57 protein-coding genes and 1 pseudogene (1 of these 58 running past the window's edge) are annotated in these 55,182 nt (G+C 48.9%); 22 read left to right on the forward strand and 36 right to left on the reverse strand.

Annotated elements, in window-relative coordinates; translation table 11 throughout:
- The 7 genes from clpS to OSH01_RS06210 all read left to right on the forward strand — a co-directional run.
- Positions 1-147 carry the 3' end of an ATP-dependent Clp protease adapter ClpS gene (clpS, locus tag OSH01_RS06180; RefSeq protein WP_266123200.1) on the forward strand. 177 nt of this gene lie to the left of the window's left edge, so the window shows 147 of its 324 coding nt (coding positions 178-324); the start codon falls outside the window, past its left edge; it ends in the stop codon at positions 145-147.
- Positions 148-258: 111 nt separating this feature from the next.
- Positions 259-2,553: an ATP-dependent Clp protease ATP-binding subunit ClpA gene (clpA, locus tag OSH01_RS06185; RefSeq protein ID WP_376918132.1), complete on the forward strand. Its 2,295-nt coding sequence runs from the start codon at positions 259-261 to the stop codon at positions 2,551-2,553.
- Between the two features lie 2 nt (positions 2,554-2,555).
- On the forward strand, positions 2,556-3,809 hold the full coding sequence (locus OSH01_RS06190; protein ID WP_266123202.1) for a paraquat-inducible protein A: 1,254 nt from the start codon (positions 2,556-2,558) through the stop codon (positions 3,807-3,809).
- A 12-nt stretch (positions 3,810-3,821) separates the two neighbouring features.
- A complete protein-coding gene (locus OSH01_RS06195; RefSeq protein WP_266123203.1) occupies positions 3,822-5,465 on the forward strand; it encodes a PqiB family protein in 1,644 nt (547 codons plus the stop codon).
- Complete coding sequence (locus OSH01_RS06200) at positions 5,466-6,092, forward strand: PqiC family protein (protein WP_266123204.1); 627 nt, start codon at positions 5,466-5,468, stop codon at positions 6,090-6,092.
- Between the two features lie 99 nt (positions 6,093-6,191).
- On the forward strand, positions 6,192-9,977 hold the full coding sequence (gene putA / locus OSH01_RS06205; RefSeq protein ID WP_266123205.1) for a trifunctional transcriptional regulator/proline dehydrogenase/L-glutamate gamma-semialdehyde dehydrogenase: 3,786 nt from the start codon (positions 6,192-6,194) through the stop codon (positions 9,975-9,977).
- Between the two features lie 82 nt (positions 9,978-10,059).
- Positions 10,060-11,262 (forward strand): branched-chain amino acid ABC transporter substrate-binding protein, encoded by a 1,203-nt coding sequence (locus tag OSH01_RS06210; protein WP_266123206.1) that lies wholly within the window; start codon positions 10,060-10,062, stop codon positions 11,260-11,262.
- Here the strand turns inward: OSH01_RS06210 and dut are convergent.
- The 5 genes from dut to OSH01_RS06235 are packed head-to-tail and all read right to left on the reverse strand — an operon-like array spanning position 11,259 to position 17,260.
- Positions 11,259-11,708, reverse strand: coding sequence for a dUTP diphosphatase (gene dut / locus OSH01_RS06215; RefSeq protein ID WP_266123207.1), 450 nt, complete (start codon positions 11,706-11,708; stop codon positions 11,259-11,261). The genes OSH01_RS06210 and dut overlap by 4 nt on opposite strands.
- Before the next feature lie 19 nt (positions 11,709-11,727).
- Positions 11,728-12,918, reverse strand: coding sequence for a bifunctional phosphopantothenoylcysteine decarboxylase/phosphopantothenate--cysteine ligase CoaBC (gene coaBC, locus OSH01_RS06220; protein WP_266123208.1), 1,191 nt, complete (start codon positions 12,916-12,918; stop codon positions 11,728-11,730).
- 2 nt (positions 12,919-12,920) lie between these two features.
- Positions 12,921-13,472, reverse strand: a complete 552-nt coding sequence (lspA, locus tag OSH01_RS06225; RefSeq protein WP_266123209.1) for a signal peptidase II — start codon at positions 13,470-13,472, stop codon at positions 12,921-12,923.
- Positions 13,465-16,305: an isoleucine--tRNA ligase gene (gene ileS, locus OSH01_RS06230; protein ID WP_266123210.1), complete on the reverse strand. Its 2,841-nt coding sequence runs from the start codon at positions 16,303-16,305 to the stop codon at positions 13,465-13,467. The genes lspA and ileS overlap by 8 nt, the downstream gene beginning before the upstream one ends.
- Positions 16,295-17,260: a bifunctional riboflavin kinase/FAD synthetase gene (locus OSH01_RS06235; protein WP_266123211.1), complete on the reverse strand. Its 966-nt coding sequence runs from the start codon at positions 17,258-17,260 to the stop codon at positions 16,295-16,297. Before OSH01_RS06235 ends, ileS begins: the two co-directional genes overlap by 11 nt.
- A 49-nt stretch (positions 17,261-17,309) precedes the next feature.
- Here OSH01_RS06235 and purN point away from each other — a divergent pair, with 49 nt between their 5' ends.
- From purN to OSH01_RS06255, 4 genes are all read left to right on the forward strand, one after another.
- Positions 17,310-17,966 (forward strand): phosphoribosylglycinamide formyltransferase, encoded by a 657-nt coding sequence (purN, locus tag OSH01_RS06240; RefSeq protein WP_266123212.1) that lies wholly within the window; start codon positions 17,310-17,312, stop codon positions 17,964-17,966.
- Positions 17,967-17,994: 28 nt separating this feature from the next.
- Positions 17,995-19,362 carry an RsmB/NOP family class I SAM-dependent RNA methyltransferase gene (locus tag OSH01_RS06245; protein WP_266123213.1) on the forward strand — a complete coding sequence of 456 codons (1,368 nt, stop codon included), beginning with the start codon at positions 17,995-17,997 and terminating at the stop codon, positions 19,360-19,362.
- A 117-nt stretch (positions 19,363-19,479) separates the two neighbouring features.
- Entirely contained in the window at positions 19,480-20,703 is a 1,224-nt protein-coding gene (locus tag OSH01_RS06250; protein WP_266123214.1) for a DesA family fatty acid desaturase, read from the forward strand.
- Positions 20,700-22,994, forward strand: coding sequence for a UvrD-helicase domain-containing protein (locus OSH01_RS06255; RefSeq protein WP_266123215.1), 2,295 nt, complete (start codon positions 20,700-20,702; stop codon positions 22,992-22,994). Before OSH01_RS06250 ends, OSH01_RS06255 begins: the two co-directional genes overlap by 4 nt.
- 31 nt (positions 22,995-23,025) lie before the next feature.
- Here the strand turns inward: OSH01_RS06255 and OSH01_RS06260 are convergent, their stop codons facing one another.
- The 8 genes from OSH01_RS06260 to OSH01_RS06295 form a co-directional block, all read right to left on the reverse strand.
- Positions 23,026-24,954 (reverse strand): ATP-binding cassette domain-containing protein, encoded by a 1,929-nt coding sequence (locus OSH01_RS06260; protein ID WP_266123216.1) that lies wholly within the window; start codon positions 24,952-24,954, stop codon positions 23,026-23,028.
- A complete protein-coding gene (gene prmB / locus OSH01_RS06265; protein WP_266123217.1) occupies positions 24,951-25,874 on the reverse strand; it encodes a 50S ribosomal protein L3 N(5)-glutamine methyltransferase in 924 nt (307 codons plus the stop codon). Before prmB ends, OSH01_RS06260 begins: the two co-directional genes overlap by 4 nt.
- Complete coding sequence (dapE, locus tag OSH01_RS06270; protein ID WP_266123218.1) at positions 25,868-27,004, reverse strand: succinyl-diaminopimelate desuccinylase; 1,137 nt, start codon at positions 27,002-27,004, stop codon at positions 25,868-25,870. The genes prmB and dapE overlap by 7 nt, the downstream gene beginning before the upstream one ends.
- A gap of 1 nt (position 27,005) precedes the next feature.
- Complete coding sequence (gene dapD / locus OSH01_RS06275; RefSeq protein ID WP_266123219.1) at positions 27,006-27,824, reverse strand: 2,3,4,5-tetrahydropyridine-2,6-dicarboxylate N-succinyltransferase; 819 nt, start codon at positions 27,822-27,824, stop codon at positions 27,006-27,008.
- A gap of 130 nt (positions 27,825-27,954) precedes the next feature.
- Positions 27,955-28,332: a hypothetical protein gene (locus tag OSH01_RS06280; protein ID WP_266123220.1), complete on the reverse strand. Its 378-nt coding sequence runs from the start codon at positions 28,330-28,332 to the stop codon at positions 27,955-27,957.
- A gap of 290 nt (positions 28,333-28,622) precedes the next feature.
- Positions 28,623-28,916, reverse strand: a complete 294-nt coding sequence (locus tag OSH01_RS06285) for a hypothetical protein (RefSeq protein WP_266123221.1) — start codon at positions 28,914-28,916, stop codon at positions 28,623-28,625.
- Between the two features lie 369 nt (positions 28,917-29,285).
- A complete protein-coding gene (locus tag OSH01_RS06290; RefSeq protein ID WP_266123222.1) occupies positions 29,286-29,930 on the reverse strand; it encodes a transposase in 645 nt (214 codons plus the stop codon).
- A 476-nt stretch (positions 29,931-30,406) separates the two neighbouring features.
- Positions 30,407-30,862, reverse strand: a complete 456-nt coding sequence (locus OSH01_RS06295; RefSeq protein WP_266123223.1) for a hypothetical protein — start codon at positions 30,860-30,862, stop codon at positions 30,407-30,409.
- 204 nt (positions 30,863-31,066) lie between these two features.
- Here OSH01_RS06295 and OSH01_RS06300 point away from each other — a divergent pair, with 204 nt between their 5' ends.
- Genes OSH01_RS06300 through OSH01_RS06310 form a run of 3 tightly spaced genes read left to right on the forward strand, consistent with a single transcriptional unit; the run spans position 31,067 to position 32,613 of the window.
- Positions 31,067-31,552, forward strand: a complete 486-nt coding sequence (locus OSH01_RS06300; protein WP_266123224.1) for a prepilin-type N-terminal cleavage/methylation domain-containing protein — start codon at positions 31,067-31,069, stop codon at positions 31,550-31,552.
- Positions 31,553-31,951, forward strand: coding sequence for a type II secretion system minor pseudopilin GspI (gene gspI, locus OSH01_RS06305; RefSeq protein WP_266123225.1), 399 nt, complete (start codon positions 31,553-31,555; stop codon positions 31,949-31,951).
- A gap of 8 nt (positions 31,952-31,959) precedes the next feature.
- Complete coding sequence (locus OSH01_RS06310) at positions 31,960-32,613, forward strand: prepilin-type N-terminal cleavage/methylation domain-containing protein (protein WP_266123226.1); 654 nt, start codon at positions 31,960-31,962, stop codon at positions 32,611-32,613.
- Positions 32,614-32,693: 80 nt separating this feature from the next.
- On the opposite strand, the gene OSH01_RS06315 is transcribed toward OSH01_RS06310, so the two are convergent.
- From OSH01_RS06315 to OSH01_RS06335, 5 genes are all read right to left on the reverse strand, one after another.
- Positions 32,694-32,942 (reverse strand): hypothetical protein, encoded by a 249-nt coding sequence (locus OSH01_RS06315; protein WP_266123227.1) that lies wholly within the window; start codon positions 32,940-32,942, stop codon positions 32,694-32,696.
- A gap of 56 nt (positions 32,943-32,998) precedes the next feature.
- Positions 32,999-33,424 carry an Ivy family c-type lysozyme inhibitor gene (locus OSH01_RS06320; protein ID WP_266123228.1) on the reverse strand — a complete coding sequence of 142 codons (426 nt, stop codon included), beginning with the start codon at positions 33,422-33,424 and terminating at the stop codon, positions 32,999-33,001.
- A 174-nt stretch (positions 33,425-33,598) separates the two neighbouring features.
- Entirely contained in the window at positions 33,599-35,284 is a 1,686-nt protein-coding gene (locus tag OSH01_RS06325) for an ABC transporter permease (protein WP_266123229.1), read from the reverse strand.
- A gap of 12 nt (positions 35,285-35,296) precedes the next feature.
- On the reverse strand, positions 35,297-36,382 hold the full coding sequence (locus tag OSH01_RS06330; RefSeq protein WP_266123230.1) for an ABC transporter ATP-binding protein: 1,086 nt from the start codon (positions 36,380-36,382) through the stop codon (positions 35,297-35,299).
- 80 nt (positions 36,383-36,462) lie between these two features.
- Positions 36,463-37,497: an ABC transporter substrate-binding protein gene (locus OSH01_RS06335; protein ID WP_266123231.1), complete on the reverse strand. Its 1,035-nt coding sequence runs from the start codon at positions 37,495-37,497 to the stop codon at positions 36,463-36,465.
- A 230-nt stretch (positions 37,498-37,727) separates the two neighbouring features.
- On the opposite strand from OSH01_RS06335, the gene OSH01_RS06340 reads away from it, so the two are divergent.
- From OSH01_RS06340 to OSH01_RS06355, 4 genes are all read left to right on the forward strand, one after another.
- Positions 37,728-37,967 (forward strand): hypothetical protein, encoded by a 240-nt coding sequence (locus OSH01_RS06340; protein WP_266123232.1) that lies wholly within the window; start codon positions 37,728-37,730, stop codon positions 37,965-37,967.
- A gap of 306 nt (positions 37,968-38,273) precedes the next feature.
- A complete protein-coding gene (locus OSH01_RS06345) occupies positions 38,274-39,524 on the forward strand; it encodes a pyridoxal phosphate-dependent aminotransferase (RefSeq protein WP_266123233.1) in 1,251 nt (416 codons plus the stop codon).
- Positions 39,525-39,659: 135 nt separating this feature from the next.
- Entirely contained in the window at positions 39,660-39,926 is a 267-nt protein-coding gene (locus tag OSH01_RS06350; RefSeq protein WP_266123234.1) for a hypothetical protein, read from the forward strand.
- Positions 39,923-40,801 (forward strand): hypothetical protein, encoded by an 879-nt coding sequence (locus OSH01_RS06355; RefSeq protein ID WP_266123235.1) that lies wholly within the window; start codon positions 39,923-39,925, stop codon positions 40,799-40,801. The genes OSH01_RS06350 and OSH01_RS06355 overlap by 4 nt, the downstream gene beginning before the upstream one ends.
- Before the next feature lie 60 nt (positions 40,802-40,861).
- On the opposite strand, the gene OSH01_RS06360 is transcribed toward OSH01_RS06355, so the two are convergent.
- The 8 genes from OSH01_RS06360 to OSH01_RS06395 form a co-directional block, all read right to left on the reverse strand.
- Positions 40,862-41,116, reverse strand: coding sequence for a helix-turn-helix transcriptional regulator (locus tag OSH01_RS06360; protein WP_266123236.1), 255 nt, complete (start codon positions 41,114-41,116; stop codon positions 40,862-40,864).
- A 75-nt stretch (positions 41,117-41,191) separates the two neighbouring features.
- Entirely contained in the window at positions 41,192-41,407 is a 216-nt protein-coding gene (locus OSH01_RS06365; protein ID WP_266123237.1) for a hypothetical protein, read from the reverse strand.
- Positions 41,398-42,393: a hypothetical protein gene (locus tag OSH01_RS06370; RefSeq protein ID WP_266123238.1), complete on the reverse strand. Its 996-nt coding sequence runs from the start codon at positions 42,391-42,393 to the stop codon at positions 41,398-41,400. The genes OSH01_RS06365 and OSH01_RS06370 overlap by 10 nt, the downstream gene beginning before the upstream one ends.
- Positions 42,394-42,574: 181 nt before the next feature.
- Positions 42,575-42,787, reverse strand: a complete 213-nt coding sequence (locus OSH01_RS06375) for a hypothetical protein (RefSeq protein ID WP_266123239.1) — start codon at positions 42,785-42,787, stop codon at positions 42,575-42,577.
- A gap of 43 nt (positions 42,788-42,830) precedes the next feature.
- Entirely contained in the window at positions 42,831-43,220 is a 390-nt protein-coding gene (locus tag OSH01_RS06380) for a hypothetical protein (RefSeq protein ID WP_266123240.1), read from the reverse strand.
- A 134-nt stretch (positions 43,221-43,354) separates the two neighbouring features.
- A complete protein-coding gene (locus OSH01_RS06385; protein ID WP_266123241.1) occupies positions 43,355-43,636 on the reverse strand; it encodes a hypothetical protein in 282 nt (93 codons plus the stop codon).
- A 63-nt stretch (positions 43,637-43,699) separates the two neighbouring features.
- Positions 43,700-44,491, reverse strand: coding sequence for a DUF2303 family protein (locus OSH01_RS06390; protein ID WP_266123242.1), 792 nt, complete (start codon positions 44,489-44,491; stop codon positions 43,700-43,702).
- A gap of 5 nt (positions 44,492-44,496) precedes the next feature.
- Positions 44,497-44,832, reverse strand: a complete 336-nt coding sequence (locus tag OSH01_RS06395; protein WP_266123243.1) for a hypothetical protein — start codon at positions 44,830-44,832, stop codon at positions 44,497-44,499.
- Between the two features lie 68 nt (positions 44,833-44,900).
- On the opposite strand from OSH01_RS06395, the gene OSH01_RS06400 reads away from it, so the two are divergent.
- The gene (locus OSH01_RS06400; protein ID WP_266123244.1) at positions 44,901-45,617 is read left to right on the forward strand and encodes a hypothetical protein; all 717 of its coding nucleotides are present in this window, start codon (positions 44,901-44,903) and stop codon (positions 45,615-45,617) included.
- A 10-nt stretch (positions 45,618-45,627) separates the two neighbouring features.
- On the opposite strand, the pseudogene ssb reads toward OSH01_RS06400, so the two are convergent.
- Positions 45,628-45,978 (reverse strand): annotated as a pseudogene (gene ssb / locus OSH01_RS06405) (single-stranded DNA-binding protein); the annotation flags it as partial.
- Positions 45,979-45,980: 2 nt separating this feature from the next.
- Positions 45,981-46,208: a hypothetical protein gene (locus OSH01_RS06410; protein WP_266123245.1), complete on the reverse strand. Its 228-nt coding sequence runs from the start codon at positions 46,206-46,208 to the stop codon at positions 45,981-45,983.
- A 192-nt stretch (positions 46,209-46,400) separates the two neighbouring features.
- Between OSH01_RS06410 and OSH01_RS06415 the strand changes: the two genes are divergently transcribed.
- Positions 46,401-47,240, forward strand: coding sequence for a hypothetical protein (locus tag OSH01_RS06415; protein WP_266123246.1), 840 nt, complete (start codon positions 46,401-46,403; stop codon positions 47,238-47,240).
- Positions 47,237-47,674: a hypothetical protein gene (locus OSH01_RS06420; RefSeq protein ID WP_266123247.1), complete on the forward strand. Its 438-nt coding sequence runs from the start codon at positions 47,237-47,239 to the stop codon at positions 47,672-47,674. Before OSH01_RS06415 ends, OSH01_RS06420 begins: the two co-directional genes overlap by 4 nt.
- 123 nt (positions 47,675-47,797) lie before the next feature.
- Here OSH01_RS06420 and OSH01_RS06425 read toward each other — a convergent pair whose 3' ends face one another.
- From OSH01_RS06425 to OSH01_RS06450, 6 genes are all read right to left on the reverse strand, one after another.
- A complete protein-coding gene (locus OSH01_RS06425; protein ID WP_266123248.1) occupies positions 47,798-48,499 on the reverse strand; it encodes a hypothetical protein in 702 nt (233 codons plus the stop codon).
- Positions 48,500-49,406: 907 nt separating this feature from the next.
- Positions 49,407-50,315, reverse strand: a complete 909-nt coding sequence (locus tag OSH01_RS06430) for a hypothetical protein (RefSeq protein ID WP_266123249.1) — start codon at positions 50,313-50,315, stop codon at positions 49,407-49,409.
- Between the two features lies 1 nt (position 50,316).
- On the reverse strand, positions 50,317-51,348 hold the full coding sequence (locus OSH01_RS06435) for a hypothetical protein (protein WP_266123250.1): 1,032 nt from the start codon (positions 51,346-51,348) through the stop codon (positions 50,317-50,319).
- A 610-nt stretch (positions 51,349-51,958) separates the two neighbouring features.
- Positions 51,959-52,669: a hypothetical protein gene (locus OSH01_RS06440; RefSeq protein WP_266123251.1), complete on the reverse strand. Its 711-nt coding sequence runs from the start codon at positions 52,667-52,669 to the stop codon at positions 51,959-51,961.
- 2 nt (positions 52,670-52,671) lie between these two features.
- Positions 52,672-52,950 carry a hypothetical protein gene (locus tag OSH01_RS06445; RefSeq protein WP_266123252.1) on the reverse strand — a complete coding sequence of 93 codons (279 nt, stop codon included), beginning with the start codon at positions 52,948-52,950 and terminating at the stop codon, positions 52,672-52,674.
- A 75-nt stretch (positions 52,951-53,025) separates the two neighbouring features.
- Positions 53,026-53,769, reverse strand: coding sequence for a S24 family peptidase (locus OSH01_RS06450; protein WP_266123253.1), 744 nt, complete (start codon positions 53,767-53,769; stop codon positions 53,026-53,028).
- An 85-nt stretch (positions 53,770-53,854) separates the two neighbouring features.
- Between OSH01_RS06450 and OSH01_RS06455 the strand changes: the two genes are divergently transcribed.
- Positions 53,855-54,166 (forward strand): hypothetical protein, encoded by a 312-nt coding sequence (locus tag OSH01_RS06455; protein ID WP_266123254.1) that lies wholly within the window; start codon positions 53,855-53,857, stop codon positions 54,164-54,166.
- A gap of 3 nt (positions 54,167-54,169) precedes the next feature.
- Here OSH01_RS06455 and OSH01_RS06460 read toward each other — a convergent pair whose 3' ends face one another.
- Together OSH01_RS06460 and OSH01_RS06465 are read right to left on the reverse strand one after the other, a co-directional pair.
- Positions 54,170-54,688, reverse strand: a complete 519-nt coding sequence (locus OSH01_RS06460; RefSeq protein WP_266123255.1) for a hypothetical protein — start codon at positions 54,686-54,688, stop codon at positions 54,170-54,172.
- A gap of 69 nt (positions 54,689-54,757) precedes the next feature.
- Positions 54,758-54,961 (reverse strand): hypothetical protein, encoded by a 204-nt coding sequence (locus OSH01_RS06465; protein WP_266123256.1) that lies wholly within the window; start codon positions 54,959-54,961, stop codon positions 54,758-54,760.
- Positions 54,962-55,182: the final 221 nt, after the last annotated feature.

Below are 55,182 nucleotides of genomic sequence, written 5' to 3' on the forward strand. Positions count from 1 at the left end.
ATGCTTAAGGTGCATTATGAAGGTAGCGCGGTATGTGGTATTTATACCCGTGACATTGCTGCTAGCAAGGTGGAAATAGTGCGTCAATTGGCGTTGGCGCATCAGCACCCATTGCAATGTGTGATGGAGCCGACCCCTACCGAGTAGGGCCAATTGCTCCTATCATTTGGTTTAGTCATAGAATAGAATTAACTGTAGTTTTACCCTTGCCGTGTAGGAGGAAGCGTGATCTCCGAAGAACTTGAAGTCAGTCTACATATGGCCTTTGTCGAGGCTAGAGCCGCGCGCCATGAATTCATCACGGTAGAGCATCTACTGCTGTCGTTGTTGGATAATGCTTCTGCTCTAGAGGTGTTAAAAGCTTGTGCGGCAGATATCGATGTTTTGCGTCAGAATCTGCGTAAGTTTGTTAGTGACAATACTCCCACCTTCCCAGGTGAGGGGGAAGTCGATACGCAGCCCACTCTGGGTTTTCAGCGTGTCATTCAGCGTGCCATCATGCACGTGTCGTCAACCGGAACTGGCAAGAATGTAGTGGCGGGTGCGAATGTGTTGGTGGCGATGTATGGGGAAAAAGACTCCCATGCGGTTTACTATCTGCAACAGCAGGGTGTAACCCGCTTAGACGTGGTTAACTATTTATCCCACGGTATTAGTAAAAACGCGCCTGAAGCCGCGCCCACCGATACTCCTAAAGCATCCGCCTCGCCTACGGGTGCTGCCGAGGCTGATACGCGTAGTGAGCAACAAAAGTCGCCGTTAGATCTGTATGCGGCTGATCTCAATCACGAGGCGCAGCTAGGGCGTATTGATCCGCTTATTGGGCGGGACCACGAAGTCGAGCGAGTCATTCAGGTTTTGTGCCGTCGCCGGAAAAACAATCCATTGCTGGTGGGTGAAGCGGGTGTAGGTAAAACGGCCATTGCTGAAGGTTTGGCTTTGCGCATCCAGCAAGGGCTAGTACCCGATATTTTGAGTGAAGCACGTGTTTATGCCCTTGATATGGGGGCGCTGTTAGCTGGTACCAAGTACCGGGGGGATTTTGAGCAACGTCTAAAAGCGGTGCTCAAACAGTTAAAAGAGACCCCCCATGCGGTACTGTTTATCGATGAAATTCATACCCTGATTGGCGCGGGTTCGGCCTCAGGAGGTACGTTAGATGCGTCGAATCTGCTCAAGCCAGCATTGTCTTCCGGGCAGTTAAAGTGTCTCGGTGCAACGACTTATAGCGAATACCGAGGTATCTTTGAGAAAGATCACGCGCTATCACGTCGTTTCCAAAAAATTGATGTGCCCGAGCCCACTGTGGGGCAAACCATACAAATTTTGCGTGGTTTAAAAACGCATTTCGAAGAGCATCATGGGGTGCGTTATTCCTCGGCCGCACTGACAGAGGCAGCGGAGCTATCAGCGCGCTATATCAATGATCGCTTTTTACCCGATAAAGCCATTGATGTCATTGACGAGGCAGGGGCAGCCCAGCGTTTGCTGCCGCGTTCGCGGCAGAAAAAAACGATAGGCAAGGCGGAAATTCAAGCTACTGTGTCCCGCATTGCGCGTATTCCGCCTCAATCGGTGTCGAGTGACGACAGAAATAAGCTCGCTACGCTAGGGCGTGATCTGAAAGCACTGGTGTTTGGGCAGGACGCAGCGATTGATGCCTTGACGGCAGCCATTAAGATGGCGCGTTCCGGGTTGGGGTTACCGAATAAACCTATAGGCTCGTTCTTGTTCTCGGGCCCTACAGGGGTGGGTAAGACCGAGGTGGCGCGTCAATTGGCCTTTACCATGGGAATTGAGCTCCTGCGCTTTGATATGTCCGAGTATATGGAGCGTCATACTGTGTCGCGCTTAATTGGTGCGCCTCCCGGGTATGTGGGCTTTGATCAAGGTGGTTTGCTAACCGAAGCGGTGACCAAGCAGCCACATTGTGTACTGTTGCTCGATGAGATCGAAAAGGCTCATCCGGATGTCTATAATATCTTGCTGCAAGTTATGGACAATGGGACACTGACCGATAATAACGGGCGTAAAACGGATTTCCGTAACGTCATTATTATAATGACAACGAATGCGGGCGCCGAAACGCTTAGCCGCAATAGCATTGGCTTTGCGCAAAGCAATAAAGCCGGTGAAGAAATGCAAGACATCAAGCGCCATTTTTCGCCAGAGTTCCGTAATCGTTTAGACGCCATTATTGGATTTAAGCCTTTAACTCGCGATATTATTTTGCAGGTGGTCGATAAATTCTTGATGCAGCTAGAGAATCAGCTGCATGAGAAACGGGTAGAGATTAACTTCTCTGAGGCCTTACGTAATTATTTAGCGCAGCAAGGGTTCGATCCTGCAATGGGCGCCAGACCTATGCACAGGCTAATTCAAGATACGATTCGTCGTGCTTTGGCAGATGAGTTGTTGTTTGGTCGTCTGGTTGATGGGGGTGCGGTTGATGTCACGCTGGATGCCGACGATAAGGTGATATTGGTGTTTCCAGGCGATGGGTCCGAGCAATCGCAATCGACTAGTAAACCCGAGCCGGAACTTGTCGATTAAACATGTCGACGACGCAGACGCCACTGATCGCCTGTACGCATTGTGACACTGTGCACCGGCGTGTGGCTATGCAAGAGGCTGCTCAGGCGCGCTGTGTCCGTTGTGAAACTGTCCTGTACCGAGGCAGCCGGTGGCAGGTGGGGCACTGGCAAGCGGTAGTCTTGGCAGTGCTTATCTTGTTTTTAATCGCAAACGGCTTTCCCATTGTGTCCTTGAGCCTGGCAGGGCAAACGGTACAGCCTACCTTTCCCGATGCTTTACTGCTTATCTGGCAGCAAGGGTATTGGGAGCTGTCTGTCTTGGCGGGTTTGGTGGGCTTTTGGCTCCCCTTGTTTCAACTTTTATTTCAGCTTTGGGCGTTACGTTGCATTGCGGCAAGGCGTAGGCCCAACGACTTCGCCTTGGGTTTGCGAGTCTTACGACATTTACAACACTGGTCTATGACCAGTGTCTTGTTTTTGGGCATAGTGGTTGCGATTGTTAAGTTTTCCGGTTTTGGTGATTTGCACCTTAAAGTCGGTATCTATGCTTTTTTATTGCTTTGCTTTTTACTCACCGCCTTAAGCCGGATTGATCACATGCGCTTGTGGTTATGGGCCGAAGATGCTGGCATGGTCATGACTACACCCACCCTCCAGTCCAATCAAGAGCATTGTGCTTGTGAAAGCTGCGGCTTGGTGCAAGCACTGGGGCCATCACACTGTTTGCGCTGTCATGCCACGTTACATAAGCGCCGCCCTAACGCACGGGCGCGTAGTTTGGCCTTTTTGGCAACCGCGATTGTGTTGTATATTCCGGCCAACGTATTACCCATGATGGAGTTGCGCAGTTTGGTGATGGCAGGTGAGCACACCATTATTGGCGGGGTTATACAGCTGTGGGAACTAGGCTCATGGGATTTGGCATTGATTGTATTTGTGGCCAGTGTGGTGGTTCCCATCACTAAAATATTGGCATTGAGCGTACTTAATTTACAATCTCGCTGGCGGGGCGATCGCATACAACAGCAGCGTAATCGTTTGTACGACATGGTTGAGCTGATTGGCCAGTGGTCCATGCTGGACGTGTTTGTAGTGGTGTTAATGGCTGCGTTAGCGAATTTCCCAGGGGTATCGCAGATTATTCCGGGCCCTGCAGCAATTAGCTTTGGCTTGGTGGTTGTGCTGACGATGTTGGCCGCGGAAAGCTACGATCCTCGTAGTGCTTGGGATCAATCCAAGCGCGGTCAGGTAACTGTTTCTACTGTGTCATTGTAGGTTAATAAATATATGAGCCAGCCGTCTCCTTCTTTGCCTGGGGCTACCGAGGCTGTCGAGCCCACCTTGGTCTCGCCTAAACGCAGTGGCTTTTCTTGGATCTGGCTCTTGCCGATTGTGGCTGCTATTGTGGGTGCCTCGTTGGTACTACGAAATTGGATGCTGACGGGACCTAATATCGAAATTTATTTCGATTCTGCGGAAAGCCTGGTCGTAGGACAAACCAAGTTGCGTTACCGCGATGTGGAAGTAGGGCACATTTCGTCTATTTCGGTGGCACCGGATCGCAAAGGGGTAGTGGTTAAGGCGCGCCTAGAACTAGAGGGGGCCGACTATATTACCCAAGAGCAAGCGCGCTTTTGGGTGGTAAGGCCGCGTTTGGGGCTAAGTGGGGTGTCTGGGCTTGGTACCTTGTTGTCCGGCGCCTATATTGCTGTGGATGCTCCGCAAACGGTTAGCAAAGCTGACAAAGTATATGAGTTCCATGGTCTTGAATCGCCGCCGGAGATCATTAGTGGCCGCCCGGGTTCGCGTTATGTGCTGACCACCCCAAGTTTAGGCTCTTTAGATAGGGGGTCACCCGTTTATTATCAGGGCATACAGGTTGGACAAGTGATTGGTTATGAATTTAATCCCGAAGGCGAGGGTGTGCATGTGCAGGTGTTTGTGGATGCACCTTATGATCAGTATATTACTGATAGTACGCGCTTTTGGAATGTTAGCGGCGTGAATATGTCGGTTGATGCGGGTGGCTTTACGGTACGTACGCATTCCTTGGTGGCCGCCTTAGCGGGTGGAGTGGCCTTTGAGCGGTCCACCATGGGAGCGAATCACCCTGTGCCGCCTAATACGTACTTTGAGCTATTCAGAAGTCAGACTGAGGCCTTGGCTGAGCCTGATGGTGTAGCAGTTCCTTTGCAGTTTCATTTTTATCAGTCCACCCGTGGTTTGCAAGCGGGTGCAGCGGTTGAGTTTCGTGGTCTTGAGTTGGGTAATGTTACCGATGTGCAGCTTGAGTATGATAGTGATAAGCAAAGTTTCTATGCCTTAGTGAAAGCGCGTATTTATCCTCAGCGGCTAGGTAGCGTGTATAACCATGTCGCCCTGGCAGCGCGTAAAGGTGATGATCCCTTGGCCTCTTTAATAGCACCAATGGTCAAGCATGGTTTGCGGGCGCAAATGCGGCCGGCTAATTTATTAACAGGTAAACAATATGTGGCCTTGGAGTTCTTCCCCAAGGCGCCTGAGTTTGCCTTTAATGAGCGTATGGTGCCTTTGTTGGTGCCTACCATTGCGGGTGACTTTGATCGCTTGCAAGAGCAAGTGAGCAATATCGTTAATAAAGTGTCTGCCATACCCTTTCCTGAGATTGGGGCACAGCTAGAGCAGATGTTGAAGCAGATGAACCTAGTCGTGCGTAAGCTCGATCAGGCAAGTGTGCCGCAATTGAATCAAACCCTACTGTCCGTGCAAAAGGCAGTGGATCAAGTGGCCAGCTTATTGGCGTCGGACTCCAGCCTCAACTCCAACCTAGAGCAAAATATGCGCGAATTAAATCGAGCTATGCGGTCTATGCGAGATTTGGCCGATAGCTTACAAGCGCAGCCTTCTAGCCTATTGCGTGGCCGTAAGGCGGATGTTTTACTGGAGCCCTAAATGAGAACCACTCTTTTATCCCGCTGGTCGGCGCTTGCTCTGCTGTTGTTATGTACGGCATGTGCGACCACCAGCCCGCAATACTACACCCTTAAAACACCGCTTTCTTTGCAGCCTGCGGCATCAAGCAAAGAGCCTGCCTACCAAGGTTTTGTGATCAAGCAAGTGGATATTCCTTTGCAGTTAGATAGGCGTCAGATCGTATTGAGCCGAGACGGGGGCGCGCAGGTGCAGTTGCTCAATGACTTTCAATGGGTGTCTCCCTTGGGGGACGAGTTGCAATTGGCGTTGCAGTCGGGCTTGCAAGCGCGTTTAGCCAAGCCTGAGTTGGCGACAGTGCTAGCCGGGGATAAATATTGGTTGTTAAGTGTTGCGGTGTCGGGCTTTGACTCTGTGTTAGGACGGCATGTGGCGCAAGAATTTAGTTGGAATTTGCAAGCGCGTGGCTTTCAAGCCCCCACGTATCAATGTCGTCTTTTGCAGCAAGCTCAGACCTCTGCGGACCTAGAGGCCTTGGTGTTAGCGCATCAGCAGTTATTGGGCAACATGATGGACATTTTAACGGCCCAGATGAACAGCCAGTCCTATGCAGGGGCTGATGGTGTTCTACTAAGTTGCGCGGGTTAACCCCTAGTTAACCTTTTCTTGTTTTGCGGTTAACTGCTTGCTATGATCAATTTATTATTAAATTGATCATAGACGCACGACCTTATTCATGGGGGACGCATGGCAAGTAGCATCACATTGGGTATTAAGGTGGATCTCGCTTTTCGAGATCGCTTACGAGGCACGGCAGAGCGGTTGGGCTGCACACCGCATTGGCTCCACAAACAAGCGTTATTGGCTTATCTGGACGCGATTGAGCGAGGTCATGTACCGAGTGAGTTGATGCATTTGCAGGATGCTGAGGCCGTTGCCGAGGGTGCTGCTGATGACGAAGGGCTATTGCCATTTCATGCGTTCGCCCAAGATATTCAACCTCAGTCTGTGTTGCGTTCTGCTATTACCGCGGCATATCGGCGTCCCGAAGTAGAGTGTTTGCCGTTTTTGTTGCAGCAAGCACAACCAGCCCAGTCTGCTAAGGCCCAAGAGCTAGCCGAAAAACTGGTACTGGGCTTGCGTAACCGTCGTGGTGGTGGCGGGGTTGAGAGTCTAATCCAAGAATTCTCGTTGTCCAGCCAAGAAGGCGTGGCCCTGATGTGTCTGGCCGAGGCTTTATTGCGTATCCCCGATCGCCCAACGCGCGACGCCTTAATTCGCGATAAGGTGTCCCATGGTGATTGGCGTGCGCATGTCGGCGAATCCACCTCCCTGTTTGTTAACGCAGCCAGTTGGGGCTTGATGTTGACCGGTAAGTTGGTGAGCTCCAATAGCGAAAAATCCTTGTCGTCCGCATTGACCCGCTTGATTAGTAAAGGGGGAGAGCCATTGATTCGGCGTGGCGTCGATACCGCTATGCGTTTGATGGGTGAGCAATTTGTGACGGGCGAAACAATTTCCTCGGCCTTGTCCAATAGCCGAAAAATGGAAGAAAAAGGCTTTCGCTACTCTTACGATATGCTGGGCGAAGCGGCCACCACTTCGGCAGATGCGCAGCGTTACTACCAAGCCTATGAGCAGGCGGTGCATGCCATAGGTAAAGCCAGTCAGGGCAAGGGTATTTATGAAGGCGGTGGTATTTCCATTAAACTTTCAGCCTTACACCCCCGTTATAGCCGTGCTCAACGTGATCGCGTCATGGACGAGCTGTATCCTCGTTTACTTAGCTTGTGTGTGCTGGCGCGTCGTTATGATATTGGTCTGAATATTGATGCTGAAGAGGCTGATAGGCTAGAGCTTTCGCTAGACTTATTAGAACGCCTGTGTTTTGAGCCAGATCTAGCGGCATGGAACGGTATAGGGTTTGTGGTTCAGGCCTATCAGAAACGTGCGCCCTATGTGATTGATTATCTAATTGATTTAGCTAAGCGTAGTTCGCATAGGTTGATGATACGTTTGGTAAAAGGAGCTTACTGGGATAGCGAAATTAAGCGTGCGCAGTTAGACGGCCTAGAGGATTACCCCGTCTATACCCGCAAGGTGCATACCGATGTAGCTTATCTGGCTTGTGCCCGCAAAATGCTTCAGGCGCCTGAAGCGTTGTTTCCGCAGTTCGCCACGCATAATGCACAAACACTGTCCGCTATTTATTACATGGCAGGGCAAAATTATTACCCAGGGCAGTATGAGTTTCAGTGTTTACATGGCATGGGCGAACCCCTTTATGAGCAGGTGGTCGGGCCCCTCAAAGAGGGTAAATTGAATCGTCCGTGCCGTATCTACGCACCTGTCGGGCCGCATGAGACCTTGTTAGCATACTTAGTGCGTCGTTTATTGGAAAACGGTGCTAATACTTCTTTTGTCAATCAGATCGGTGATAAAAGTATTCCAGTGGAAAGCCTGATTCGGGATCCCATCAGTCAAGCGCTGCAAATTCAGCCTGTGGGTAAACCGCATGACAAAATACCTTTGCCACGTCAGTTGTATTGGGAGGCTGAAGAGCGTTTAAATTCTGCTGGGTTGGATTTAAGTAACGAACATCGCTTAGGTTCTTTAGCTGCGGCGTTGTTACACGGGTGCCGACAGCCAGTAAGAGCTTTGCCGTTGTTGGGGCAAGATAGCCCTGAGTGGGACCAGCAACGCGCGCAGACAGTGCTTAACCCAGCCAATCACCAAGATGTGGTGGGGCATGTCATGACCGCCAGCGCACTTGATATAGAGCACGCTCTGAGCGCGGCACGTCACTACGCACCCATCTGGGAGTCCACGCCCGTCCATGAACGTGCAGATAGCTTATTGCGTGCCGCTCAAATGCTAGAAGATCGCATGCAAGAGCTCATGGGGGTGTTGGTTCGCGAAGCGGGGAAATCCTATGCAAATGCGATTGCTGAGGTGCGTGAGGCAGTAGACTTTTTGCGCTATTACGCGACCCAAGTGCGTCGTGATTTACAAGATGTGCAAGCGCGTCCGTTAGGGTGCGTCGTGTGTATTAGTCCATGGAATTTCCCCTTGGCCATTTTCTTGGGGCAAATTAGTGCGGCCTTGGCGGCGGGTAACGTGGTGCTGGCTAAACCGGCTGAGCAAACACCATTGATCGCCAGTTTAGCGGTTGGGATATTGCATCAAGCGGGAATCCCAGCGGGGGCCTTGCAGTTATTGCCAGGCGATGGCGTGCAGGTAGGGGCGCCCTTGGTGAGCCATGCACTGGTTAACGGTGTCATGTTTACAGGGTCTACCGAGGTCGCCCGTTTAATCGCTCAGCAACTGTCGCAACGCTTAAATCCTAATGGTGAGGTGGTCCCCTTAGTAGCGGAGACAGGGGGCCTGAATGCGATGGTGGTCGATTCATCTGCTCTGGCTGAGCAGGTAGTGGTGGATGTGCTGAACTCTGCTTTTGACTCGGCAGGGCAGCGTTGTTCAGCTTTGCGCTTATTATGTTTGCAAGCTGATTGCGCGGATCGCGTTTTAGATATGCTTAAAGGTGCCATGCACGAGCTACGTGTCGGTCGTCCCGACATGTTAACGACTGATGTGGGGCCGGTGATTGACGCCGAGGCGAAACGGGGCATACTAGAACATATCGTCAGCATGAAAGCGGCGGGGCATACCGTCGAGCAAGTGGCTATGCCCGCTTTGTCCGGCACCTTTGTAGCGCCTACATTGATAGAGATTAGTCGTATCGACGAGCTAGAACGCGAGGTCTTTGGGCCTGTCTTGCATGTGATTCGCTATGAGCGTAAAGATCAGGATTTACTGATCGAGCGTATTAATGAGCGTGGCTATGGCTTAACGTTTGGCGTACATACTCGTATTGACGAGACCATTGATAGATTGACGCAAAAAATACGGGCCGGGAATGTATACGTGAATCGTAATATTGTTGGCGCTGTGGTGGGTGTACAGCCCTTTGGGGGTGAAGGCTTGTCAGGCACAGGGCCCAAGGCAGGGGGGCCCTTATATGTGCGTCGTTTATTAACTGATGTGCCGAAAATCAGTTTGGCGCCGTATAGGCAACAAGCCTGTGCATTACCCGGTCCCACGGGCGAAAGTAACCGTTATCAGTTGCATCCGCGTGGTACGGTACTTTGTATACCCGCCACTGAACTAGGCTTGCAACAGCAGCTAGAAACTGTAGCTGATAGCGGCAATCAAGCACTGGTATACGTGCGCGATGCACAATCAGCTTACGCGCGCTTAGCACAAGAACAAGGTTTATCCATGGTGTCACTAGAGGCTGAGCTCGATAGTTTCAATTACGAGGCGGTGTTGTTCGAAGGAGATAGTGATGAGCTACTTGTTTGGAACCAGCGTTTAGCTCAAAGCACTGGGCCTATTATCGGACTACAAGGCTTAAGTAGCGCCAGTTTACAAGCCGGCGCTTATTATCAAGCCGAGCGCCTGGTACGCGAAGTCTCAACGAGTGTAAATACCGCTGCGGTAGGGGGTAATGCTAGTTTGATGATGATAGGCTAAAGCTATTTGTTATAGTGTATTGTTATGAGGCCCGCTTCGGTGGGCCTATTGCATGAGCAACTATTAACAGAGAGCTGAAAGCATGTCTTTACGTTTGGGTATGAGCTTGATTGCCTTGAGTGTCAGCGCTATGGTGCAGGCGCAGCCCGAAGCTGAAACGCTATTGGTTAAAATAGGTTTTGCGGCGCCCTTAAGTGGTCTGCAAGCCCATTACGGCGTTGATATGCAACACGGCGTGCAACTGGCCCTAGAGCAATTGAACTCCTCACCCATACAGCTAGGCGGTAAAACCGTTCAATTTGAACTATTTGCACGGGATGACCAGGCTCAACCAGACAAAGCCATTGTTGTGGCGAAAGAGTTGATTCAAGCAGATCTCAGCGGCGTATTGGCGCATTTCAATTCGGGTACAAGCATTGCCGCAGCTTCCATTTATCACGCAGCAGGTTTGCCTCAAATGGCGATGGCTAGTGCGGTAGCTTATACCGAGCAGGGTTACGATACGGCTTTTCGCATGATGGGTAATGATGCACAGCAAGGAACCGCATTGGCGCAGTTTATGGTCAAAGACCTAGGCGCCACTAAAGTGGCGGTTTTGCACGACAACAGTTTGTATGGCGAAGGCCTGAGCGCGCAGGTAGTGAAGGCGGTAGAGCAAGCAGATGCCCGGATTGTGCTGGCTGAATCGTTAGACGAAGAAGTCAAGACCTGGGATGACTTATACGAACGCTTGGTGCAATCAGCGGCCGATGCCGTCTTCTTTGCAGGTACAGACCGGCAAGGCGCCGCCATAAAACGTTTTTTTCACGGCAAGCAGAGTAAGTGGAGCTTTGTGACGGGTGATATGGGGCGTACCCGGCTTTTTATTGAGCAAGCCCAAGAGGCTGCTGAAGGCACTTATGCTTCTTTGTCGGGTGTGCCCTTAGAGGGTGTTGCTGCTGGCCGCCGTTTTCTGCAAGAGTATGAGCAGCGGTTCAACGGCAGTTCTTTGGGGTATGCGGCGTATGCTTACGACGGTATGTGGAATATGGTAACCGCGATGCAACTGGCTGATAGTAGCGACCCATTGGTATATTTGCCGCATTTAGCATCCTTAAAGCGTAGCGGAGTAACCAGCCAAAATATCTCCTACGACCGCCATGGGAACCTACGCCAAAGCCCCTTTACGGTTTATCAAGTACGTAAAGGCGAGTGGCGTACCGCGAAAATTTTGCTCAGCCAGACGCGTGATCCTAAGCCTGAGCCCAAACCTGAGCCCAAACCTGAGCCCAAGCTTGAAAATTAAGCTTTTCCTGTGCTACCAAAACCACCGGTGCCACGCTCAGTGGCATCGAAGTCGTCTACGACGTTAAAGCCTACTTGAACAATAGGCACAATGATCATTTGCGCAATGCGTTCTAGGGGCTCGATGCTAAAGGCCGTATTGCCTCGGTTCCATACCGAAACCATCAGCGGACCTTGGTAGTCTGAGTCAATAAGGCCCACTAAGTTACCTAGTACGATGCCATGCTTATGACCTAAACCCGAGCGTGGCAAGATCATGGCTGCATAGCCGGGGTTGTCCAAGTGCATGGCTAAACCCGTTGGTATGAGTTCAGTTTGGCCGGGCTGTAAAACCAAGGTGTCGTTTAAACAAGCACGAAGGTCCAAGCCAGCAGAACCAGGGGTGGAATAGGCGGGTAATAGCTCGCGTATTCTGGCATCCAAAATCTTTATATTGACGTTATTCATGTGTACAGCGAATAAAAAATTAGGTGTAAAGACGGCTAGCAATAGCCTTGATAAGTTGACTAGCCGCTTGCGTTTTGCTTTGAGCAGGCCACTGCTCGTGGCCCTCATCGTCGAATAGTACGAGCGCGGTATCGTCGGCATTCATGGCGTGCTGTGCCAAATTGCCAAATAGCAAAGGCACCTTTTTGCGCAGCCGTTTAGCTTGGGCATGCTCAACCAGTTGATCGGTTTCGGCCGCGAACCCTACACAGTAGGGCCCGTTCGGTAGGGCCGCGACCTCGGCTAAGATATCGGGATTGAGGGCAAACTCAAGTGCTGGCGCAGCTCCATCGGCCTGCTTCTTGAGCTTTTGGGTGCTGGCATTGCTGACATACCAATCTGCTACTGCTGCCACACTAATGAAAATATCGTTGTCGCTGGCAGCCTGCATAACAGCCTGATGCATTTGCCTTGCGCTTTCTACCGAGGTGCGTGTTACCCCGTAGGGCGCGGGCAGGGCGGTAGGCCCAGAGATCAGATGCACGCGGGCGCCTGCTTGCTGCGCCGCAAGAGCAATAGCGTAGCCCATTTTTCCTGAGGAGCGATTGGTAATGACACGTATCGGGTCTATGGGCTCTGAGGTAGGCCCTGCTGTCATTAAGACGCGTTTACCAGCCAGTAGCTTGGGCTGAAAAAATGCAATCAACTCGGCCAAGAGTTCATGTGGCTCTAGCATGCGGCCATCGCCAGTTTCACCGCAGGCTTGATCACCTGCCCCTGGGCCTAAAATGAATATACCATCGTCGCGTAACTGCTGAATATTGCGCTGACAGGCTGGGTTTAGCCACATTTCCCGATTCATGGCGGGGGCGATCAGCAAGGGGCAGTCGCCTTTGGCAATGCATAGTGTGCTCAGTAAATCGTCAGCTCGGCCTTGGGCCAGCTTAGCAATAAAGTCGGTGCTAGCGGGGGCGATAAGAATGGCGTCTGCGTCGCGACTAAGCTGTATATGGGCCATGTTATTGGGAACGCGAGGATCCCAAAGGTCAGTATATACAGGGCGGCCTGATAGAGCTTGAAAAGTAACCGGAGTAATAAAGCGGCAGGCAGCCTCTGTCATGGCGACATCTATACGTGCACCTTGCTCAAGGGTGCGACGTACTAACTCAGCTGTTTTATAAGCAGCGATGCCCCCAGTTATACCGAAAACCAAGCGCTTATTGGCAAGCATGTTTACTCCTTAGGCTCGTGCTTTTTTTTACGTAGACGCAGGAATTCATCTAACACCATTAAAATGGCGCCACAAGTAATGCAGATGTCGGCGACATTAAAAGCGGGAAAATAAGAGTTATTCCAGTAAAAAAGTAAGAAATCTATGACGTGCCCATGTTGAAAACGATCCAGAACATTGCCTATGGCCCCGCCCATAATTAGGCTCATGGACAGGCTAAATAAGATTTGTTGGGGCGTCTTGCGTAGCAAAGTGATAATAAGCGCGGAGGCGCCTAGGGCAATGCTAATAAAAAACCATTTTTGCCACCCTTGGCCATCAGCCAAAAAACTAAATGCTGCACCTGGATTGTAGAGTAGGGTGAAGTCGAAAAAAGGGAGAACATTCCAGCGTTCGGCGTAATAAAGATGCGTATTAAAGTACTGCTTAGTCCATTGATCAAGCAGGACTAATGAGGTGGCGAAAGCCATCCACCACCAGAAACGCTGGTTGTTGTTCAGCCCGCGCCCCCTTTTTTGGGGGCTGTTGTGCGAGTTGGTAACCTGCTTATGCATGGTGACGCACTTCGCCTTGGCCAAACAGGTTTTCTTCGCAGCGATGACAGATAGTAGGATGCTCGGTGCTGGTGCCTACATCGGGGCGATGATGCCAGCAACGTTCACATTTCTCTGCTTCCGTAGCGTTCACTTTTACTTCTAATGTGCCTTCATGTTCATGGACGTTAGCGCGCGAAACAATCAGCACAAAGCGTAAGTCGTCGTCTAAGGAGCGCAATACCTCAAGCTCACGGCCTTGAGCATAAATGTCTACTTCGGCCGCCAAAGAGGAGCCTACTGCCCCTGTGCTGCGTACGTCCTCGATACGGCGCATGACCTCGGCGCGAATGGTGCGCAACACTTGCCAGTTTTGAGTAAGTTGCTCGGCATCGACCACGGTTGGCAAGACATGGAAAGTCTCGGTGAAAATGGTGACGGGTTCTTGTTTGCCTTGTTGCAGATCTTTCCACGCCTCTTCTGCCGTAAAGGACAGAATAGGGGCCATCAGCTTAAGTAACGCTTGGGTAATGTGATAGAGCGCCGTTTGCGCTGAGCGCCTAGGTAGACCGTTTTTAGCCGTTGTGTAGAGGCGATCTTTGAGGATATCGAGATAAAAGGCACCCAAGTCCTCGGAGCAGAAAATTTGCAGACGAGCAACGGCGGGGTGAAACTCGTATTTAGCGTAGTTTGCCCGTACTTCAGCCTGCATGGCTTGCGTCATAGCGATGGCATAACGGTCGATGTCGAGCATGTCCTCGATGGCAACAGCATCGGTCTCGAGGTTGAAGTCCGCTAAATTACCAAGCAAAAATTTCAAGGTGTTGCGGATACGGCGATAGCCCTCTACCACGCGTTTAAGGATTTCGTCAGAGATGGAAAGCTCGCCCGAGTAATCGGTAGATGCCGCCCATAACCGTAAAATTTCTGCCCCTAGGCTATCCGCAATTTTTTGAGGAACAATGGTATTGCCCAAGGATTTGCTCATTTTGCGGCCTTTGCCGTCCACTACGAAGCCGTGGGTCAGCAATGCCTTGTAGGGTGCGCGGCCATATAGCATGCAGCCAGTGAGCAACGAGGAATGGAACCAGCCACGGTGTTGGTCTGAGCCTTCTAAATATAGGTCGGCAGGCCACTGCAAGGCATCGGCATGTGAGCCTTTAATATTGTGGCTTTGTCCGCCTAATACCGTAGCGTGTGTGCTGCCTGAGTCAAACCAAACATCTAGGGTGTCGCGGTTTTTTTCGTATAAATCGGCCTCATCACCCAGTAGTTCTCGTGGGTCTAGCGCTTGCCAAGCCTCAATACCGTGCAACTCAATGCGTTGAGCGACTTGTTCCATGAGATCGGGGGTGCGTGGGTGCAACTCGCCGGTTTCTTTGTGTACAAAGAAGGCCATTGGTACGCCCCACTGGCGTTGACGCGATAAGGTCCAGTCGGGACGATTAGCAATCATGGCATGTAGGCGAGCACGGCCCCAAGCGGGGTAAAACTCAGTTTGATCAATCGCTTCCAACGCCATTTCACGCAAGCTGCGGCCAGTTTGGTTGGGTTTATCCATACCCGCAAACCACTGGCTAGTGGCTCGATAAATAATGGGAGTTTTGTGACGCCAGCAGTGCATGTAACTGTGTTGGTGGTCGACGCTTTTGAGTAGCGTGCCCGCGGTGCTGAGAGCCTCAACAATGAGCGGGTTGGCCTTCCAGATGAACAAACCGCCAAACAAGGGCAAGCTTTCGGCGTAGTGACCATTGCCCATAACGGGCTTGATGATGTTGTCATCGCTAAGGCCGTTTGCTTTACATGACACAAAGTCTTCCACACCATAAGCGGGGGCCGAGTGTACGACTCCGGTACCGCTGTCTAAGGTGACATAATCACCTAAGTAGATGGGTGACAAACGGGCGTAGCCGGCGTCGGCCTGTGCAAGAGGGTGGTGAAAGGCGATGTTAGCGAGTTTTTCACCTGGAGCACTGGCGATGATTTCCCCTTCCAACTGCCATTCCTCTAGGCATTTTTTGACGAGATCCTTGGCCAGTAATAAATATGAGCCGGTTGAGCGCGGGGCACTAAGGCGCACTAATGAGTATTCGAACTCGGGATGTATGTTTAGGGCTTGGTTCGCTGGGATAGTCCATGGGGTGGTTGTCCATATAACAATGGCACCGTCATCAACCTGAGGTAGGCCAAAAGCTTGAGCCAGCTTTTCGTGCTCGGCAAAAGGAAAGGCGACGTGAATGGAGGGGTCTTTGCGCTCGGCGTACTCAACTTCGGCCTCGGCTAGGGCGGAACCGCAGTCAAAACACCAGTTCACCGGCTTTAAACCGCGAAATACAAAGCCTTTTTCCATGATGCGTAACAACACGCGAAGCTCATCGGCCTCGTTGCTGTAATTCATGGTTAAGTAAGGGCGTTCCCAGTCAGCCAATACGCCGAGGCGTTTGAAGTCTTTGCGTTGGCTATCAATTTGCTCAAGAGCGTAGGCACGCGCTTTGGACTGCACCTCGGCTACGGGCAGGTTTTTGCCGAATTTTTTTTCGATTTGAATTTCAATGGGCATGCCATGGCAGTCCCAGCCAGGTACATATTGTGCATCAAAGCCTTCCATGTTGTGGCTTTTGACAATAATGTCTTTCAAAACCTTGTTGACAGCATGGCCTATATGAATATCGCCATTGGCATACGGAGGGCCGTCATGCAAAATGAATTTAGGACGTCCGGCGCTGGCAGCGCGTATGGCGGCGTAGACTTTCTTTTCTTCCCACTGGGCGACCCAGTTAGGCTCGCGGCGTGCGAGGTCGCCGCGCATAGGGAAGGGAGTGTCGGGTAGGTTGAGAGTGTCTTTATAGTCCATGGATGGCGAAGTAGTCTTGAGCGCCTTGTGCATCCTGACGGATAGCGGCGATCATAGTATCAAGGTCAGGGAATTTTTCTTCGTCCCTGACAAATTCTAGAAATTCGATTCTTGCAAGTTTACCGTATGCATTGAGTTGCGAGTTCAGTAAATGTACTTCAAGCAATAAACGACCTTGAGATTGCACTGTGGGGCGTACCCCGAGGCTAGCTATTCCTGCTAAAGGCTCAGGGCCCAGGCCGTGAGCGCGCACGATGTAGATACCTGAGCGCACGGCACAGTGTTCGGGAACCGGAATGTTCATGGTAGGAAAACCAATTTGGCGTCCTAGTTTTTGTCCATGTATGACATGTCCGCTTAAGTGATAAGGTTTACCTAGTAAGTGGCGCGCCCGGTCTAACTGGCCAACGGCTAAGGCGGTGCGTAGTTCTGAGCTGGAGATACGTCGGCCTTCAGCATCCACCACATCATCAATGGTTTCGACCTCAAAGCCGTATTGTTCACCGGCTTGGCGCAGTAATGCGACGTCGCCTGCACGTTTATGTCCGTAGCGGAAATCAGCGCCTACCAGTAGCCAGCGCGTGTTCAGGCCGCGCACGAGTATTTGTTCAATGAAGTCCTGGGCTAACATATCGGCCATGGCTTGATTGAAGCGCGCTAGGTAAACTTGTTGTATCCCCGCCGCAGTAATAGCCTCTAGTTTGTCACGCAGGCTGCTGATTTGCGTAGGGATAAGTTCGGGGCGTTTGCCCCGCAGGGCAAAATAAGCGCGCGGGTGTGGTGCGAAGGTCATCACACTGGGCACGAGGTGCTCACGCACAGCCTGTTCGTGCACCCGCCGCAAGATGGCCTGATGACCTAAATGGACACCATCAAAGTTGCCTATGGTTAGGGCGCTAGGGGCCTCGCAGTTATAGCGTGGCAGAGAGCGGTAAAGTTTTAGAGCAGATTTCACAAGCGAGAGTTTACAATTTTGAATTCTTTATTTCTCGGGAAGTAGAATTTTGACCGATTTGACCCCACTTTGTCGCCTAGTGATTTTGATTTCCGGGCGTGGCAGCAATATGCAGGCAATAGTCAGCATGATAGAGGAACAAGGTTTGCCTGCTCAAGTCTGTGCGGTAATTTCCAACCAGATTGACGCAGAAGGGGTAAACTGGGCAAAAGAGCGAGGTTTGACGACGGCATGCATTTCGCATCGCGATTTTGCAACACGTGCCGACTTTGATCAGGCTTTATTGCAGGAAATTGACAATTATCAGCCCGACTATGTTTTACTTGCGGGCTTCATGCGAGTGCTTAGCCCATTTTTTGTTGAGCATTATCATGGTCGTTTAATCAATATCCATCCTTCGCTGTTACCTAGCTTTCCGGGTTTGCGCACGCACGAGCAAGCTTTACAGGCAGGAGTGCAGTGTCATGGTAGCACGGTGCATTTTGTTACGCCGGTTCTAGATCATGGGCCTATTGTTGCGCAAAGCATTATTCCAGTGCTGGCCAGTGACACGCCTGAGTCGTTATCGGAACGGGTGCTTGCCACCGAACACGTGGTGTATACCGCGGCGGTGCGTTGGCTGATTCAAGGGCAGGTGCACTTAGATGCTCAAGGTAAAGTACAGGTTAAAGACCTTGAACAGCGCAGTTTTTATTTTCATGCTTGATGAAGCATGTATCAGGACAGAATTCTTCATGACCCCTAATAAATCTAAGCCAGCCCGTAACGAGCAGCGTTCGGGTGGCGCACGTAAAACCAAGCCTTTTGTAGACGCTAAACGTCCTCAAGTGGCAACGCAGTCTATTGCTGCCCGACGCCTAGAGCAGGTGGCTAGTGCTTTGGGCGAAGTGCTGCAGTGGAAACATCCGGCTGATCTAGCGCTGACGCGGTGGGCTCGCAATCACCCCAAAATTGGTTCGCGTGATCGAAGTGAAATTCGGGAAGCCGTGTTCGCGGTGTTGCGTAATTTGCGCTTATTTCGCCACTACGCTGAAAGTGGCGTAGGCCCCTCCACACGCCGATTGGCTCTATTAGGCCTAAGTCAGGTTTTCGAGGCAGACGTTTTGGACTCTGGTTTGAGCGCCGATGAGCGGGCTTGGGTCACGCATATTCGCACTATAAATCCGCAAAGCTTGTCGGTAGGCTTGCGTTTGAGCTTACCCGAGTGGCTAGAGGCACGTCTGCAAGACATTCCAGAGTCGTACAAGCTGATGGAAGCCATGAACGAGCAGGCCACCTTGGATTTGCGTGTTAATCCAATGAAAGCGGAAAGAGACACGGTGCTACGACAATTACAAGGTGGCTCAATGGCGCGCTTCAAGCCCGTGGCCACCCCGTACTCACCTTGGGGTATCCGCATTGAGGGGCGCCCGTCTGTTGCTGTATGGCCACAGTATGAAAAAGGTGAGCTAGAAATTCAAGAGGAGGGCAGTCAGTTATTAACTGCTCTGGTAGAGCCTCGACGCGGTGAAATGGTTATTGATTACTGCGCTGGAGCCGGTGGTAAGACCTTATTGTTGGGCGCACTGATGCGGTCCACCGGACGCTTGTATGCCTTTGATGTCTCCGCTACCCGTCTTAATAAAGCGAAGCCTCGTTTTGCGCGAGCAGGCTTGTCGAATGTGGTGCCAGTGGTAATACAAGAGCAGGGCGACCAGCGTGTGCGTCGTTTGCATGGTAAAGCACATCGTGTTTTGGTCGATGCTCCCTGCAGTGGTTTAGGAACTTTACGCCGCAATCCTGATCTAAAGTGGCGTCAACACCCTGAATCGTTAGCGCAATATGTGCAACTACAGGCCGATATTTTGAAGCAAGCGTCAGTGTGTGTGGCGCCAGGAGGACGGTTGGTGTATGCCACATGTAGCTTTTTAGCTGAAGAAAACCAGGCTCAGGTTGAGCGCTTCCTAGCGGAAAATCCCGATTTTCAACTACTGGACGCGCGGCTTATTCTTAAAGATAAAGCGCCTGAGCTTGAACTGGAGGATTCTTATTTGATTTTACGTACTGACAAGCACAACACAGACTGCTTTTTTGCAGCAGTGATGGAGCGCAAGTCAGCGTAAATAGGGGCCCAAAACACTTGATTTGTCGCAAGGTTACAGTGAAATGACTGTTGCAGGTGAGTCAAGTGGGCTACACTTTCTGCTGTTCTATAACGATGGATCTCATCTACTAGGTCTATGCAAGCATTCTTATCTTTTTTGGCTGGTGGTATTTTGCAACTTTCGTGGTGGCAACTTATTGTCGTCACGCTTCTGCTAACGCACTTTACCATTATTTCAGTCACCGTTTTTTTGCACCGTAGTCAAGCACACCGTGGCTTGGATTTACATCCAGCTGTCATGCATGTATTTCGCTTCTGGCTATGGTTGACAACAGGCATGGTTACCAAAGAGTGGGTAGCGATACACCGTAAACATCATGCTCGCTGCGAGCGTGAGGGTGACCCTCACTCTCCCGTCGTGTTTGGTTTAGGCAAGGTGTTTTTCCGCGGTGCCGAGTTGTACCGTCAAGAGGCTACTAATGCCGAGACACTTAAGCGTTTTGGGCATGGTACTCCCGACGATTGGCTAGAGCGCAATGTGTACACCAAGCACAGCTTGTTGGGCGTATTGATTATGCTCGCTATCGATGTGTCCTTATTTGGTTTCTTAGGCTTTACTGTGTGGGCTATTCAAATGGCCTGGATTCCATTCTGGGCTGCTGGGGTGGTGAATGGTTTAGGGCATGCCATTGGCTATCGTAACTTTGCCAGTCCAGACACTAGCACCAACGTATTTCCGTGGGGCATTATTATTGGTGGCGAAGAGCTCCATAATAATCACCATGCTTATGGCACCTCGGCTAAGTTTTCTAGCAAGTGGTACGAGTTTGACTTGGGTTGGTGCTATATCAGCGTACTCAAAGCATTTGGTTTGGCGAAGGTGAAAAAAGTAGCTCCTAAACTACGTTTAGAGCCAGCCAGCACGAGCACCTCTTTTGATAGTATTAGTTTAGAGACGCTGCAAGGTGTCATTACGCATCGCTATGAAATTTTAGCTCGCTATAGCGATATTATCCGTCATGCCGCAACCGAAGAAATCGACCGTTTGAAATTGAAAATCGATCGCAATACTCCTAATTGCTCCTGGTCTTTGCTTGAGCGTTGCCAAGACTGGATAGGTCGTGGTGATGAAGTGCTTAAGCCTGAAGAACGGGCCGAGCTGGAAAGCGTCGCCTCGGGTGACTCTCGTTTGTCTATTATTGTTCGCATGCAGCGTGAGCTAGCAGGCATTTGGGAAAGCTCTAGTGCTTCTAGCGAACAGTTGTTGGCCGATTTGCAAGCATGGTGCCAGCGCGCACAACAAAGTGGAATTGATAGTCTTGAGCAATTCGCCTTGCGGTTGCGTCGTTATGCAGCATGATAGACAGGCTTAATCCACAGCAACAGGCAGCAGTCACATTACCCGCCGGTCACGCATTAGTGCTGGCGGGAGCAGGTAGCGGGAAAACTAGTGTGTTAACCACCCGTATGGCGTGGTTAATTCAAACAGGGCAGATAAGCCCTGCCGGCCTAGCCGCCGTTACCTTTACCAATAAAGCCGCGCGCGAAATGCTGACGCGGCTTACTGCTTTATTGCCTATCGACACCCGCGGTATGTGGGTGGGTACGTTTCATGGCCTTTGCAATCGCCTGTTGCGCTTACACTATCGCGATGCTGGTTTAGTGCAAACCTTTCAAATTCTCGATATGGCGGACCAGCAGGCGTGTATTAAGCGTGTGCTCAAAGCGCATAATATCGATGATGAGAAGTTTCCCCCTAAAGAGGTGCAGCGTTTTATTAATAGCTGCAAAGACGAGGGCTTGCGCCCTGAAGCGGTAGAGGCTTACGACCCGCATAGACGGCGCTTGGTAGAGCTTTATACCTTATACCAAGAGCAATGCGAACGTGAAGGTGTAGTGGATTTTGCAGAGCTGCTGCTGCGCTCTTACGAGCTACTTAGCCGTAATGGGCCTTTGCGTGAGCATTATCAACGTCGCTTTCAGCATTTACTCATTGATGAGTTCCAAGATACGAACCGTTTGCAGTATCGCTGGTTACAGTTGCTCGCGGGGCCGCAAACTAGTCTGTTCGCTGTAGGGGACGATGATCAGTCTATCTACGCCTTTCGCGGTGCGAATGTGGGCAATATGGCGGATTTCGAGCGGGATTATGCCAAGGGTAATGTGATACGCCTCGAGCAAAACTACCGTTCATGTGGCCATATTTTGGACGCTGCGAACGCCTTAATCTCGCACAATACAGGGCGTTTAGGAAAAGACCTTTGGACTGACAGTGGTGCAGGCGAGTTGATTCGTATCAACGAGCAGTCGTCGGATGGTCAAGAGGCGCAGTGGATCTTGGAAGAGATTAAGTCCTTGATTCAGGAAGGGCGGGACCGGCGAGAAATAGCAATCTTGTACCGGAGTAATGCACAGTCGCGCATTATTGAACATCAGCTATTCACGCATGGCATCGCCTATAAGGTGTATGGCGGACAACGATTCTTTGAGCGCCAAGAGATTAAGCACGCCTTGGCTTACCTGCGATTAACGGATAACCTGGATGATGACACAGCCTTTTTACGCGTGGTGAATTTTCCTACCCGAGGGATAGGAGCGCGTTCTATTGAGCAGTTAATGGATTTAGCTCGCGAGCGTGGTGTCAGTTTAATGCGCGCCATACCTTATATGCAGGGTAGGGCCGCTGCTGCCTTGGGGCGCTTTGCCGGCATCATTCAGGAACTGGCTAACCAGGGTCAAGTGCTTAGCTTACCGGAACTCATCGAACATACCGTGCACGAAAGTGGCTTGTTAGCTCATTATCAAGCCGATCGTGAGGGGGCGGAGCGTTTAGAAAACTTGCAAGAGCTTGTGAATGCTGCGACCGTATTTGTGCAAGAAGAAAACGCCTCTGATTTACCCGCAGGGCGTATCCCTGATGAGCCGGCTGGCGCTGATCCGGTCACGGGTATCACTCCCCCAGCAGCGATGTCACCTTTAGGTGGGTTTTTAACTCACGCCTCCCTAGAGGCGGGGGATAATCAGGCTCAACAAGGTCAAGATGCTGTGCAGTTGATGACCATTCATGCAGCGAAGGGTCTAGAGTTTGATGCGGTATTTATTACTGGCCTGGAAGAAGGGCTATTTCCGCATGAAAATAGCCTGATGGATGCGGGTGGCGTCGAGGAAGAGCGGCGTTTGATGTATGTGGCTATTACAAGGGCACGGCAGCGCTTGTATATTACTTTAGCGCAAAGTCGAATGTTGCATGGACAGACACGTTATGCCTTACGCTCACGGTTTTTAGATGAGCTACCTGATGAGCATGTAAAGTATTTGTCGCCACGTTATCAAATGGCAGCAAGCCACTTAAGTGCAGAGCTTGACTCAACCTTTGGCTCGGGCGGGGCGTTTCGCCGTGGGCAGTCTTGGCAAGCTTCTAAGGGTAGCAGTGCCACGCCTTATGGCGGACGCAGTACTACCTCTAGCCTAGAGGTAAATGGCCAGGTTTTCCGAGTGGGGCAGGGCGTGCAGCACGCTAAGTTTGGCGAGGGTACGGTCTTGAGTTTGCAAGGGAATGGACAAGACGCCCAAGCGCAGATTCAGTTCCGCGAGGTAGGGACTAAGACCTTAGCCTTAGCAATAGCCAAGCTTGATATTATCGCTGCATAAAAAAGGGCCTAGGGCCCTTTTTTTATGGTTTTTAGTGGTCGCTTTGAGCTAAGGTTTCGATTTGCTCTTGTAAGTCTAGCCACTGCTCTTCTAGCTCTGTGTGTTGCTTGCTTAGCTCACCGTGCTCAGCCAGCAGTTGAGGTCGCTCATCTTTATATTGATCAGTATAAAAGTTTGGGTCTTGCATGAGCAGGTCTAGCTCTTGCAGTCGTTCGCCGGTTTTCTCCATTTGGCTTTCTATTTTACCCAGCTGCTTGTCCAAAGGCTTACGCAATTGGGCCAAACGTTGTCGTGTTTCCGCTTCTTGGCGCCGTTGCGTGCGACGATCAACACTGTTGCTGTCGTCTTGCTGCAATGCGCGAGTTTCCTTGCGCGCATCAGCTCTGGCACTTGCATTACGGCTTAACAGCCAGTCGCGGTAGTCTTCAAGGTCACCGTCAAATTCTTGCACTTGACCATCGGCCACAATCCAAAACTCGTCAACGGTAGAGCGTAATAAATGCCTATCGTGCGATACCAGCAAGACGCTGCCTTCATAGCCAGCCAAGGCGGTCGCTAGGGCTTCACGCGTGTCGACATCTAAGTGGTTAGTAGGCTCATCCAGAAGCAGCAGATTAGGCTTTTGCCATACAATCAGTGCCAGCGCTAAGCGAGCTTTCTCACCGCCTGAAAATGGTGCCGTGGGATTAGAAGCCATATCGCCACTAAATCCAAAGCTACCCAGATAATTGCGTAACTCTTGTTCGCGTACATCGGGGGCCAGCCTAGCTAAGTGCTGTAACGGTGAGGAGTCGGGGTCTATCATGTCTAGCTGGTGCTGGGCAAAATAGCCAATTTCTAGCCCCTTAGCGGCTACTTTTTCTCCGCTTAATGGGGCTTGTTGCCCAGCTAAGGTTTTTATCAGTGTACTTTTCCCCGCGCCGTTCATTCCTAAAATGCCGATACGGCCTCCGCCACGCACCATTAATTGAACATTTTTTAAGATAGCCGTGCTGCCATAGCCTAGGTCGGCTTTGTCCAGTGTAAGTAGTGGGTCGGGCACGTAGGTGGGCGAAGGCAACTGTATGCTTATACTACTGTCTTCTTTTAGCGGGGCTAGCAGTTGCATGCGCGATAAAGCCTTAACCCGACTTTGTGCTTGTTTGGCTTTGGTTGCTTGAGCTTTAAAGCGATCAATAAACGACTGCAAGCGTGCAGCTTCCCGCGTTTGGCGCTGATAAGCAATTTGTGCCTGTTGCATGCGTTCTGCACGCTGCATGATAAAGTCGTGATAACCGCCTTTGTAGCGCACCAGTTTGTGATGATCAATGTGCAAAATGGCTTTGGCTACGGCATCCAAAAACTCAGTGTCGTGGGAAATCAGTAATACTGTCCCCGGGTAGCTGACCAACCAACGCTCTAGCCATAGCATGGCATCTAAGTCTAAGTGGTTAGTGGGCTCATCTAGTAAGAGTAGATCGGAGGGAGCCATCAGGGCGCGAGCCAGCGCTAGTCGCATTTGCCACCCACCAGAGAAATGTCCCACGGGCAGCAGCCACTCTTCGGGTTTAAAGCCAAGGCCGGCTAACAACTGTTCTGCGCGAGACGGTGCGGTCCAAGCATCGGCCTCAAGTAAAGCTGCCTCCAGTTCAGCGATACGTTGACCGTCATCGTCATGGGTTGCCGCGCGTTGGTCTTGCAAGCGGCGCAGGTCGCGGTCGCCGTCAATGACGAACTCTCGCGCAGGGCGATCTCGATCGGCTATATGTTGTTCCACGCTGGCAATACGCCAGCTTTCGGGCATGCTTAAGTGGCCGGCGTCTAGATCGAGCTCGCCTTGTAATAGAGCAAATAGGGTAGTTTTACCTGCACCATTTTTACCGACTAAGCCAACGCGTTCGCCGGGGTGTATGGTGAATTCACTTTGGTCCAACAGCACTTTAACGCCACGGCGTAAGCTGATTCCACTGGCGCGTATCACGAGACTAATTGCTCCCGTTGCAATAAAAGAATTTGGTCAGTGCTGTTTTCTGTACTGAGCCAAACAGGCTCTAGCTCGGGAAAGGCAGCGCAGAAGTGCTCATATTCGTGGCCGATTTCCAGCACTAAAATGCCCTCGGGTTGAAGGAAGTCTGGAGCCGCCTGCAGGATGCGCCGAACCAAGTCCATGCCGTCGTCACCGCCAGCTAAGGCCATATTGGGTTCGTGTAAGTACTCTTTGGGCAAGTTGTCCATAGAGTGTTGATTTACGTAGGGTGGGTTGCAGATAATGAGGTCGTAGCGTTGTGCAGGAAGGTCGTCAAATAGATTGCTCTGGTGCAAAGATAAACGATCTTCTAGGCCGTAATCGCTGACATTCAGGCGGGCGACTTCTAGCGCTTCGGAGGATAAATCTACTGCATCAACGCGTGCTTCGGGGAATGCCAAGGCGCACAGTATTGCTAAGCAGCCGGAACCTGTACACATGTCTAAGGCATGCTGTACTTGAGAGGGGTCTGATATCCAAGGCTGCAGTTGTTCTTCGAGCAGCTCGGCGATGGGGGAGCGTGGCACGATGGTGGCGGGACTAACGCGAAAGCTATGTCCTTGTAACCACGCTTGGCCGGTTAAGTAGGCGGCGGGACACTGTTCGTTAACACGTCGTGTAATAAGTGCGATGTAGCGCTCACGTTCGCTTGCTAACAGGCGTGCATCTAAGAACGGTTCGAGCTGGTCTAGTGGTAAGTTCAGGCTATGCAAGAGAAGATAGACCGCCTCGTCCCAAGCATTGTCACTACCATGGCCAAAGCTTAGGGTGTCGTGGTTTAAATAAGAGACCGCCCAGCGTAAGAGGTCGCGTAAAGTGAGCAGTTCGCGTTGCGCTGAGGCTTGCTCGGCAGCGCTGATATGATGTTCTAGCACAGCAAGTTTTCCAATGTACGACGATAAATATTTTTCAGTTTTTCCAGATCGGCCAAATCGACATGTTCGTTAATTTGGTGAATGCTGGCGTTAAGGGGGCCAAACTCAATAAGCTGGGGACAGATTTTAGCGATAAAACGCCCATCGGAAGTACCCCCGGTAGTGGAAAGTTCAGCTTGCACTCCTGTTTCTGCTTGAATCGCTGCTTTGAGCGCTTCGCTGAGTGCCCCCTCAGGGGTCAAAAATGGTTCAGCGCCCAGGGTCCAGCGCAGCTCAAACGGAACCTTATGTTGGTGCAAGATGCCTTCCACTTCAGCCTGTAAGGTAGCAGGTGTGTGTTCCGTGCTGAAGCGAAAGTTTAGCTCAAGGTCTAGGTAGCCTGGTATGACGTTCCCGGCGCCAGTGCCAGCATGGATATTAGAAATTTGCATGCTGGTAGGGGGGAAGTCGACATTGCCGGCATCCCACATGCGATCGCATAACTGCTGCAAGGCAGGACTAAGTAAATGTATGGGGTTGCTTGCTAGTTGGGGGTAAGCCACATGACCTTGTTTTCCAAGGACTCGCAAGTGCCCGGATAGTGAGCCTCTGCGGCCATTTTTTATAGTATCGCCAAAGACTTGGTTGCTGCTAGGTTCGCCAACGATACAGTAATCTAGAGTGAGGCCGCGCTCTTGGAGCTGTTCGCAGACATAGGCTGTGCCGTCAGTGGCAGGGCCTTCTTCGTCTGAGGTGATTAGTAGGGCAATCGCGCCTTGATGCTCAGGAAAATCACCAAGGAACTCGTGGCAGGCACAAATAAATGCAGCAATCGACGCTTTCATGTCCGCGGCGCCCCTGCCATATAGTTTACCTTGGCGTATGGTGGCTTCAAAGGGGGGGCTATCCCATTGCTCAAGTGGCCCCGTGGGCACCACATCCGTATGGCCAGCAAAAACAAATAGGGGGGCGGCTTCCCCTTTTTGTGCCCACAGATTACTGACCGAACCACGAGGCAAGTGCTCAATGACAAAACCTAGTGGTTGTAGTAACTCTGCAATACGTTGTTGGCAACCAGCATCGTTAGGGGTGACTGAAGGCCTTTGTAGCAGGTCTGTCAGGAGTACCTGAGGAGAGGGAAAGGTGCTCATATTAGCTTCGTAGTAAATCATTAATACTGGTTTTAGCACGTGTGCGGGCGTCGACACGTTTCACAATGATGGCGCAGGCCAAGCTATGACTGCCATCCTCAGCAGGCAATGAGCCCGGGACGACCACAGAACCTGACGGAACCCTACCATAGAAAACCTCACCTGTCTGACGGTCATAAATACGGGTGCTCTGCGATAGATAAACACCCATAGAAAGGACGCTATTTTCTTCCACAATGACCCCTTCGACAATTTCTGATCGGGCACCAATAAAGCAATTGTCTTCAATGATAGTGGGATTGGCTTGTAACGGCTCAAGTACCCCTCCTATGCCGACACCTCCCGAAATATGCACGTGCTTACCAATTTGAGCGCAAGACCCTACTGTAGCCCACGTGTCAATCATGGTGCCTGTGTCGATGTAAGCGCCGATATTGACGTAGCTTGGCATTAGCACAACGTCGGGAGCGATATAGGCCCCGTGACGTACGTGAGCGCCGGGAGTGACCCGTATCTGTAGGCGAGCGAAATCGGCCTCTTGGTAGTGTTCAAATTTCATGGGCACTTTGTCATAAAAATGATTAGGTGCCTGGCCTGTGAGGCGATTGGCTGCTAGTTTAAAGCTAAGCAATATGGCTTTTTTAAGCCAGTCGTGTACGAGCCATGAGTGCGCTTTTTTTTCGGCTAAACGCAGAGAGCCTTGATCAAGCTGATTTAACACATGGTGCAAGGCAGCACGTAATTCCGGCGCTGGACTGTCACTATTGAGTTGCGTGCGATTGTCCCAAGCGGCTGATATGATGGCTTGTAGGCTGTGCATAGGTAGGTCCTGGAGCGGGGGTCATCAATAAAAGCAAGAGGATGACGATAAAGAACCTAGTAAGAATAACCGAGCCTGACAGACAAACGGGATATTTTTATAGTTGTATATACAATATTAATGTTTGATCTTAGAGAGCTAAGTCGCGTTGCAAGTCTTGCAAAAGATCTTTGGCGATTTCTTTCTGAATGTAGGGGCTGAGTCTTTCTTCGCCATGGCTTAACACGACACTGATATGGCTAGAGCCTTCGGCGTTGGATTGTGGCTTAATACGTGAAATGCCTAGGGAACGGATGCTTGAACTGGGATGATAGCGGCCTTGAAAGAGCAGCCCTTGTTCTGTGTCTAGCGTAATGGATAGGGTTTGCTTAAGGATGAGCCGTACACACACCGCGTAAACTAGGACCAGTAAGAAGAGGTAAGGCAGGCTGTTATCGCGTCCTAAAAGACTGATAATAGGAATGCCACCTACAAAAAATAATACTAGTGCGGGTAGCCAGTATGCCATAAGGCGTTTTCTGAGATTTTGAGCCGCTGAATACCGATTACCGTAAACACGGTAAGTTCGTTGGGTACCCAAATTGGTTTGAGTGTAAAAGGAATGCTGAAGACTGATCATAGCGGCACAAAATAAATATAGTTATAGAGCAGGCATTCACATTCTATCTAAAGATAATGAAAGTTATATTTCTTGATGAAAATAATAATTATGGTTTTTAGTGTTGTCGTTATTTTAGGTAGCGTAGCAGAGAACAATAAGCGGATACAAGCTTTTTGTTATCCGCTTAGGTAAAAATATTAATTTTGCACACGTATTTCAAAATAAGCCTCGCACTCTCCTAGTTCGCGAAAGGCTTCTTGGTAAGCACGTGTAGCCGCCTGCTGCCACTGCTTAGCTAAAAAGATGTCGTGCTCGTTGAGTTCTTGAACATCAGTTTCTTCGACTTGTCTCCATGCTTTATAAGCTTCGATAACGCTGTCCGAGCTGCGTAGACTGCGCTCTAGGCTACGCCGAAAGCGGTATTCAGTGCTTTGACGCAATGCTTCGGGCAAGTCTTTAGGGGCATCATGTAGTGTGACGGTGTAGTCCATGGTGATATTTTTGCTGTGTATAAAAACAGTAGATTAGCAGGTCTATCGATTTTGTGCAGTAAGTTTTTTACAGACGGTTCTTGTGATGTTTACCGCGTTTACGAGGCCACGGCGACGGCTGTAAGCCAACTAAAGGGTGATATTAAATAGTATTACTTTTAGTAATTAAATAAATTGTTTTTGAGTAAAATAATTTTATTTCTATTTATTACATTTAATGTGGTTTGCGCATTGTTTGCTCATTGCTTTATTGATTTTTGTATAAATCTGGTGTCGGTAGTGGCAATATATCTTGTGCAGGCCTAAGCATGCTCGCTTGCAACGTTAGTGAGTGGATTGTGGTGTTTTGGGGGGTAGGGCAGTAAAGCACTAATCGGTAAAGTTGCCACTTGTGCGCGACTGTTCTAGTAAGGTATGGAGCAATCCTAGGTTCACACGAAACCCGCAGTTGTCATGTTCTAGCAGACCGCTTTTTTTCAAGCAGCGGTCGATCATCTGGATGACTTTAGGATGACAAGTGATTTTGCGGATGTCGTCCGTGAAAAAGTCGCCTTCAGGTAAAGGGTCCGAGGTTTGATTTAGCCCTATAAACCACCGCCACAGCATGTTGTAGCGCATTTGTTCGCATACGTGTTGGATATTGCAGCAGGAATAAACGATCTGGAGTATCCAAATACGGATGCCCATGGCGACTCGATCGCGGCCGTTATGGTGGATGCCTAAGTTATGTAAGAGGGCGTTTTCGTAGGCAAAGGCTTCATCGATGGCTTCGCGTAATTTTAATAAAGGATGATTTAAGTCGGGTAAGTAAGAGCTCAACTTGGTGACATCTCCCCACATACGATAAGAAATAATGCAGACCCATGGGGCGTCGTATCGGTGAACGATGACGGGCCCCACGGTACGGGCGACGTTTACCCACTCAGAGAGCTTTTCGTCCAAGGCGGTCATGGTGATTTTTTGACCGGCAATGTTTGTGTTCTGTAAGCTTGCTTGCATTTTGTTTCTCGTCATTCCTTGTTCACCCACTTAAGGGCAATCTTTTGGGGCTGTCGTGTGGTTTCAGTGAAACCCGCAAGTAAATGTGGCTTATGTTGTTTTTCAACATAAGGTTGTCTTTTTCTTGCATTGTTCTGGATGATTAACACTAGGAGGTTTTTTTGTTTGTTAAATCATCTCTCTACTTTAAATTAATTAAATTACTTTATGGTGAAATCAAATCCCCATTTCTAGAATATTTTGATTTTTATTTTTGTTGTTAAGTGAATTTTGATTTATTTTTTTACTTTGCTTTTGGTTTTGTTTAGGTGTAAAGCGTTATTTTTTAAAATCATGTTTTATGCGGCTTTCACACGCTTTTTTGTTTTTGTTTGGTGTTGTTTATAGCGTTATTTATTCGATTCCTGTGCTGTTCTTGGTTGTTCTATGTTTCAGTAATGTGAATCGCACTCGGGGAAACTGTCATATAAGCTCATTTAACGACTAAATAATTAATTTGTGAGTTGATCTTTTGATACGCTCCGTAGCAACACTCCCTCTTGGATAGTGGTCGGCTCTAAGCTGATGGTATAGCTACGCTGGTGATGCGTGATAGTGATGGCATGGGGGGCGATCTGGCTTAAGCGTAGCTCAGGAGCCAGTAGGTCGCCCGCTGTATAGGCTTGTGACGCTTGGTTATTTACGCGCACCAAGGCAACCTCATTGCCAGAGTGATGAATAATGCCTAGTAACTCTATATTAAGTTGTATATCGCCAGGCTCCAACCAGCGTGTCATGTGTTGGCTTGTTGAGTCACTGTTAAAAATGATGGGTTTAGTAATGCTAACGGAAGCTTCGTATGGCTGGAAAAAATCCATATAACAGTAGATGGCGCTTATTGCTGCGAGTAATACTCCTAAAGTATGAGTAGATGCTTTTTTGCTTATCCAAGGGGACGATCTGTTCATGGCATATGCTCCGGGTATACAGCTATAGAAGTAAAAGCTTAGAGGACTAAGTGATTAGTGCACGTGCGTTTCAATGGGGGTCATTACTTCGCCATATATGGCTTTTATAATCAAATAAGCAACCCATCTTAAATCTGTCGTTGATATACCCTATTTTTCATCGTGCTTGTTGCGTCGGTATGAAAAAGGTCTTTTGGAGCCTTTATGCAAAAACCGTCTACTCAGCTAGGATTTTCATTAATTGAAGTAATGCTAGTATTAGTTTTACTGGGTATTGCTACGGCGGTAATTAGCGTGGCGGTGCAGCCTCACCCAGGTGCCTTATTGCGGCACGAAGCTGAAGCCCTCGCGCAGCGCCTAGCCGCAGCTCAGTCAGAAGTACGCGTAGATGGTCGATTGGTGGTCTGGCAGGCTGACCCGCAGGGCTACTTCTTCAGTCGGGTGCGTTGGTTACAGAACGATCACCAAGAAATGCCCGTCATGAGTACCCACGGTGATCTAGATAATTTCGAGCATCATGAGCTTTTACGGCCGCGATCTTGGTCGTTGCAAGGGGTGCAGGTACAGTCGATAAGCCCTTTACTGTTGCATGACGAATGGTTTTCGTCTGCGTGGAAAATTGAGTTGCATCACGAAGGACATCAGGTGACGATCAGTCGTGATGCTCGTGGACAGTTTGGGGTGGAATAAATGCAAGGTTTCACTACTACGCTGGGCTGTCGTAGCAAGCAAACGGGGTTTACGCTCGTGGAAGTATTAGTGGCATTGGCTATCGTCAGTGTCGCTCTGGCTGCTTTTGTACGCCTAAGCTCCCAGTCAATTCAAAGCCAGCAATTATTGGAACAAGCTCAGTGGGCGTGGCTAGCGGCAGATAATAGCGCAGCCGAATTAGCACTGGGTAAAGTCCCCGAGCTCGGTATGCATCAGTTTTCTTGCCCGCAAGATAGCTATGAGTTTATTTGCCGCGTGCTGGTCAGAGAGAGCGGCGGTGATTTACGTGCGGTCACTGTGCAGGTATATGCTGATGTTCATAGTGAGCATCGTTTAGCTAGTTTAACCACTCTCGTATTACCTCATTCGTTTCCTTAGGTGACAACATGGATACAGCACACCTATGTAAGCGGCAAACTGGCTTTAGCTTAATTGAGATCATGGTCGTGATCACCATCATGGCATTGATCAGTGTTATGGCTTGGCAGGGGATAGACAGTATGCAGCGCAGTCAAAGCATATTGCAGCAACGGGCAGATGACCAAACTCAGGTATTGCGTGCCTTGCAACAGTTTGAGCGAGATTGGGCGTGGGGGACTCGTGTAGAGTTAGCGCAAGATGCTGGCTGGTATCTCGGGCCGGAAATGGCCCCGAAGGATAAGTTCATGTTATTGCCCGCCTCAATTCTCCTTGGGTCGGCTAAAGTGCCTCGCACTATAGAGTGGGTGCGTGCTGCGCCCGCCGCGCCTGGTCAGTGGTTACGTGTACGCTGGTGGCTGAAAGATCACACTTTATATCGTAGCGTTGGGTTCAGTGCAGCCTATTATCCCTTGGTGGCGCCTAACGAAGAGCAAGCGGTGCCAGTGCTTGAGGGAGTGAGGTCATTTAGGGTTAGGGCTTGGGAGCCCGGATATGGATGGCGAGAGGTGCCGCATTCTGCTTCTGTGACGCAGCAGGCTACCGGCATAGAACTTAGTGTCACGCGTGTCACCCAGACAGGTCGGGCACTGACGTATAGACGAGTTTTTCCATTCGTATAGTACGTAGAGAACAAAAATGCCTCGATGCTAATTAACGCATACGAGGCATTTCTGGGTGCTATGTTTTTGTGTGGCGCAGACTAATCCAGTTGGGCCTTTGCCTGAGCCTTAAGCTGTGCCCATTGTGTTGGGTCGCTTTTTAGTTGAGCGGCGTACTGTAAGCCGAGTTCTTGCAACTGCAATGCGGCGTCTGTGTCTATCTCTACGTCCAGTTCACGTTCTGCATACCGAACAATAGCGTCCTCATCGTTCAACAGCGCTACCTTTTGGTCAAGCGAAAGGGAGCCGGAGCTTAAAATACTATCAAGAATATCAAATAATGATCGCATAACTTAGCCTCTAAAGTGGTGGGTGAGTGGGCTAGCGTGGACGAAGAACCTAACGTTTAAAACAAATACTTAGCCAATATGCGGATGTGGTCTAAGTCTGTGTTGCCTAGCCATTGTATGGTCGTGTTGCTGGCTATGTCGCTCGATGAGTAATCAGTCGTAACGAAAGCACCTGCGGAAATTTGTTTTTTATCGGGGTTGTACAGCACGACATAGCTTTCGGCAGGGCAGTTGTGGGGTTTGCAGCCGCTAAATACTTGGTAGCGCGTGCCGTCCAGTTCAGCCTCTTGTGCTGGCGTTGTGGTGCCGTATTCTTTTACCCATGGTGCGTCTTTGGCGATAGAGTTTGTAATGCGCGCAAACTCAGCCTTTAGAGCAGCGTCAGTAGTGACTGCTTCGGGCAGATAAACGGATTCTTGTGCATAGCTGCTACCCATGGAAACAGCCAAGGCAAGGGCGGCAAGAGTATATTTGCTGAACATTGAATTTCCTTAGGAAAAATGTGTCGTTACTAAAGCATAACAAGCTTATGTGGCATTGAGTGCAAGTTTCTGTTCAAGCAGCGGGAGTCTTAACGTTGTTTATACTTGGTGATCCCGTATTCGCCCGCTAAGGACTTCTGCCTTCGCTGACAGCGAAAGCAGAAGCTCAAATCATTATGACAAGCCTTGGCGGCGCTTGTAATAATTGCCGATATACATGGCCAGTAGCACTAGTACAGTCGAGATCAAAATCATAATGATCCCTAAGGCTGATAGCTTGCCCCATAAGCCGTCTTCAGCGAAGCTTAAGATTTGTACGGCGAGCACTTCTGTCCCTGGGCGTGAAAGCACGACAGAAACAGTCAGTTCGCGTATGTACATGGTTGCCATTAGTATCCATGCTGACACAACACCAGGAATCAGGAGCGGTACGATAATGCGCCGCATCGTCGTTAAGGAGCTTGCACCAGAAACTTGGGATGACTCCTCCAGATGTGAGTGTATTTGCACGAAAGCCGCTGATAAGGGGCGTATGCCATAAGGCAGATAGGCGGCAATGTAAGCAAGCAGTAAAGCGGTCAGGGTTGCATACAAGGGGGTTTGCACAAAGAACCACATAAAGCCTATGCCGATCACAATACCGGGGAAGGAAAATGACAGGAAACTTAACGTGTCCAAAAGGCCTGCCGCACGGGTTTTTAGCTTGACGACTACATAGGCGACAAACAGCGACAGGATTACCCCTAAGGTTGCTCCTACAATAGCTAGGTACAAGCTATTGCGCATGGCCAGTTGTGATAGCGGATCTTGGATGACGTCTATCCAGTGTGCCCAACTCATCATGGAAAATGCTTTCGCACTAGGTACCATGGAGTAGGGAATTAGAGACGTATAAAACAAGACGGCCACTGGCAGGACTATCATTAGCAGGCTTAACACCCCGACGATAATGAATAGAGGAAGTTTGGCTTTATTCAATTCAATCAAAGTGGGTTTAAAGCCACGGCTTGAAATCGTCACGTATTTACCGCTTTCCGCAGTCAGGTACCGATACAGTACGATAAGCCCTATCGACGCCGATAGTACGCTCATGCCTAGTGCGGCAGCTTTGCCGTAATCCGGGGCAAATCCCGTTGAGATCATTTCGTACAAATAGGTCGCTAAAACATCGACGCGTCCAGGTGTACCTAACACACGTGGCACGGCGTATGAGGCCAAGCTGCGTACGATAGCCAGAATAAAAGCGGCTAAAATAGCGGGTCGTAATACGGGTAAGGTGATGCGTACCAAAGTACGCCACACGCTGGCGCCAAACACGCGCGAAGACTCTTCCAACGAGACATCAAAAGAGGCCATAGCAGGCGCAATAATCAGGTAGGCGATAGGCATGTTGAGCAAGCCTTCCACTAATATCATGCCCCACAAGGAGTAGATATTGAAGGGGGCCTCTTCTAGCCCAAAGCCACTTTGCAGCATCATATTCAGCAAACCGTTCGATGGGTTCAGCAGCAAGGCCCAACTGACTGAAAACAGTAAGTGCGGAATCATCATGGGTACGATAGAAAGCACCGTAAACATGCCTTTTAAGGGCATGTTAGTACGGGTGTTCAAGTACGCCAGGAAAACGGCCAATACAGTAGAAAATACGGACGAGCCCACCACGAAAATAATCGTGTTGAGGGTGACTTCAAATAAAAAGGGGTCCGTATAAGCGGCGACGTATTTAGCCGTAGTAAAGTCGCCAAAAGCGGTTAAACCTTGTGAGAAACTACCTAGCACTAACATCAGTACTGGGCATAAGGTCAGAAAGCCAACAATGATGATTAACGACCAGGTTAACGGGGTACGAGATTGATTCATGGCCTCAGTCCCTTACGCCGACAAAAGCAGGCAGTGGGCAGGGTCTAGGCTAAACTGGACTGTATCGCCTTCTTTTACCTGTATGTCGGGGTCAATACGAGCCAATAATAGGCTGTCGCCAACCTGTACTTCTGCTTCGTAAACCTCGCCAACAAACTCCATGGCAGCAATGGTGCCACTTAGGTGGTTATGTCCTTCAGGTAAGACCTGGCTGCCTATGCGCACAAACTCGGGGCGTATGCATAGGGTTACTGTTGCACCGGGTGCGAGGTCGCGTTGCTGACATCGAATCAGGCCTAAAGTGCTTTCTACTTGGGTACAACCCTCTTCTTGTGTCCGCACGACGGCGTCTATTTGATTGGCGCGGCCGATAAAGTCGGCTACAAAACGATGATCAGCGTCAAAGTAAATTTTTTGTGGTGTGCCAATTTCAATAATATGACCTTTGCGCATCACCGCAATGGAGTCTGACAAGGCCAGGGCTTCGACGCGGTCGTGCGTGACGTAAACGGCGGTAATGTCCAGTTCATTGAGGAAACGTCGCAATTCTTTACGGGTTTCTTCCCGTAGCTTGGCATCTAAGTTACTTAGGGGTTCATCAAATAAAATGACTTTTGGCTCGGCCACGAGCGCCCGAGCCAAGGCCACCCGCTGTTGCTGCCCGCCAGACAACTTGGTGGCTGAGCGATGCTCTACACCTTCCAGTTGTACAAATTGCAGCGTGCGCATGACTTTTTCACGGATAACGTTTTTTTTCTCGCCTCGTACTTGCAAGGGGTAGGCGATGTTATCAAAGACAGTCATATGAGGCCAAATCGCGTAGGTCTGGAACACCATGCCAAGGCCGCGCTTTTCGGGGGGAATAGCAATGTTTTTCTTTTTGGACCAAACGACTTCGCCACCGATGCGGATCTCTCCGTCATCAGGGGTTTCCAAACCTACTATGCAGCGTAGCAACGTGGTTTTGCCACAGCCGCTGGGGCCGAGCAAAGTGAAAAACTCATTAGCGGGAATGGTCAGATTGATGTTGTCTAGGGCCTTGAAACTTTTGCCCTCTGAGACGTAGTTTTTGCACAGGCCGATGATGTCGATTTGCATAGTAAGTGAATAATTTCCATAAAAATACAACGAGGCGCTATGGCGCCTCGTCGGTAGTACAGGAGCTGGATAAGCGTCCTTTAACGGACAGCGAATATTTTGCTAAATTCGCGCCCCCAGCGGATCAGCTCTTCGTCACTTAAGTCACGAATGGCTTCCACTTTGGCTGTGTCCATATTCTTGATGGGTGGATGGATGCCTGGAGCCAACACATACTCACCGACGTCGTTGGCCAAAATGTTCATGGCTTCTTTCCCTAGCCAGAAATCCATAAATACCCGTGCTGCTTCGGGATGAGGAGCTTTTGAGGTCAGTGCAATTGCTCGTGGAGAGCCTAACAAGGGCTGACCTGATTGAGGCGCCCACGCCAAGGGGGCGGGGGCCTTGGTCACAATATACTTAGGCATGGAAATGGCGATGAGTTTTTCACCACTTTCAATCGGCGCAGGAGTAGGGCCAAACGAGGCGACAAACATGGGCTTGTTGGCAGCCAGACCTTGCAAAAAGCGTAGCCAGTCTTCTTCAGTGCTAAACACTTTTTCTTTTAAACCTACTAGCCAACCTATCGTAGAGGGATGATTAGAGGGGTTAGGCATGACGATTTTGTCCTTCCACTTAGGGTCGGCCAAATCTTCGTAACGGGCAGGAGCCTGGTCTGCACTTAAGTGATCGGTATTATAGAGATACGACACGTACTCTATACCAAACTGGATGATGGACTCATCGGCGACCGCCCACTCCGGGTAGCCTTCTAGCACCGGCGAGCGATAAGGAGCTAATACGCCTTGTTCTTTCAGTAGCTGCAACATAGGCAGGGGAGCCTGCACTACGTCGGCCAAAAGTTTGCCTGCATTAAATTCGGTCAGAATCGTGGGAATGAATTTTGAGCTTGCTATACGCGTGTATTTGCCTTGCACCCCTGTGGCTTGATCAAGCGCTTTCATGATGGGCTCAACAGCCGTGATGTTAGCGTAGAAAACGGCTTGGCCTTGCGCTCTAGCTTGTTCTAATAAGGCGGTTTGGCTAGCACGAGCTAACGGTAAACCACTGGCAAGTCCTGTGATGCCAGCAGCGCCGGCCAGTTTAAGAAATTGGCGGCGTTCAAAGCTTGTCATGGCAGTGTGCTCCACATTAGAGGTAATTTTTTATAAGACAAGTAATGTAATTGTAATGATGGTAGCCCTCACGCGCATCTTAAGCAATAAGCCCTAGGCGTTTATTCTTATTTAATTCTTAATTTATAGCTCGTTCGCTTTGCCCGTCACCACATCCAGCATGCGTTATGATGTCTGCTAGAGGTTAATTATGCGCAAGCGCTAAGGCTTGCGTCCGAATGAGGCAAAATATGTACCGAATCAGCGCGTTGGGGCTGGCTGTATCAGCTCTGTTGTTTTTGTCAGCTTGTGGGGCTAGTTCGTCACATCACACCCGCAAGCAGAGTGCCGAGTGTCGTTGGAATCCAGAGTCATGTATGTACGATGGTCGGTACGAGGACAATGAAGAAGCGTATGCCGAAGAGCGTGCACGTGAGTTAAATCGAGCCTCCGCTCAGCGGATGCGAGTGCGTTCGATTTTAGGTTTCTAATTTAAGCACTGATCTCTGTCTGAGCAATATCTTCAGCGGTTGGTGAACAGTACTACGCGAGCGTGTTCAAAACAGTCTCACGGTTGTTCAGATGCGACGCTTTGTCGACGTATTAGAGACTTTATGCTGCAGTGCAGAGCTGCCGTTCAGCCGGTCTTTGTCTGGTGCTATTATCATTCCTTTTGCAGTAACCGTTACCTAGGCTCAGTCGAGTTGCTACGACAATAAGTCATGCCAACCTTGCTCGGTGTGTTCCGGCGTTCGTCTATGCCTTACGTTGCATTTATTTTCCAAGGATAAGCGTTCATGAGAACGATTAGTAAATCACGCAAGTTGGCTCACGTCTTATATGATATTCGCGGCCCCATTATGGATAGGGCTAAGCAAATGGAGGACGAAGGACAGCAGCTTATCAAGCTCAATATAGGTAATTTGGCCGTATTTGGCTTTGACGCTCCCGAAGAGGTACAGCGTGACATGATACGTAATCTGCCTAATTCGGCAGGTTATTCTGATAGCAAAGGTATTTTTGCTGCGCGCAAAGCGGTGATGCATTACACCCAGCAGCAAGGTGTTGTTGGCGTCACCTTAGATGATATTTACTTGGGAAATGGGGCCTCGGATTTGATCGCCATGGCTACCAACGCCTTACTGGATGATGGGGATGAGTTGCTATTGCCCATGCCAGACTATCCGTTGTGGACAGCAGTGACCAGCTTGTCTGGAGGGAAGGCGGTGCACTATTTGTGCGACGAGGAAAATGGCTGGATTCCAGACTTGGCCGACATGCGTGCAAAAATAACGCCTCGCACTAAAGGCATCGTGGTCATTAATCCTAACAATCCTACCGGTGTGTTGTACTCGGATGAAGTGTTGAAAGGCATCGTGGGGCTGGCACGCGAATTTAACTTAGTCATATTAGCCGATGAAGTGTATGACAAAGTACTGTTTGACGGCGTTAAGCACACGGCTTTGGCTAGTTTAGCTCCTGATGTGTTGACGCTAACCTTTAATTCGCTCTCAAAAAGCTACCGAGCCTGTGGGTATCGGGCGGGTTGGCTCGTTATATCCGGCGATAAGCAAGCGGGGGCAGACTATATTGAAGGTTTAAATATGCTGGCCAATATGCGTTTGTGTGCCAACGTTCCTGGGCAATGGGCAATACAGACGGCTTTGGGCGGTTATCAAAGTATTAATGATTTGGTCGGTGAGGGGGGGCGTCTGCGTCGTCAACGTGATTTGGCTTATGAACTGATTACAGCCATCCCCGGAGTGACTTGCGTAAAACCCGAAGCGGCTTTGTACATGTTTCCGCGCCTAGATCCTGACATTTATCCCATCAAAGACGATAGGCAGTTTTTCTTGCAGTTATTGGAAGCGACTCGTGTGTTGCTCGTGCAAGGAACAGGTTTTAACTGGCCGCATCCGGATCACTTCCGTATGGTGTTCTTACCTCACGAGCCAGACTTACGTGAGGCGATTGAACGCATTGCGAAGTTCTTAGCGGATTACCGGAGTAAACATAGCGAACAACGCGAGTTGGAAGTCGAAGCCTGACGAGCATATTTGTTCGCTTACTAGTACCGTTTTATTTTAGTTCAAGAGTGTAGGGCGACTTGATCCGTCTCGGCTTTTGCGAATTGTCGCGGGCCTTTCGATTACGCACACTGTCTCTATTTTATGGAGGCGAATATGTGTACGAAAGGCATTCGGCAGGCGGGGCAGGGCATGGTCGAGTATTTGGTCATTGTCGCTTTAGTGGCAGTGGCTGCCATTGCCGTCTATCAGTCTTTTGGTCAGGTCATCCGTTCGCAAACGGCGGCCATGGCCAAAGAGCTGGCGGGCGAAGACGGTAGTGAGCAAAGTCAGGCAGCCAGTACTGCTGCACAGGCGGCTGCCAGTCAAACACAAAGTAAAGGGCTAAAAGCCTTTACGGGCAATGCGCAGGTAGCGCCATGACTACCCATTTAGTTATGGCCCGACAACAGGGGGCAGCCTTGTTGCTAGGGGTGCTGTTGCTGGGGCTATTAGGCGTTGCGCTAGTGGCTTATTTTGGCTTGAGCCTATTAGCAGGCCATACTATGCGACAGCAATATGCCAATGACGCGGTGGCATATAGCGCCGCCGTAGCGCAAAGTCGGGCCTTAAACCTGTTGTCTTTTACGCAACGGGCGCAGTTGGCACATCAGGTAGCGTTAGCGCACTTGATAACGCTGGCCAGTTGGCATCAGGCGGGTTTAATGCAACAAGCGCGTTTGCGGCAAGCTAACCCACCGCTGCATTTATTGGCGCTGTTTTTTGGTCCTGGGGCAGCCGCCTCATACCAAAGTAGCCAGGGCTTACACGCCTCTGATCAGCGTGCTTTGCAGCAAGCCATTGCAGAACACGAGTCCGCCGTGCAACACAGCTTACGCGCTTTGCAACGCGATGTGTTAATGCACTTGCCTGCCGAGCGTGAGCATATTGCCAACACCGTAGTGCAGGCTAATTTTCCCGAGCTCCCTGCTCACTCGTGGCAGTTGCGTATTCATCAAGACGACTGGAGCGCAGCGTGGCGCCCAGAAGTAAGTATGCCTTGGCATATTCTGTCAGGGCTTCAGCACATACAAGGCATGTACGCTTTTTTGCACGAGCGTAATCACGATAAACGCTCATTGTGGGTCGTGGATAAACGTTGTCCTTGGCGGCGACACGAACTGCGTAGGCGTGGAAGTACGGTATTAGGTAATGATGGTCGTTGGCGCGCCAGTGACACCCAGTCCTTGCATGCTATACGAGCTAATCGGTGGGTGGGTTGTTACTCGCGCGAATATCCTATATTTATTATTGCCTGATATTTACACGTTAAATCAATAGCATAGAAAGGCTTTCGGTCTGCTGGCTTGCAAGGGGTACTAAATGGGGTGCAAGTTTGCTTTCCATGCTTCGATATCTTCGCTTCGCCACGCAACTGAAGCACCGCCTAGGGACACCGGCCTTGGAAACTCCCCTCGCTGAATCAATTTGTAGATCTGCGAGCGCGATATGCCGATTCTAGCAGGCAAATCCTTCATGCGATATAGCATAGGCTGAATTGTTGCCGTTCGTGAGGGCTCTGTAGCCTGTTTGATTTGCGATACGGCTAGTGACCAAGGTGTTGTGGTATTCATATTTACTCCTTGCATGCCGCCCCTTGAGCGGCTGATTTTGCATGTCATTTGATGGTGGCCACTAGGGTCACGCGCCTAGATGGCTTGGTTAAATTCTTCCAAAAACGCTGCTCTGAACTGCTCAAGAGTGCGTCTATCTGCATTGCGTGGATTTCTGACGAAAGCCATCATGCGTGAATGCAGAATGTTGAATCGCTGCAGCTGTTGCTGTGCTTCTTCGTACTCACACGCAAGACACCCCTCTACACGCGGGGGCGATTCACGGTGATGTTTACAAATCTCTATTCGCATGATTGCTCCTTGCGTGCTGTGTCTGCTTTGCTGGCGTCCTGATTTATCATATTCCCGGCGCCAGCAATATGATCACTGCTTGCAGGTTGCCGCTCAGGATGCAGCTTGCACGGCCAATGTGGGTTACCTTTTCCGTATCGAATGCACCGACACTGTGCCTTGCCCTCAACGAGTGCTGCACGGGCTTTCCATGCGTTGTATGCCAGCTCTGCTTCGCCGCTAACGTATTCCCCAGTCTTTTTATACCTGCCTACATATATCTCGATGCCAGCGGCCCACTCCTCAAAAGCACTGCGTTCGTCCAGCCCATCAGCACCGCTTACAGATTGCTGCGCTGCCAGCAGTGCGCGTAAGTCGCAGGCATAAATCAGGACGCCCATGCGGTTTCCCATTGTGCTGAGGTCGTCTGTGCCGTCGCCCTGCCAGCGCCAGCACTTGCCCCGCGCATGTTCTTCCATCAGGTTTAGTTGTTGGCGCAGCTCGGTGTTTTGGGTTACCGCGTTTTTCAGGTCTTGCAGGTGAATGCTCGCGGCGTCTTGCTGCGCCTGGTCGTCCGGCTCAATTATGCAGCAATCGGCGCAGCGCTGCTTTTTCTGATCGCCGAACCACATGAAACGGTGCTGACATGGCTGCACCTGAGCAGCAACGGGGGCGGCGTAGAGTTCGCTTCCAGGCTTTAGATTGTGCCGCTTAACGAGCGACGCTATAGGGCTTCCCCCCGCCCACAGCAATTGATAGCAGCTGCCCACGGTCGCGACTGGCTCCGCGATTACTTCTGTGGGCTGTTTCAGTTCTCTGGCCATTTGCATAATTCCTGTTAAATAGTCGAAGTTGTAAAACGCTGGCGCTATTTCTGCCCCGTCAATTTGTCCTCGGGCGAGGTCTAGTGCCTGCAGGATTTCATCAATGGGGTCGAGTAGGGGTGGGTGAGCAGGGCATGGCCAACGTAGGGACCCATCACCGGACGGGCATGTGCAGTTAGTCATTACGGCTCCTGATTTTTACGGTATTCCTGATAGTTAAAAACGCGACTTTCTCTGAGTGCGTGCAGAGGGCGATCGCCGTAGACTTCGGCAGTGCGGTCAAGATTGAAGCGCTCTGCTGGCGTAGATGTAGTACCTGTAAACTTCTTAGGCTTCGGTTTTCTTTTCTGCATAGTCGCTCCGCTTATAAGTAACCAAGAAACACCCCTAAAGGGGGCGCAAGTATTCCGATGGCACGCATAACTTGCTCAATGCCAAACTCAGAAAAGGCTGGTGATAGAAAAGTGAGTTTGTAGATATTGGCTAAGTAGCCATAAAAGACTGCTGCGATGGTGCCTAATATGAGTAGCGCAACAGCGATGATTCCAATGAGTTCTTTATCGACGGGGGCGCTCATTCTGGTTCCTTCATAAACACAAGAGGTGTCATGGGTTGCTGTCCTACCGACGCGCAGCAACAACAGCGGCCATTTCCTCGGTTGTTGGGTGGCGCTCTTCGCCACATGTTTGACATTTCATGCGAGTGAACTCAACCGGATAGGTGCGCCTTGTCTTCCATATATGCTGGCCATCATTCAGGCAGTCAGCCTTCTCTGGCTCAAAATAGAAGCTGATGGACGTTGTGAAAGTGAAGTGCTTCCCGCATGATCGGCAGTGGTCGTGGTGCAGAACACCTTCTTCGTAACCGTGCCCGTCATCGTGGCAAACCTCAAAGGGCGCTTCGCAGTACGGGCAGTCAAAGTCATGGCTCATTTTTAGCCTCCCATCCGTTATCGCTCCAGACCACACAAGAGCATTCCAGCTCATGGCATAGCGATGCATAACCTTCATTGAAATACCCGTGCTTACTGGATTTGTAGATAAGCAAACGGGGCTCCGATTCGTGAATTAGGGTAAAAAATTGCCCCGGCTCGATATGTCGAAGGCGGGGCAGGGGTAATGAGCCTCTTTTCTCTGGTAAGGCCTCATTCACATGCGTTTTCCGTGGTCACTGCAGGCTTAACGGATGAGTTTTGTTCTGCATTGGCTTTAGATTGGGCGCTGCTGAAATTAAGAACCATCAACACGACAAGTCCAATGCCTGCAGCCCTCATAAAAAATGAATTGAACTCTGACCAATACGACAGGAGGTCTCCTATTTTTAAAGCCGTTAAAAACGGAGCTTTTAAAAGTAGCCACCAAACAAACCACGACACAAACATGATTCCAAAAGTCCACGCCACGTATAAATAAGTAGTTTTATTCATCACTCGCCTTTAGTGTATTGATAGTGCCACACACACGGCTATGTGCAGCAGCCCCAGATAGCCTTATGGCCTCCCGCGCAAAATCACCTGTTCTGTTTTTTCCGCAATAACGCGCCAAACATCCGCTACCGCATCCTCAATAATCTTGTGGGGGCGGACGATCTCGTACCACATGACCAGCACAGCTTCGTTAATGCGGTAGCGTAAGCGGCACTCCACAGCGTAGGCTTCGCCGCCTTCCAGTACCTTGATGCCTAGCTTGAAAATCTCAGGAATCTGTAGCTTGCCCTTAGCAGCGGTACCCTGAATATCTTCTTCGTACGTAAATTCGGTCTGGCCGTTAGATAAGCGAATGCCCGATACGAAATTCACTTTCTTTTTGGCTTGTAGGCTGCGTGAGATTTCCAGCATATCCGCACCGGTAGGCTCTACGATATCCAACAGGTTGCGCTCAATAAATTCGGCAAACTCCGCTTGCTTCATGGCTTTCTTGTTGCTGCCGATCCACGCCTCCCACTCAGTGGTAAATGGGCACGAGTATTTGACTTGATGGTCTTTCCAGCCCGCGTAATCGCTACCATGATCGTTAAGCACACCAACAAAGCTAGGTGGATTCACTTGGGCGTAAATTTGGCTGCTTTCAGCTTTATGCAGATTGAAGTAATGAATAAAGCTATCTGCATCTTCTAGAATGACGATGCCTTTCTTGCGGCTGGGCTCAAGCTTTAAATGCTCTAGAGACTTGAGCTCGTAGCCGGATGGGACGATTGCGTAGGAGTCTTCTAAGCCATCCACGCTTACTGGCTTACCTAATGCTGCTCCTGCTTCTAGTGCTGCGCTAACAATGTGTTCCATGATGCTTATACCTTTTTAAGTTGTTGATAATCTTCCTTGCCGATGCTTTTGAGTCCATCAATCGTCATCTGGCGAGGGTCTTGGCGCTGTAGATTGCCTTCGGGAGTAGCCCACATAATGGAGGCACCTTTTTCAAGCTCCGGTACGGTGGACTTAATCGTGTCGGTTAGCTCTAGCTCACCGCTTTTGCCCGGTTTAAGTTTGATTTGGAGGGTGAGGGAACCGCCTTTACCGGTAGAAATGCAGGCGTTAACGACCTCCTGCAACGTCTCGGTTAATTCGTCGTGCAGGGTTCCATAGCGAAGGTCCTGGAGGACTTCCGCAAAGGTCTTATTACTCATGGGTAATTCCTTTAGGGATGGGCTATGCTCATGCAGGTGTGTAACTGCATGTATAGGTGAGGAAGGGGATGAAAATTAAGTGGAAAGAGGACTACAGCGCTAAGGCGCAGCGCTATTGGGGGGTGATTATTGGTGGTGTTGCGGGAGTATTGATCACTGTTGTTGTGCAAGGGATATATACGTCCTGGGCAATGTTTGAGAAAGCGCCCTGGTGGGATGTGATGGCGGCTGTTGGTACCCTAGGGGCAGCCATTTTTGCGGGGGCATCTGCTGTTTTCATGGCCTATTCTTTGCGTAACAACAAAGAATTGAGCCAAAATTTTGATGACCTAGCTCTTAATAACATTGAACACTCTTTATTTGTGTTAGATAGGTATATTCATGACGTTTTATCCGCAATAGAGTTGTATGTAGACGAATGCTCGCGAGGCACAGAGGATCTCTCAAAAGAAATTTATAATTATGTTACCCACCTTGAGGTTGCGAGTTATCTCAATGATATATATATACCTTTAGAGCTATTCAGAGGAATGAGCAGAGAGCGGCTCAGGTTAGTTTTGGAGTTGCGACGTAGCTTAACTAACTGGAAACAGATGCGTCTGTCTTTGGGAGCACGAAAAGATACTCAAGGTAAAAAAGTCCTGCCTATTCATCATCTTAGATTCACTGTTGAGCAACTAGATACATTACAGGGCTTAGTGGCTAGCCTTCGAAGTGGCATGTTGATCTCTAGGCCTAGTAAAGAGGTTTTCAGCGACAGAGTTAAGAAGCACTTAGAGATCTAGCCTTTTAAATTGAAGTGTTATTGCTAGTGCTAGGACCCAGCATCTGCATTTGTTCAGCGATAATTTCGGTGGTGTAGTTGTCTTTGCCATCTTGCCCCTGCCATTTACGCGTGCGCAAACGACCTTCTATGTACACCGGCCGACCTTTGCGTAAAAACTCGCCTGCAATTTCTGCCAAGCGGTTATAAAACACGACTTTATGCCATTCGGTTTCTTCTACCCGCTCCCCTGTTTTGCGGTCTTTCCATTGCGAAGTGGTGGCAATAGAGATATTGCACATGGCTGCGCCCTGCTGGTTGTAGCGAACCTCTGGGTCTTTCCCTAGGTTGCCAACCAAAATAACTTTATTAACTGATGCCATGCTTAGTATCCAGCCGCTGGGGCCACAAATTTAAGAAAGAACCCAAGCCCGACGGTAAAGACGAGGGCGCCCACCCACGCCGCATTAGGGATATGCCAATCATCTTGAGCGGGAGCCAGCCGTAAGCGGCTAGCTAAACGGGGGCGCAGTATACGCATCCAGACTTTATCGACTGTTGCGCCTAGGGCGATAACGAACGCCCACAGCCATAGCTGGGCCAATGCTTCCATAGCTGGCTCCTATGAGAGAAATGAGATATTGCTTAGCCCATAAAGAGGGCACGGAACTACTCTGGTATGCTGACAGAAAAGGTGTAACGTGTTGTAATGCCCTCGCAGCATATAAATTGTTTACCTAGTGAAGCCAAGTTTCGCCCTCTTAGGAAGAGCATAAGCTTGCTAGAATGGGTTATGGGGACATAAGTGAAGCGTTTAGGAGCTAGAAGCAAAGGGCTTTATGCCCTATCCACTTGGCTTGTGCCAGTTATGCCACTGGCTGTTGCTTTGTTAAGTTGGTGCAATGGGCTGGATGGTACTGAGGCATGGTTAGCAAACAGGCCTAATGTATTTGCCTTTATAGAACGTATCCAAATTATCTCTTTCTGGTTGTACGTTATTTGTTGGTCAGTATTTATTTGGGCTGTGATTTATAAGCGTAAGGGCGACCCGTGGTTGGTTGAGAAGCTGCAATTTATTCTCGACCGTTACCAGGAGGGCGCGTTTAATGCCGAGGCAGGGACACCTAAAGATCATAATAGAGTCACTTTATTTAGGCATCAAAAAGGTTTTTTTGTAAGGCATTGGTCCGCGAAGAGTGGGCTTTGGCCTTGGGGTGACTACCATCCATTCTCATCATTTTTAGTACCGGTCTTGCGATCAGGACATATCTCTAAGAAAACCGCTATTGCTTTTCATGTATCTGACGCTAGCGATAAAACAGAGGGTATTGCTGGAATGGCGTGGTCATGCGGTGAGGCTTTGTGTGTCACAGATTTGCCTGAGATGATTGCGGTATCAGGAGTAAGGCAAAAAAATACCTACGCTGAGAAAACTTATTGCGACAAAAGGATGATTGAGGACTATATTAATAGAAAGCGAAACATGCCTAGATCAATTGTTGCGATACCCGTTGAGCGCAAAGGGAAAATCTGGGGTGTCGTTGTTGCAGATAGCCGATCCCCTAAAGGAGTTACAGAGAGTGCTGTGGAGAATTACCGGCTAACAGTTGCCTTGATAGGGCATTTACTGGAGAGAGCATCATGAAAAGTTCAAATACTGACTGGGTGAATGTACGGTATGAAGAAGCAAACCGATCTACTGCTCAAAAAAATGCTGGGGTTACTGTAAGGTTTATGACCTCTCCCCTTGATGTTCCGGACATGTGGCGACACGTTGTTCAACCAACATCTTCGGGCGGAGCTGAATTTATTTTTGAGTTTAAGTATCTTGCAGCAAAGGAGCCTTTGCGTTCTTTTGTAAAGGATGGCGTTAAGTTGGAAGTAGGTAAAAACAGTAAACGAGTCTATCGAATTGTTATTCCTATTACCGAAGCTCCAGAGCCAGGAAAGAGTGTTGAGTTTAAGATTCAGTTGGTTGTTGATGAGTTTCGTGATTTAGATAAACAAGCTGATCTTCGCCCCACGCATTGGGGTGTTATTAAAGGCATGCTTGAAAAGCCTAATCTGCAGATGGCTTAATAGCCCTAGGTTCTCACGCTGCCTCGGTTTGCTGATCAGGCAATCGCGCATTTAACGTTGACCTAGCGTGTCCTTCCACGCCGCCGCTCATGTGATGCCCCTCTTACGAAGGGCGAGTGTTATTTACTTCGCAGCAAGAGCATGATTAACATCGTTCTGAATAGATGCTGCTGCCATTTGTAAAGAATTGATGTAACCCTCAAGCGCTGCAATGCGGTCACGTAGCAGATCTAGATCCTCTTTGTGGGCAGGCTCTTTAATGTTGACCTCAACACCTGCGATGTTTATTTTTGGCGCTGCAGACGTCTCATAGCCGCTTGCACTAAGCTCATCCGCGTGCGCTGCCAGAGCGTTACTAGAGGGCACATTAGAAATGGTTGCTGCCTTAATGGGGCCGGAGGCGATAGTGACAGCACGAGCACTTGCCTCGTCGACCAGCCACGCCGCAAGTGAAGGGGCTACTGCGTTATATGGAACGCCTGACTCGTTAACTGCAATAGAAAAGTCGTCAGCTCGGACAACAAAGCAACCTAGATTATTGGGCTCTGGTATATCGATGGCCTTAAGCTTTTCTAGCAGGGTGCACAGTGCCTCGTAGGATTCTCGGGCGATTTTTACGGCACTCATGCTTGACTCCAGTTTGATTGGTGGGCTTCCTGCTCTGGTACAGGAGACGATCAATATCGTTACCGTTACGGCTATTCCCAGCACCCCGCCGTGGAGCTGAGGAGATCCAGCTAAGCTGGCCGCCTGGGTGCGGTGTAATTTCTTTAGTTGCTGGCCTCGGTTGAAGCCACCTACCAAAGCGCCCGCTTGAGCAGGCATCTTTTCTTCAGCTATTTAGCGCAACCAGAGAAGCTGAAAGAACTCAGAGCTAATGAATAGGGCAGATTGTTTTGCCTACCTCTAATCAAACGCATTACCCGCCATGCGCTCCACAGGCGTCTTTTCGGATCGCTGCCGTCGTTCGTTAAGGCACTATCAATGCCCGAACCGTACAGTTTTTCGCAGGTTTATCTCCAGCCCCTGCGCGTGTTGGGCTGCCGCGCAATCGCTTGCCGTAGGGCAGGGCGCGGTTATTTATCGTATGGATGCTGGTTAAAGAACAGTTTGGCTAGTGCCTGTAACTCTATTTGGCTGCCCTTTTGGGTAGGTTTGGTGAGTTGTTAAATATAGATTAGCGCGCAGCTAATCACTTTGTCAATAGCGCTACGCTAATCTCATGTTTTGTGGAAATGTTTAGCGAATCACTCAGCGGAAGTGGAGCCGGAGAGTTGTGGAGAAGTTGTTTTTGATGATTAACTCTTCTATTTTTATTAATTCACCCTTCTCATAGGCTCAAGGTTATGGTGGCGAGATGGGCGTTTGTGAGTTTGCGTCAGTGGTGGCAGGGTTTATGATGGACTGCAGGCAAAACAGCGTAATCCTGCCTAAGGTTATGGAAATTATCAGTGAGATTGGATATAGCGGAGAGTGGGGAGTTTCTGGAATAAATGCTGCTGGACGCTTGTGGCTCAACACGGTATTGGACGGAGGAAATAAAGAATAAAGAGACTAATGAATTCATAAATAAGGAAATCATGATGTGCTTGATAGATATAAGAGGTGGAAAATAAAAAAGAGCGCACAAGTACCTATGTGATAGAGTACAGACGAAAATAAAGCCCTCATACGAGGGCTTTATTTTTTTGTAGTAGATGCGAAGTTTTTAGTTTTTTTTACTCTCAACTGATTATCTCTCAGATTTAATAATGCTATATGAAAAAACCGTTAAGAATATCGTTGATATCCAATATAGTGATTTTTTATTGATTATTGAAAATAATTCGTCTATATCTCTAATATCTGTTGTTTCAATGTTTTTCGCTCCTCCGTTCATATAGTGAAAAAACCTATTTCTGATCGTTATGATAAAAGATCCTACTTCAGGGTAGTTTATTGAAAGGGATCTAGGTTCCGATGTTGAGCTTGCTATCATAGCATCTGTACATAAGCTCTTTAGAATGTTGAATGTTTTGCTTTTCTCCTCATCAGTTTCATGGTCTATTATAAAATCTAGAGATGAGGAATATATAGGGTCTTCTAAATATACTGTTTTTACAAAATTTTTAAGAAAGCCAAGTTCTCCTATGTTTTTGTCGTTATTCATTAAATTTTTTAGAGAATTAAAAGTTTTTTCAAAATTATCTGTTTTTGATGCGTATATTAATGGAAATGCATAAGAAATGTGTTCTAGAGTTCGGTATAAGAAAATAAAAGCACTTGAATGAATTTTTTTGCTTTGATAATAAAAGTAGTATGAAAGCTCGCTGAGGATATTGCTGTAGAATTTTCTATTTTTTAATTTATTTTCTTCTATATATTTAGCTAAATCTCCTAAAGTAAAATCTTCTCCTACGAGCGGAGGGAATTTTTTATCCCATGTTTGACCATAGTTTCGAAAATTAGCTGAGAAGTAATTTTCTTCCTGGTTGATTTTTTTAGAAGATTTTTTATGTTCTATTTTAATAGATCCGCTAAGCATTCGGATTATTATTAAAATTTCAGGACTCCTTTCATTGACTTTTAGTATTTCAGGAAGTCTATCTAAGGTTCTTTGTGGAAGTCTCTCTTGATATGAAAATGCTTTTCGTGTGCTCATTTTACGAGGTTACCTCCATGAAATGTTCTATTAGCTCATCTTCGTCCATGATAGATAGTTTTTCATATTCCTTTATAAATTCATTTGATAACTGTCTTCTGTATTTTCCTAGGTTTACTTTTGAGGCATTTATTGAGTTAAATGCTTTATCAAAAATTATTATGCTAGATAGAAATTCTTCAGGTGTTATGTGTTTTAAATTATCGTATGAGTTTTTTATTCCAACACAAAAACCTATTAGGTTGTTATTAACCCCAAACCATTGTTTTATTTCTGTGTCTTCGCTGAGTTTGTCTATTAGTTTTAGTATTTTTTGAAAGCTTAATTCTTGAGTTGATTCTCTATTATCTAGTATTCTTGTTACAAGAATTTCATCCATTTTTTCATCTATTATTTTATTGTTTTCATTGTTGACATTGTTTGTTAAGAATGCTAGATATCCTCTTGAGATATCTCCGAGATTAAATGATCCTCTTATCGATTTCTCGGCTCTTGATTTCTCTGTTTGAACTGAAATGTTTTTTAGGTTATTGAAATCAAACATCTCAGATGTTAGTATTTCAATCTGGTGGCGAGGAGTCATTGGCTTTTGGCCATTATTTAAAGTTATCATTCTGTATAGTAGCTTGTCTTGATTGTTTGCTACTATTATATTTAAATATGCTATACGATTGTAGTCAAAATCCTCGTCCTCGGATGCTGATTTTAAGGTGTTAAGGCGTTGCATTCCATCTAATATATATCCAAATTCTAGATTTCGATTTATAAAGTTCTCAAAATCAGATACTTCGGAAAGATTGTTTTCTTCTTTGTCTATAAAGGCTATTGTGATCGGTGGCATAATGCAACCTCCGACTATGTCTGTTTGAAGTCTTTTGTAGAATTTTTTATCCTGAAGCTTTCGTTGGGCTTCAAATCTATTTATAAGAGGGTATAGGTCATCTAATGCCACCTTGTAAGTGGTTTTTCCCATTGCAACATAGCTATCTATGACGGTATCTAAGTCAGATGTAAAGATTTCTATTTTTTTCATGTTATTTCTCAAATTTAAGAAATGGATTTCAATGTGCGCAGATGTGATCCTGTGTGAAATTCTATTCTAATAAAAAATAAGTTGAAGGAGTTCTATTGTATATTAAGTTTGGTATGGGGTTTTAGCGTAAAATTTAACTAGGTTGTTACTATCATACTTGTTTAGGTAGTAGCATTACTTTACCATTACTTTACTCTAGCTTTCGTGAATACAATAATTGCAGACATTTTATCTGCCGGCCTCAATCAGTCTATAATCTTTTGTGTCTGTTTAAGATCCACTAGAGCAAGGGCAAGCCCCGGCAGCTGATCGCTGTGGCGTAGTTTTCTGACGCGTATTAACACTCAAATAAGCAGAGCATGATCACTTGCTGCCACTGGCTGAGCCGTCCCTACATACAAACACTTCGCCTTCGCAGTGCTATATGCCGCCTTTTTGCCGTTGCACGGTGCTCGCTGCGCATTGGCTGGTTGTGAGCTAGCCAGAGCAAACAAAGCCAACATCAGCGCAAGATAAAATGCTTTCGTATAGCCTTGATTTACAAAACAACATTAAATTTAACTCTTGTTACTTCAAGCCTAAAAAAATCTCACTAGGGCTTGCTGTTCGGCTATTCCTTTTGCGTCGGGCTTTGTTGTGGCGGCGCTGGCATAGTAGGCTGAACGGAAGGCGCCTGTATGTATATAACTTCTTTTGCGGTATGGGGCGGAGTGGCAGTTGCCAAATAGATCTGGACTCCAGCTAATAATATAGCAGCCCCTGCAATGACAATACCCAAAGCCCATTGGGTGGTGGTTAAGGCTGATTTAATGCCGGAAATTTCTCCACCTAATCCTGTTACTTCTCCGCCTAGGCCTTTAACCTCTCCCGAAATCTCGCCGCGTAGTCCTACCATCTCGCCTTTCACGGCCGCTAACTCACCTTTGAAGCCGCTTATTTCGCCGCGCAGCATAGCCATATCGGTTTTTTGCTCGCTAATCGACGCAGCTATTACAGAGAGTCTATCGACAATACTAGTTTGCATGGTAGCAATATCAGCGCGCAACTCCGCCTGAGAAGCCTTGATGTCTGATCGTATGCTTCTTAGCTCTGCATCTAACTCGGGGCGGGATATGGTCTCAGTCATGGTTTTATTATGCGTGATACCAAGCTGAGGATCAAGCAGCGCGTCATTTTCAGTTGGCTTTTTAGAAAAGCCGGACCTCAAGTCCTGCATAAAACTAGCGGCCGACCGCAAAGACTTGGGGTCTGTTGTAGCCTTGCTTAGTTCAGATAGATGCTTTTTACCCCACGCCTCTGTGGTGAGCAAACTTGCAGGCATTATTAATCCCTACGCTGTAGCTTTGGCTGCATGTTTTCTTCAATCTCTTTGGCAGGAGTGAAAATTGTATCCAGCACATCGTTAATCTCTGGCGCGATACCTTTTATCATCTCATTGCCAGCCATGACAAACGCAAGTTGCGACGACTCCTCATAAGTAAGTACGCCGCGCTGAACCAGGGTAGCGGCTAAGCTTGTAACCGCCAATTTTACGCCTAGAATTTCTGCAATTAGCAAATTTCCAGCATCGTCTTGGTTTTCAATTTCGCCTTTCTGGTCCACGTTTCATCTCCAGTTATAAATAAAACTACAATCAATAGCTTTAAGCCTAAAGAAAAAGGCCCGAGGGGGCCTTGTTTAATCTAATCCAAATTTTTTGAACGCAATCGGTAATGCTCTTAAGACGCGCCCCACGATGCGTGTAGCATCTGGTCGCTCATCCCACGGCCAAGAGGGGTAGGCAGTGTTATCTGAAATAACCGTTAAATGTTTGCCGACCAAAGAAAGCCTCTTGCACACCAGCTCATTACCATGAAGCAGGATGTAGATACTTTCGCCTAAATATTCCTGCACAGAGGTGTCCACAAACAGCAAATCGTCTGGATTGATGGTGGGCACCATTGAGTCTTTAGCAGCAACAATAATTTTGATTGCCGCATTTTTATTTGCTGAGCCAATCAACTGTTGTGCGACATCTATGGGCATTGCCATCGAGCGCACCACTTCTGGGTAGTCTTGGTTATAGACTCCTTCGCCGCAAGCCGCCTTTACATCCAGAAGCTCAAACACAGAAATATCCTCATCCGGAGCGGTTATGGACGCTGATGCAGCGAGCACCCCGTCATCCAAATTCGAGGTAAAAGACGAAGGCGTATCCATCCAGCCGTGTGGCAGGCACAGGCTGACTTCTAGCTGGCGCGCAAGGTCTGACCCCATTGTCTTGGGCTTCAGTGTCTTGCTGTTGAGAGAGCCGTTTATTAGCTGGCTAAATGTTGAGTCGCGCTCGTTCCGCCCTGCGGCCCGATTCAGTGCTGCAGCAGACTCATATTTTTTAATCAGAGCTTTGAGGCGTTCTAGCCGAGTTTCTTCAACTGGTTTCATAAGTAGATTAAATAGCGTTGCGCTAATCTTGTGGGTTAGCGCTCCGCTATTGACTTGATGATTAGTTCCGCGCTAATCTTTGTTTATGAAACTATCCGCTCTATACAAAACTCTCGATAAAAGCTCCCGAGAATCCCTTGCCAAGGGCTCAGGGATTAGCCCCGCTTATCTTTATCAAATAGCCACGCAATGGAACGGAAGAAGGCCATCGGTGGATGTGATTGGAAGGCTGCTTAGGGCGGATAGTCGTTTACATGCAGAAGACTTGATAAGTGAGTTTTCAACTGCTTTCAGTGAATGGCCAGAACTAAAGGAACATCAAATGCACGACCCTAAAGACACAGACAAAATTCCTGTTGGCCCTACTGACGTAATCACTAAAGGGGGGCGGGCATAACCTTCATCGATATCTGCCTGAGAGGTAGTTGCTCCGACTAGTTTGGTTTGTCTGCATTTTTGGTTTTTGTATTTCAAAAGGGATTGTCTTGTGTGTATAGCAAAAAAACTGTTTACCTGGTCCGGTGGGTTGGAGCGTCGATATCTTCCCTTCATCCATACACGCTGCACACGCATACACAGGACCATCGGGAGAATCCTTAGATTCTGTCTCGACAAACACCAAGGTGCCGGAAGGGGTGCGAAAGCGTTCATATTTCGCCAGCTTGCCAATTTGCTCTCGAAGGCCCATGAGCTCAGTTTCAAGCTCACGTTTTTCATTGGCCAGCGAGTGCTTGTCCTGTTGGAGAGACGCGTTCTTTTCTTGGAGCTCTAAAAATGCTGTTTGAACATCAAGGACTTGATCAGTGAGGTTGATTTTTATCTCAGCCAACTTAATGAAGTCTCTTGAGTCGACAGCAACTTTGAGCATATCAAGTGCTGTTTTTAGGCTTGTTATTGCTGCAGAAGCAGTGCCGAACATGGTCGATTCCTTTCAGAAAAGTTTAGTTACTGGAATCTCTAAGCATAGCCGACTGGAGTTGACCACCCATTAATGCAGCGTAGTAGCACCACTTTCACCTAGTCCGTGAAAGTAGTTCCACTCCAAGCGCTGAGCCACCCACTCGATGTGATCGTCGGTGGGGGCATCGAATGTTTCATACGCGAGCTCGGTAGCTCTATTGATGATGTCGTAGTGAGTGATGAGTTTCATGTTCATGCCGTTAGTTTGCGGCGTACCAGATTTATTTTCCATTCGTAATTCCCGAGCCCTGATTTTTGACAGTTACATGTTATCCAGAACACGGCTAGGGCGAAACGCTGAAATACACAGGAGTTCAGCCCAATGACAAAACAAGCTTCATCTCTGTATTGGCGTGACGAGTTATACAGCGCCATATGTGATGCCAAGGGCGGTATTAAAGACGCTGCTGCGTATCTGACAGAGCAGCGCGGCACATCGATTCATATGGAGTC

This window comes from Alcaligenes endophyticus (genome assembly GCF_026344035.1).
GTDB classification, from domain to species: domain Bacteria; phylum Pseudomonadota; class Gammaproteobacteria; order Burkholderiales; family Burkholderiaceae_B; genus Alcaligenes; species Alcaligenes endophyticus.

What these genes read in the sequence shown, in the direction of transcription:
- clpA (WP_376918132.1), top strand. Translation starts at nt 259, where the DNA reads ATGGCCTTTGTCGAGGCTAGAGCCGCGCGCCATGAATTCATCACGGTA.
- OSH01_RS06365 (WP_266123237.1), bottom strand. Translation starts at nt 41,407, where the DNA reads ATGCGAATAGAGATTTGTAAACATCACCGTGAATCGCCCCCGCGTGTA.
- OSH01_RS06390 (WP_266123242.1), bottom strand. Translation starts at nt 44,491, where the DNA reads ATGGAACACATTGTTAGCGCAGCACTAGAAGCAGGAGCAGCATTAGGT.
- OSH01_RS06385 (WP_266123241.1), bottom strand. Translation starts at nt 43,636, where the DNA reads ATGAATAAAACTACTTATTTATACGTGGCGTGGACTTTTGGAATCATG.
- OSH01_RS06245 (WP_266123213.1), top strand. Translation starts at nt 17,995, where the DNA reads ATGACCCCTAATAAATCTAAGCCAGCCCGTAACGAGCAGCGTTCGGGT.
- OSH01_RS06395 (WP_266123243.1), bottom strand. Translation starts at nt 44,832, where the DNA reads ATGAGTAATAAGACCTTTGCGGAAGTCCTCCAGGACCTTCGCTATGGA.
- lspA (WP_266123209.1), bottom strand. Translation starts at nt 13,472, where the DNA reads ATGCATAAGCAGGTTACCAACTCGCACAACAGCCCCCAAAAAAGGGGG.
- ileS (WP_266123210.1), bottom strand. Translation starts at nt 16,305, where the DNA reads ATGGACTATAAAGACACTCTCAACCTACCCGACACTCCCTTCCCTATG.
- OSH01_RS06420 (WP_266123247.1), top strand. Translation starts at nt 47,237, where the DNA reads ATGAAAAGTTCAAATACTGACTGGGTGAATGTACGGTATGAAGAAGCA.
- OSH01_RS06460 (WP_266123255.1), bottom strand. Translation starts at nt 54,688, where the DNA reads ATGTTCGGCACTGCTTCTGCAGCAATAACAAGCCTAAAAACAGCACTT.
- putA (WP_266123205.1), top strand. Translation starts at nt 6,192, where the DNA reads ATGGCAAGTAGCATCACATTGGGTATTAAGGTGGATCTCGCTTTTCGA.
- OSH01_RS06325 (WP_266123229.1), bottom strand. Translation starts at nt 35,284, where the DNA reads ATGAATCAATCTCGTACCCCGTTAACCTGGTCGTTAATCATCATTGTT.
- OSH01_RS06255 (WP_266123215.1), top strand. Translation starts at nt 20,700, where the DNA reads ATGATAGACAGGCTTAATCCACAGCAACAGGCAGCAGTCACATTACCC.
- OSH01_RS06315 (WP_266123227.1), bottom strand. Translation starts at nt 32,942, where the DNA reads ATGCGATCATTATTTGATATTCTTGATAGTATTTTAAGCTCCGGCTCC.
- OSH01_RS06190 (WP_266123202.1), top strand. Translation starts at nt 2,556, where the DNA reads ATGTCGACGACGCAGACGCCACTGATCGCCTGTACGCATTGTGACACT.
- OSH01_RS06430 (WP_266123249.1), bottom strand. Translation starts at nt 50,315, where the DNA reads ATGAGCACACGAAAAGCATTTTCATATCAAGAGAGACTTCCACAAAGA.
- OSH01_RS06290 (WP_266123222.1), bottom strand. Translation starts at nt 29,930, where the DNA reads ATGACGAGAAACAAAATGCAAGCAAGCTTACAGAACACAAACATTGCC.
- OSH01_RS06300 (WP_266123224.1), top strand. Translation starts at nt 31,067, where the DNA reads ATGCAAAAACCGTCTACTCAGCTAGGATTTTCATTAATTGAAGTAATG.
- dapD (WP_266123219.1), bottom strand. Translation starts at nt 27,824, where the DNA reads ATGCACAGCCTACAAGCCATCATATCAGCCGCTTGGGACAATCGCACG.
- OSH01_RS06345 (WP_266123233.1), top strand. Translation starts at nt 38,274, where the DNA reads ATGAGAACGATTAGTAAATCACGCAAGTTGGCTCACGTCTTATATGAT.
- OSH01_RS06370 (WP_266123238.1), bottom strand. Translation starts at nt 42,393, where the DNA reads ATGACTAACTGCACATGCCCGTCCGGTGATGGGTCCCTACGTTGGCCA.
- OSH01_RS06320 (WP_266123228.1), bottom strand. Translation starts at nt 33,424, where the DNA reads ATGTTCAGCAAATATACTCTTGCCGCCCTTGCCTTGGCTGTTTCCATG.
- OSH01_RS06285 (WP_266123221.1), bottom strand. Translation starts at nt 28,916, where the DNA reads ATGGACTACACCGTCACACTACATGATGCCCCTAAAGACTTGCCCGAA.
- OSH01_RS06465 (WP_266123256.1), bottom strand. Translation starts at nt 54,961, where the DNA reads ATGGAAAATAAATCTGGTACGCCGCAAACTAACGGCATGAACATGAAA.
- OSH01_RS06375 (WP_266123239.1), bottom strand. Translation starts at nt 42,787, where the DNA reads ATGAGCGCCCCCGTCGATAAAGAACTCATTGGAATCATCGCTGTTGCG.
- OSH01_RS06335 (WP_266123231.1), bottom strand. Translation starts at nt 37,497, where the DNA reads ATGACAAGCTTTGAACGCCGCCAATTTCTTAAACTGGCCGGCGCTGCT.
- OSH01_RS06455 (WP_266123254.1), top strand. Translation starts at nt 53,855, where the DNA reads ATGAAACTATCCGCTCTATACAAAACTCTCGATAAAAGCTCCCGAGAA.
- OSH01_RS06380 (WP_266123240.1), bottom strand. Translation starts at nt 43,220, where the DNA reads ATGAAGGTTATGCATCGCTATGCCATGAGCTGGAATGCTCTTGTGTGG.
- OSH01_RS06210 (WP_266123206.1), top strand. Translation starts at nt 10,060, where the DNA reads ATGTCTTTACGTTTGGGTATGAGCTTGATTGCCTTGAGTGTCAGCGCT.
- OSH01_RS06330 (WP_266123230.1), bottom strand. Translation starts at nt 36,382, where the DNA reads ATGCAAATCGACATCATCGGCCTGTGCAAAAACTACGTCTCAGAGGGC.
- OSH01_RS06295 (WP_266123223.1), bottom strand. Translation starts at nt 30,862, where the DNA reads ATGAACAGATCGTCCCCTTGGATAAGCAAAAAAGCATCTACTCATACT.
- coaBC (WP_266123208.1), bottom strand. Translation starts at nt 12,918, where the DNA reads ATGCTTGCCAATAAGCGCTTGGTTTTCGGTATAACTGGGGGCATCGCT.
- OSH01_RS06280 (WP_266123220.1), bottom strand. Translation starts at nt 28,332, where the DNA reads ATGGCATACTGGCTACCCGCACTAGTATTATTTTTTGTAGGTGGCATT.
- OSH01_RS06200 (WP_266123204.1), top strand. Translation starts at nt 5,466, where the DNA reads ATGAGAACCACTCTTTTATCCCGCTGGTCGGCGCTTGCTCTGCTGTTG.
- OSH01_RS06440 (WP_266123251.1), bottom strand. Translation starts at nt 52,669, where the DNA reads ATGCCTGCAAGTTTGCTCACCACAGAGGCGTGGGGTAAAAAGCATCTA.
- OSH01_RS06410 (WP_266123245.1), bottom strand. Translation starts at nt 46,208, where the DNA reads ATGGAAGCATTGGCCCAGCTATGGCTGTGGGCGTTCGTTATCGCCCTA.
- OSH01_RS06435 (WP_266123250.1), bottom strand. Translation starts at nt 51,348, where the DNA reads ATGAAAAAAATAGAAATCTTTACATCTGACTTAGATACCGTCATAGAT.
- OSH01_RS06350 (WP_266123234.1), top strand. Translation starts at nt 39,660, where the DNA reads ATGTGTACGAAAGGCATTCGGCAGGCGGGGCAGGGCATGGTCGAGTAT.
- OSH01_RS06425 (WP_266123248.1), bottom strand. Translation starts at nt 48,499, where the DNA reads ATGCCTGCTCAAGCGGGCGCTTTGGTAGGTGGCTTCAACCGAGGCCAG.
- gspI (WP_266123225.1), top strand. Translation starts at nt 31,553, where the DNA reads ATGCAAGGTTTCACTACTACGCTGGGCTGTCGTAGCAAGCAAACGGGG.
- OSH01_RS06355 (WP_266123235.1), top strand. Translation starts at nt 39,923, where the DNA reads ATGACTACCCATTTAGTTATGGCCCGACAACAGGGGGCAGCCTTGTTG.
- OSH01_RS06250 (WP_266123214.1), top strand. Translation starts at nt 19,480, where the DNA reads ATGCAAGCATTCTTATCTTTTTTGGCTGGTGGTATTTTGCAACTTTCG.
- OSH01_RS06340 (WP_266123232.1), top strand. Translation starts at nt 37,728, where the DNA reads ATGTACCGAATCAGCGCGTTGGGGCTGGCTGTATCAGCTCTGTTGTTT.
- OSH01_RS06450 (WP_266123253.1), bottom strand. Translation starts at nt 53,769, where the DNA reads ATGAAACCAGTTGAAGAAACTCGGCTAGAACGCCTCAAAGCTCTGATT.
- OSH01_RS06360 (WP_266123236.1), bottom strand. Translation starts at nt 41,116, where the DNA reads ATGAATACCACAACACCTTGGTCACTAGCCGTATCGCAAATCAAACAG.
- OSH01_RS06195 (WP_266123203.1), top strand. Translation starts at nt 3,822, where the DNA reads ATGAGCCAGCCGTCTCCTTCTTTGCCTGGGGCTACCGAGGCTGTCGAG.
- dapE (WP_266123218.1), bottom strand. Translation starts at nt 27,004, where the DNA reads ATGAGCACCTTTCCCTCTCCTCAGGTACTCCTGACAGACCTGCTACAA.
- OSH01_RS06310 (WP_266123226.1), top strand. Translation starts at nt 31,960, where the DNA reads ATGGATACAGCACACCTATGTAAGCGGCAAACTGGCTTTAGCTTAATT.
- dut (WP_266123207.1), bottom strand. Translation starts at nt 11,708, where the DNA reads ATGAATAACGTCAATATAAAGATTTTGGATGCCAGAATACGCGAGCTA.
- OSH01_RS06400 (WP_266123244.1), top strand. Translation starts at nt 44,901, where the DNA reads ATGAAAATTAAGTGGAAAGAGGACTACAGCGCTAAGGCGCAGCGCTAT.